At 62.7% G+C, this 57,671-nt stretch carries 44 protein-coding genes (1 of these 44 cut by a window edge); 26 read left to right on the forward strand and 18 right to left on the reverse strand.

Going from position 1 to position 57,671, the window contains the following annotated elements; translation table 11 throughout:
• Window positions 1-18: 18 nt before the first annotated feature.
• On the forward strand, window positions 19-1,392 hold the full coding sequence (locus ACK1U9_RS12635; protein WP_108481451.1) for an amino acid permease: 1,374 nt from the start codon (window positions 19-21) through the stop codon (window positions 1,390-1,392).
• A gap of 115 nt (window positions 1,393-1,507) precedes the next feature.
• Here ACK1U9_RS12635 and mrdA read toward each other — a convergent pair whose 3' ends face one another.
• From mrdA to tssF, 11 genes are all read right to left on the reverse strand, one after another.
• Window positions 1,508-3,403, reverse strand: coding sequence for a penicillin-binding protein 2 (mrdA, locus tag ACK1U9_RS12640; RefSeq protein ID WP_108481452.1), 1,896 nt, complete (start codon window positions 3,401-3,403; stop codon window positions 1,508-1,510).
• 312 nt (window positions 3,404-3,715) lie between these two features.
• Window positions 3,716-3,979, reverse strand: coding sequence for a PAAR domain-containing protein (locus tag ACK1U9_RS12645; protein WP_153670804.1), 264 nt, complete (start codon window positions 3,977-3,979; stop codon window positions 3,716-3,718).
• A gap of 99 nt (window positions 3,980-4,078) precedes the next feature.
• Window positions 4,079-4,489, reverse strand: a complete 411-nt coding sequence (locus ACK1U9_RS12650) for a hypothetical protein (RefSeq protein WP_108481454.1) — start codon at window positions 4,487-4,489, stop codon at window positions 4,079-4,081.
• Between the two features lie 513 nt (window positions 4,490-5,002).
• Window positions 5,003-5,713 carry a hypothetical protein gene (locus ACK1U9_RS12655; protein WP_108481455.1) on the reverse strand — a complete coding sequence of 237 codons (711 nt, stop codon included), beginning with the start codon at window positions 5,711-5,713 and terminating at the stop codon, window positions 5,003-5,005.
• A complete protein-coding gene (locus ACK1U9_RS12660) occupies window positions 5,710-5,925 on the reverse strand; it encodes a hypothetical protein (protein WP_108481456.1) in 216 nt (71 codons plus the stop codon). The genes ACK1U9_RS12655 and ACK1U9_RS12660 overlap by 4 nt, the downstream gene beginning before the upstream one ends.
• A 47-nt stretch (window positions 5,926-5,972) precedes the next feature.
• Entirely contained in the window at window positions 5,973-6,236 is a 264-nt protein-coding gene (locus ACK1U9_RS12665) for a PAAR domain-containing protein (protein WP_153670806.1), read from the reverse strand.
• Window positions 6,237-6,269: 33 nt separating this feature from the next.
• The gene (locus tag ACK1U9_RS12670; protein WP_108481458.1) at window positions 6,270-6,632 is read right to left on the reverse strand and encodes a hypothetical protein; all 363 of its coding nucleotides are present in this window, start codon (window positions 6,630-6,632) and stop codon (window positions 6,270-6,272) included.
• Between the two features lie 2 nt (window positions 6,633-6,634).
• Window positions 6,635-11,281, reverse strand: a complete 4,647-nt coding sequence (locus ACK1U9_RS12675; protein ID WP_108481459.1) for an RHS repeat-associated core domain-containing protein — start codon at window positions 11,279-11,281, stop codon at window positions 6,635-6,637.
• The gene (locus ACK1U9_RS12680; RefSeq protein WP_173015094.1) at window positions 11,278-14,040 is read right to left on the reverse strand and encodes a type VI secretion system Vgr family protein; all 2,763 of its coding nucleotides are present in this window, start codon (window positions 14,038-14,040) and stop codon (window positions 11,278-11,280) included. Before ACK1U9_RS12680 ends, ACK1U9_RS12675 begins: the two co-directional genes overlap by 4 nt.
• A gap of 242 nt (window positions 14,041-14,282) precedes the next feature.
• A complete protein-coding gene (gene icmH, locus ACK1U9_RS12685) occupies window positions 14,283-15,086 on the reverse strand; it encodes a type IVB secretion system protein IcmH/DotU (protein WP_108481461.1) in 804 nt (267 codons plus the stop codon).
• Between the two features lie 16 nt (window positions 15,087-15,102).
• On the reverse strand, window positions 15,103-16,866 hold the full coding sequence (gene tssF, locus ACK1U9_RS12690) for a type VI secretion system baseplate subunit TssF (RefSeq protein WP_173015095.1): 1,764 nt from the start codon (window positions 16,864-16,866) through the stop codon (window positions 15,103-15,105).
• A 293-nt stretch (window positions 16,867-17,159) separates the two neighbouring features.
• On the opposite strand from tssF, the gene tssM reads away from it, so the two are divergent.
• Complete coding sequence (tssM, locus tag ACK1U9_RS12695) at window positions 17,160-20,837, forward strand: type VI secretion system membrane subunit TssM (RefSeq protein ID WP_230386332.1); 3,678 nt, start codon at window positions 17,160-17,162, stop codon at window positions 20,835-20,837.
• Window positions 20,838-20,955: 118 nt separating this feature from the next.
• On the opposite strand, the gene tssJ is transcribed toward tssM, so the two are convergent.
• From tssJ to tssG, 3 genes are read right to left on the reverse strand one after another with little or no spacing between them, the layout of a single operon-like run.
• A complete protein-coding gene (gene tssJ, locus ACK1U9_RS12700; protein WP_108481462.1) occupies window positions 20,956-21,738 on the reverse strand; it encodes a type VI secretion system lipoprotein TssJ in 783 nt (260 codons plus the stop codon).
• Window positions 21,735-22,304 (reverse strand): FHA domain-containing protein, encoded by a 570-nt coding sequence (locus ACK1U9_RS12705; protein ID WP_108481463.1) that lies wholly within the window; start codon window positions 22,302-22,304, stop codon window positions 21,735-21,737. Before ACK1U9_RS12705 ends, tssJ begins: the two co-directional genes overlap by 4 nt.
• A complete protein-coding gene (gene tssG / locus ACK1U9_RS12710; RefSeq protein WP_108481464.1) occupies window positions 22,301-23,311 on the reverse strand; it encodes a type VI secretion system baseplate subunit TssG in 1,011 nt (336 codons plus the stop codon). Before tssG ends, ACK1U9_RS12705 begins: the two co-directional genes overlap by 4 nt.
• A 343-nt stretch (window positions 23,312-23,654) precedes the next feature.
• Here tssG and ACK1U9_RS12715 point away from each other — a divergent pair, with 343 nt between their 5' ends.
• From ACK1U9_RS12715 to ACK1U9_RS12725, 3 genes are read left to right on the forward strand one after another with little or no spacing between them, the layout of a single operon-like run.
• On the forward strand, window positions 23,655-24,323 hold the full coding sequence (locus ACK1U9_RS12715) for an ABC transporter ATP-binding protein (RefSeq protein WP_153670807.1): 669 nt from the start codon (window positions 23,655-23,657) through the stop codon (window positions 24,321-24,323).
• Complete coding sequence (locus ACK1U9_RS12720; protein WP_449109930.1) at window positions 24,320-26,782, forward strand: FtsX-like permease family protein; 2,463 nt, start codon at window positions 24,320-24,322, stop codon at window positions 26,780-26,782. Before ACK1U9_RS12715 ends, ACK1U9_RS12720 begins: the two co-directional genes overlap by 4 nt.
• Window positions 26,772-27,827, forward strand: coding sequence for a lipocalin-like domain-containing protein (locus tag ACK1U9_RS12725; RefSeq protein WP_449109931.1), 1,056 nt, complete (start codon window positions 26,772-26,774; stop codon window positions 27,825-27,827). The genes ACK1U9_RS12720 and ACK1U9_RS12725 overlap by 11 nt, the downstream gene beginning before the upstream one ends.
• A gap of 190 nt (window positions 27,828-28,017) precedes the next feature.
• Here ACK1U9_RS12725 and ACK1U9_RS12730 read toward each other — a convergent pair whose 3' ends face one another.
• Window positions 28,018-28,764, reverse strand: coding sequence for an enoyl-CoA hydratase (locus ACK1U9_RS12730; RefSeq protein WP_046615217.1), 747 nt, complete (start codon window positions 28,762-28,764; stop codon window positions 28,018-28,020).
• A gap of 102 nt (window positions 28,765-28,866) precedes the next feature.
• Between ACK1U9_RS12730 and ACK1U9_RS12735 the strand changes: the two genes are divergently transcribed.
• The 16 genes from ACK1U9_RS12735 (at window position 28,867) to ACK1U9_RS12810 (ending at window position 49,361) form a co-directional block, all read left to right on the forward strand.
• On the forward strand, window positions 28,867-29,511 hold the full coding sequence (locus ACK1U9_RS12735; RefSeq protein ID WP_046615218.1) for a TetR family transcriptional regulator C-terminal domain-containing protein: 645 nt from the start codon (window positions 28,867-28,869) through the stop codon (window positions 29,509-29,511).
• Window positions 29,512-29,586: 75 nt separating this feature from the next.
• Window positions 29,587-30,303 carry a response regulator gene (locus ACK1U9_RS12740; protein WP_012271826.1) on the forward strand — a complete coding sequence of 239 codons (717 nt, stop codon included), beginning with the start codon at window positions 29,587-29,589 and terminating at the stop codon, window positions 30,301-30,303.
• Entirely contained in the window at window positions 30,300-31,076 is a 777-nt protein-coding gene (locus tag ACK1U9_RS12745; RefSeq protein WP_046615219.1) for a substrate-binding periplasmic protein, read from the forward strand. The genes ACK1U9_RS12740 and ACK1U9_RS12745 overlap by 4 nt, the downstream gene beginning before the upstream one ends.
• Window positions 31,073-33,325, forward strand: a complete 2,253-nt coding sequence (locus ACK1U9_RS12750; RefSeq protein WP_284385066.1) for an ATP-binding protein — start codon at window positions 31,073-31,075, stop codon at window positions 33,323-33,325. Before ACK1U9_RS12745 ends, ACK1U9_RS12750 begins: the two co-directional genes overlap by 4 nt.
• Before the next feature lie 217 nt (window positions 33,326-33,542).
• Entirely contained in the window at window positions 33,543-34,949 is a 1,407-nt protein-coding gene (locus ACK1U9_RS12755) for an amino acid permease (protein WP_135003147.1), read from the forward strand.
• A gap of 338 nt (window positions 34,950-35,287) precedes the next feature.
• The gene (locus tag ACK1U9_RS12760) at window positions 35,288-36,082 is read left to right on the forward strand and encodes an enoyl-CoA hydratase/isomerase family protein (RefSeq protein ID WP_449109932.1); all 795 of its coding nucleotides are present in this window, start codon (window positions 35,288-35,290) and stop codon (window positions 36,080-36,082) included.
• Between the two features lie 33 nt (window positions 36,083-36,115).
• A complete protein-coding gene (locus tag ACK1U9_RS12765) occupies window positions 36,116-37,276 on the forward strand; it encodes an acyl-CoA dehydrogenase family protein (RefSeq protein ID WP_015270769.1) in 1,161 nt (386 codons plus the stop codon).
• Between the two features lie 17 nt (window positions 37,277-37,293).
• On the forward strand, window positions 37,294-39,411 hold the full coding sequence (locus ACK1U9_RS12770) for an acetate--CoA ligase family protein (protein WP_449109933.1): 2,118 nt from the start codon (window positions 37,294-37,296) through the stop codon (window positions 39,409-39,411).
• Window positions 39,404-41,011 (forward strand): 5-guanidino-2-oxopentanoate decarboxylase, encoded by a 1,608-nt coding sequence (locus tag ACK1U9_RS12775; RefSeq protein WP_449109934.1) that lies wholly within the window; start codon window positions 39,404-39,406, stop codon window positions 41,009-41,011. Before ACK1U9_RS12770 ends, ACK1U9_RS12775 begins: the two co-directional genes overlap by 8 nt.
• Window positions 41,012-41,045: 34 nt before the next feature.
• Window positions 41,046-42,275, forward strand: a complete 1,230-nt coding sequence (gene alr, locus ACK1U9_RS12780; protein WP_449109935.1) for an alanine racemase — start codon at window positions 41,046-41,048, stop codon at window positions 42,273-42,275.
• 24 nt (window positions 42,276-42,299) lie between these two features.
• Window positions 42,300-43,490 (forward strand): pyridoxal phosphate-dependent aminotransferase, encoded by a 1,191-nt coding sequence (locus ACK1U9_RS12785; RefSeq protein ID WP_046615226.1) that lies wholly within the window; start codon window positions 42,300-42,302, stop codon window positions 43,488-43,490.
• The gene (locus ACK1U9_RS12790) at window positions 43,483-44,898 is read left to right on the forward strand and encodes an aldehyde dehydrogenase family protein (RefSeq protein ID WP_196172980.1); all 1,416 of its coding nucleotides are present in this window, start codon (window positions 43,483-43,485) and stop codon (window positions 44,896-44,898) included. Before ACK1U9_RS12785 ends, ACK1U9_RS12790 begins: the two co-directional genes overlap by 8 nt.
• Before the next feature lie 43 nt (window positions 44,899-44,941).
• Window positions 44,942-45,643 (forward strand): NAD(P)H-dependent oxidoreductase, encoded by a 702-nt coding sequence (locus tag ACK1U9_RS12795; RefSeq protein WP_108480630.1) that lies wholly within the window; start codon window positions 44,942-44,944, stop codon window positions 45,641-45,643.
• Window positions 45,644-45,923: 280 nt separating this feature from the next.
• On the forward strand, window positions 45,924-47,027 hold the full coding sequence (locus ACK1U9_RS12800; protein WP_046615228.1) for a polyamine ABC transporter substrate-binding protein: 1,104 nt from the start codon (window positions 45,924-45,926) through the stop codon (window positions 47,025-47,027).
• Window positions 47,028-47,061: 34 nt separating this feature from the next.
• Entirely contained in the window at window positions 47,062-48,474 is a 1,413-nt protein-coding gene (locus ACK1U9_RS12805; RefSeq protein WP_085599165.1) for an aminotransferase, read from the forward strand.
• A 53-nt stretch (window positions 48,475-48,527) separates the two neighbouring features.
• Entirely contained in the window at window positions 48,528-49,361 is an 834-nt protein-coding gene (locus ACK1U9_RS12810; protein WP_230384923.1) for a helix-turn-helix transcriptional regulator, read from the forward strand.
• Window positions 49,362-49,525: 164 nt separating this feature from the next.
• Here the strand turns inward: ACK1U9_RS12810 and ACK1U9_RS12815 are convergent, their stop codons facing one another.
• Together ACK1U9_RS12815 and catR are read right to left on the reverse strand one after the other, a co-directional pair.
• Entirely contained in the window at window positions 49,526-50,860 is a 1,335-nt protein-coding gene (locus ACK1U9_RS12815) for a D-serine ammonia-lyase (protein WP_196172979.1), read from the reverse strand.
• A gap of 42 nt (window positions 50,861-50,902) precedes the next feature.
• The gene (gene catR, locus ACK1U9_RS12820) at window positions 50,903-51,775 is read right to left on the reverse strand and encodes an HTH-type transcriptional regulator CatR (RefSeq protein ID WP_196172978.1); all 873 of its coding nucleotides are present in this window, start codon (window positions 51,773-51,775) and stop codon (window positions 50,903-50,905) included.
• Between the two features lie 135 nt (window positions 51,776-51,910).
• Here catR and ACK1U9_RS12825 point away from each other — a divergent pair, with 135 nt between their 5' ends.
• The 5 genes from ACK1U9_RS12825 (at window position 51,911) to ACK1U9_RS12845 (ending at window position 57,288) form a co-directional block, all read left to right on the forward strand.
• Entirely contained in the window at window positions 51,911-53,032 is a 1,122-nt protein-coding gene (locus ACK1U9_RS12825; RefSeq protein WP_085599159.1) for a muconate cycloisomerase family protein, read from the forward strand.
• A 150-nt stretch (window positions 53,033-53,182) separates the two neighbouring features.
• On the forward strand, window positions 53,183-53,473 hold the full coding sequence (gene catC, locus ACK1U9_RS12830; protein ID WP_013973066.1) for a muconolactone Delta-isomerase: 291 nt from the start codon (window positions 53,183-53,185) through the stop codon (window positions 53,471-53,473).
• A 43-nt stretch (window positions 53,474-53,516) separates the two neighbouring features.
• Entirely contained in the window at window positions 53,517-54,452 is a 936-nt protein-coding gene (catA, locus tag ACK1U9_RS12835) for a catechol 1,2-dioxygenase (RefSeq protein WP_046615234.1), read from the forward strand.
• Window positions 54,453-54,570: 118 nt separating this feature from the next.
• Window positions 54,571-55,065, forward strand: coding sequence for a GNAT family N-acetyltransferase (locus ACK1U9_RS12840; protein WP_046615235.1), 495 nt, complete (start codon window positions 54,571-54,573; stop codon window positions 55,063-55,065).
• 126 nt (window positions 55,066-55,191) lie between these two features.
• A complete protein-coding gene (locus tag ACK1U9_RS12845) occupies window positions 55,192-57,288 on the forward strand; it encodes a putative bifunctional diguanylate cyclase/phosphodiesterase (protein WP_085599155.1) in 2,097 nt (698 codons plus the stop codon).
• A 169-nt stretch (window positions 57,289-57,457) separates the two neighbouring features.
• Here ACK1U9_RS12845 and ACK1U9_RS12850 read toward each other — a convergent pair whose 3' ends face one another.
• Window positions 57,458-57,671: the 3' end of an aldo/keto reductase gene (locus ACK1U9_RS12850; protein ID WP_108480621.1), read on the reverse strand. Its footprint extends 611 nt past the window's final position; the window shows 214 of its 825 coding nt (coding positions 612-825); its start codon lies beyond the right edge, outside the window; its stop codon occupies window positions 57,458-57,460.

Here is a 57,671-nt window from a genome sequence, read left to right on the forward strand (position 1 = left end):
CCCCCAAAGGTTTTAACGATGTCGCAAGTATCCCTGCAACACGGCCTGACCTCGCGCCAGGTTTCCATGATTTCCATCGCTGGCATCATCGGCGCCGGCCTGTTCATCGGTTCGTCCAAGGCCATCGCCTCGGCCGGCCCGGCCATTCTCGTGTCCTACGCCATGACCGGCCTGCTGGTGCTGCTGGTCATGCGCATGCTCGGCGAAATGGCCGTGGCCAACCCCACCAGCGGCTCCTTTTCCACCTATGCCGCCGAAGCCATCGGCCCCTGGGCCGGCTTCACCATCGGCTGGTTGTACTGGTGGTTCTGGGTGCTGATCATTCCCGTCGAGGCCATTGCCGGCGCCGATATCCTGCACGCGTGGTTCCCGGCGGTTCCATCCTGGTTGTTCGCCTTCCTGATCATGGCGGTACTGGCCACCAGCAATCTGGTCAGCGTGAAGAACTTCGGTGAGTTCGAGTTCTGGTTCGCCCTGGTCAAGGTGATAGCCATCCTGGCCTTCATCGTCATCGGTGGCATGGCGTTGTTTGGTGTCTGGCCACTGGCCGAGGCCTCAGGCGTGAGCCACCTGTGGGCCAATGGCGGTTTCGCGCCCAATGGCTGGGGTGCGGTGCTGGGTGGGGTGCTGATCACCATCTTCTCGTTCTTTGGTGCCGAGATCGTCACCATCGCTGCTGACGAAACCGCCAACCCGCAGGCCAAGATCCGCCGCGCCACCAACCTGGTGGTGTATCGCATCGCCGTTTTCTACCTGGCGTCGATCTTTCTGGTCGTGTCGCTGGTGGCCTGGAATGACCCCGCGTTGGTCGCGGTGGGTTCGTTCCAGCGGGTGCTGGAGGTGCTCAACGTGCCGGGCGCCAAGCTGGTGGTGGATGTGGTGGTGCTGGTGGCGGTGACCAGTTGCATGAACTCGGGGCTCTATACCGCTTCGCGCATGCTCCATTCACTGGGGGCGCGTGGCGAGGCGCTGCCCATTACCCGGCGGGTGACCGCGAATGGTGTTCCGGTGGTGGCGGTACTGATGTCGACCCTGGCCGGGTTTGCCGGCTGCCTGGTCAACTACGTGTTCCCCGGCAAGGTGTTCAGCTTCCTGCTGTCCACCACAGGCGCGATTGCCTTGCTGGTGTATCTGGTGATTGCAATTTCGCAGCTGCGCATGCGGGCACGGGCAGAACGCGACGGTGTGCAGCTGGAGCTGAAAATGTGGCTGTTCCCGTGGCTGACATGGCTGGTTATCGGCGCCATCCTGATGGTGCTGGGGTACATGCTGCTTAGTGATGCTTACCGCTATGAAGCACTCATGACTGCTGGAGTGACGGTATTCATTCTGCTGGTGTGCGTGACGCGGCGGCGGGTGGGTATGGTGGGGAGGGCGGTGTACGGGGATTGAGAACCAGGGGCCGCTTCGCAGCCCATCGCGACACAAGGCCGCTCCTACAGGGCCATGCGGTCTCTTGTAGGAGCGGCCTTGTGTCGCGATGGGGCGCAAAGCGGCCCCAAAGATCCTAAGTGTGCGGCACGCTGCGAGGCACTACCCCACCCGCATACTGCGGCTTCAGATGCCCCTGCTCATCCAGCAGATAGGCATCCATCACCTCCCGCACCACCGGCCCTGCCACCCGCCCACCGGCTTCACCGTTCTCGATCATCACCGCCACCACCACACTCGGGTGATCAGCCGGGGCAAAGCCGACGAACAGGGCATTGTCGCGGTGCCGCTCCAGGGTCTTGTCGCGGTTGTAGCGTTCGCCCTGCTTGATCGCCACCACCTGCGCGGTGCCGCTCTTGCCGGCAATGCGGTATTGCGCACCGGCCGCGGCCGCGCGGGCGATGCCGCGCGGGTCGTGCATGACCATCTGCATGCCCTGGCTGACCTGGTCCCAGGCGTGTCTGTCGTGCAGCACGATATCGGGCATCGGGTTGGGGTCTACCGGCGCATCGCCACCCACGGTCATGGCCAGGTGCGGGCGGTGCCACACGCCCTTGCTCGCCAGCAGGCTGGTGGCCTGGGCCAGCTGCAGTGGGGTGACCTGCATGTAACCCTGGCCGATGCCCAGGATCAGCGTCTCGCCCGGGAACCAGGCCTGGCGCCGTGTGGCGCGCTTCCACTCGGCCGACGGCATCAGCCCGGACGCTTCCTCGAACATGTCCAGCGACACCTTCTGGCCCAGGCCGAACTCGGCCATGTAGTCATGCAGGCGGTCGATGCCCAGCTTGTGCGCCAGGTCGTAGAAGTAGGTGTCGTTGGAACGCATGATGGCGGTGTACATATCCACCCAGCCATCGCCGCTGCGGTTCCAGTTGCGGTACTTGTGGTCGTAGTTGGGCAGCTCGTAGTAGCCCGGGTCGAACACCCGGCTGCCCGGGGTGATCACGCCGCTGTCGAGGCCGGCGATGGCCACCTCCGGCTTCACCGTCGAACCGGGCGCATACAGGCCGCGCAGCACGCGGTTGAACAGCGGGCGGTCGATGGAATCGCGCAGGGCGGCGTACTGTTTGAAGCTGATGCCCTTGACGAACAGGTTGGGGTCGAAGCTGGGGTTGCTGACCATCGCCAGCACGTCGCCATTGGCCGGGTCGAGCACCACCACCGAGCCGCGGCGGTCGCCCAGGGCCTTTTCCGCGGCCAGTTGCAGGTGGGCGTCCAGGGTCAGGACGATGTCCTGGCCTGGGGTCGGGGCCTTGTGGTTGAGCACACGCATCACCCGGCCTTGGGCGTTGGTCTCGACCTCCTCGTAGCCCACGTGGCCATGCAGCTGGCTTTCGTAGAAGTGCTCGATGCCGGTCTTGCCGATCGACTGGGTGCCCCGGTATTCGGTGCTGTCGAGGGTCTTGGCCTCTTTCTCGTTGATGCGCCCCACATAGCCCACCGAGTGGGCGAAATGCTCGGCCAGCGGGTACTCGCGGATGAACTGTGGTTCTACCTCCAGGCCTGGCAGGCGGAACTGGTTCACCGCCACCAGGGCGATCTGCTCTTCGCTCAGGCCGACCATCAGGGTCACCGGTTCGAACGGCTTGCGGCCACGGCGCAGGTCCTTGTCGAACTGCTTGCGGTCGTCGTCGGTCAGCCTCAGCACCTGGGCCAGGGTATCGAGCACCTTGGCCGTGTCGCCGCCGGCCCGCTCGCGGGTCATGGTCAGGTCGAAACTGGGCTTGTTGTCGGCCAGCACCACGCCGTTGCGATCGTAGATCAGCCCGCGCTCGGGGGCGATGGGCAGCACGTGCACGCGGTTGTTTTCCGATACGGCGGTCTGCTGGTCGTGCTGCAGCACCTGCAGCACATAGAGCCGGCCCACCAGGACGGCGACCAGGCTGAAGACCAGGGCGGCGCAGGCCAGAAGCCGGCGGTTGACCAGGTGCTTTTCCTTTTCGTGGTCCTTGAGGGGGATGGGTTGCGGCATCGGGGTTCTGTCTGCTGATGGTGTGGCTGGGTGAGGTGTGAGCGCTGTGGGCACGCGCCTGTGGGAGCGGGCGTGCCCACGAATGGGCCGCGCAGCGGCCCCGGGGGGCGGTGATGCTACGCAAGGTAGTGAGCCCCCTCAAGGTGAAGGCCTGCGGCTGCAGAAGCGAAGAGGGCTGCCACGCCCGCAATCAGGGCGCTCGCCAGCAAAATGAAGATTTGTTCATGGCGGCAGTGCGTTGGTGGGGGGCGGCGGCAACAGACATACTGCTGGGATATCTCTTGTTCGCCTGCTCCACTTGGCCTGGCTGACTCAGCGATGGACGCTGCCGTGTGATGCACTGGCGATCAAGCTGGCGCCGCACGCGGTTTTCATGCCATCGAGTGCGACAGGAACTCCGTTGACGCGGTAGGTGTCGCTACCCTCGATGATTGGGAATTCTCCTTTACAGAGTGGGCAAAATACCATGCTGCCTTTGCCAGCCAATGGTTTTCCGTTGAGGTTTGTGTGGGGAATGGCATCAAGTACTATTCCGCCGTGGTCGGTTGTGTCGCCCAGTCGAATTATTTGGTTCATTGTGATTAAGTTCCTGTACTGCTGAAGTATGTATTCCGTGCTTGTGAGCTATTCTGTTTATGGGGTGTCTATTTTTTCTTGCTGGTTCTACTGCGAAATTTAATCGTCGCTTCTGTGGGGTAATTTAAGTGCGTACAGATTTTTGTAAAAATCCCAGTGGATTATTTTTAAGTTATTTTCGTCTAGGTAGATGGTGTTTGCGTAATCGAGTTCCTTTGCAAATTTCTGCCATTCTTCTAGTGTTGTGCTGATTGCTGGGAAGGCATCATCTATGTTGATAATGATTATGGTTTCTGAATTTTTTAATTCTATGGTTGATGCTGCGCCCAATATTTCGACTATCAGTCTGTCCCTTTGGGTATGGCCTATTTCAATTCTGTTGGGAATGTTCTCCCAGTGGATTTTCGAAGGGCCTGCTGGCAGTAGTTCTCCAATCTTTTTCAAAACTTCATCTTGTCTTTCAAAAAGGTGGGTGTTGATATAGGTCAGGCACTCTGGTGTGAAATTCATCGGTTAAACCTCCTTAATAGTCTCTGGCGGTTTTTTGATTTGCCTCGAATTAGATGATTGTTTTTGGCCCCAATACCGTTGGTATTTACGATGCGGATCAGGCGTATGTTTGGGGGCCTGATCAGCTCTCAATTTTAGGTCCGGAGCGGCGACAGCAGGCACACTCCTGGAATGTCCCTTGTTCGCCTGCTCCACTTAGCCTGGCTGACTCAGCGATGGACGCTACCGTGTGATGCGCTGGCCGGTCTTCATTCCGTCAAGCGCGACAGGAGTGCTATTGACGCGGTAGGAGTCGCTGCCCTCGATGATTGGCAACTCGCCTTCGCATTGAGGAAAAAAACCATGTTACGTTTGCCGGTCATCGGTTTGCCGTTAAGGCCTGTACTGTCTATGGAGCCAATCACGATACCTTTACGGTTGGTTTTGTCGTAAAGTCGAACTATTTTCTTCATTGTGGTTGAGGTCTATGTATTGTTGGCGTGTTGTTTGATTCGGTCCTTTGTTTAGAGTGAATTAATTAGTGTGTCTATCTTTTCGGCTGCGCGTGCATTTTTTTTTGTCAAGTTCATGATGCGCCTCGGTGTTAATGAAATTCTTGATGTGTGAAAATTTCTTCGGGCCGAGATGGGTGTTCCATTTGCGGAGAAAATCTAGCGGAGCTAAATTGCTCTTCAATTTTGTGAAGGTAAGGTATGGGGCTTCGTCTATGCCGTCCATTAGTGACATTATATACTTATCCCAATCGGACTGGCTTTCTAACCAAACATCTCGCCATTCACATGCGTAATGTTTTACGTCCAATCCGAGTGGTTCGATTTCAGGAATTAGCTCCAAAAGCTCTGGTGTGATTGGTGTGTTGAATTCGTCGATCACAAGCCAGTAGAGCCGGCTTGCTATTGAGTTGATGACATATGAGGCGGTGTTTGTCTCGTCGGAATTACTCTTAAGGATTTTGTGAAGGTTATCTATCTTTTCTAGCGTTTGCTTGGGGATGTTGCTTTTTTGGGCGAGTTCAAAAAAATCTTTTTCAGTTTTCTTTATGCGGTGGCAGGAAAAATCCGCGCACATGTAATAATTGTCGCCACCGTTAATGATTGTTTTGACGATATTTCGCGCTATTTCTCTGATTTTTAGAGATTCGTGCTTTGTCGTTGTGTCAAGTATTTCGCCACAAAAGCTATCAGTGCTCAGTATTAAAATGAGGTCATCAAAAGTTGCATTCATTGTTGCTGCCTTTCGAGGCTGGATGGGATTTCGAGTGTGCCTATTTTTATATCGGTTGCTGCTTTCTTGTGACCCTCCCAAGATCCGCTCGCCATCAGGGTTATAGGCCACTTCTTCTCACCGCCGTTGGCGTCGGTGATGGCAATAGGCAGGTTGTCGCTGTTGTAGGTATCAGCTCTCAATTCTAGGTCGGGAGCGGCGGCAACAGACATACTTCTGGGATGTCTCTTGTTCGCCAGCTCCACTTGGCCTGGCTGACTCAGCGATGCACGCTGCCGCGTGATGCGCTGGCGATCAAGCTGGCGCCGCACGCGGTTTTCATACCATCGAGTGCGACAGGAACTCCGTTGACGCGGTAGGTATCACTGCCCTCGATGATTGGGAATTCTCCTTTGCATAAAGGACAGAAAACCATGTTGCCTTTGTCGGCCATAGGGTTGCTGTTGAGATTGGTATGCGGAATGAAGTCGATCACGGTTCCGCCGTGATCAGTGGTATTTCCAAGTCGTATTATATTTCTCATTATGGATTTTCGTATCTTCTATTGTGTTAAGTTTTACGAGTCTATGAATTCATAGCTCAATGTGTTTGGATTGGATGCGGAAAAGCTTACATGAAGGATTGCTTCGCTAGGTTCGTTGTTTTCTAGGATGAAACATTCCACGGCGATATCTCCATCACCGGTGTCGTACACGGTTATTAATGGTGCTTTGTTGACTTGAGAGTCCTGGCTGCCTAATGGTGGTGCGGACAGTATTGCTCCTGCATGGAAATAGATTGGTAGGAGATCTTGAATCTCTAAAATTACTGCATGCGATAGGCCGAACTTAGTGGACAAGGTTTTTGTGTCATTCTCGGAGATGGCCTTAATGAATCCGCTCAATAAAGCGTGCTTATTGGTGTCTAGATTTGCTGGCATTTTCATTTTCTCCTGGATCTTGGGGTCAGCGTGGGTGTACCTGCGTGGGCGCCAAGATGTGATAATTGACCGCGGGCTTTTAGCGTGGCGCACTTTGCAACTGGGGCGCTTAGCCCTGCTGCTCTCAGTGCGTTGAACGCTACTACGGTCTCACTGCCAAGTAATCCTGCAGATGATGCTGAATTTTGAGATAGCGTCGCTTTATAGTGTGGGGTACCAGTTCGAGATCTATCAGGATTTTTTCCAACAAGCCTGATTGCGATTGCATTGCCTGATGTATAGCCGTTAATAAGGGGTTGTTTTGTTTTATTATCAAGTAGAGCGGCCTGTTGGTAGATGTGGTGGGATTCATAAAGAGATCCTTTGTGTTTAGCGTCGGTGCTAAGGTTGGCATGGGTGTCGATGTCAACGCCAGCTTCGGACAAAATTTTATTGCAGTCTTCTGGGCATGGTTTCAGGCCGAGTGGATCCACCCAGCTTATTGGATTGGCGGCGTATAGATATAGGTTGAGTCCCCCCAATAACCCGATTGGATCCTTTTCGCAAAATCTTCCAGTTTGGGGGCTATAGAATCTGTGTCGGTTATAATGCAGGTTGGTCTCAAGGTCTGAATATTGGCCTTGGAAGCGTAGATTATTATTGGCTGGTAGCGAGTTTGTGTTGATATTATAGGTGCTACCTGAGCCAAAGGCGCTGTAAATTCCATGCCATGCCACATGTCCTTCTACGCTCGTAACTTCCATGGGGGTGCCTAAATGGTCGCACTGGTACCAGCCCACAGTGTCAAAAGGCTTCGGCGTTGGTTTTTCCTGCCATACCAGATCCCGATCAATGTCATAGGGGAAGCCATAGCTCGGCTGATGCAGCATCTCCTCGATGTGATTCATCACCCCTTGCGCGACCGGAACGAAAGTCCCCGGTTCAAACACATAGTGCGTAGTCCGCCCCTTGCCATCCCGCCCGCGCTGCTCGAACGCCAGCGTATCGCCGTCCCAGATGAACAGCGTCAAATCACAGCCCAGCTTTTCATCCAGCGCTCGCCGCGCATTCTCGTTCCAGACCGGCCCAGCTTGTATCCGTTTGCGGTACTTCGAGCGCGAGTCCTTGTACACTCGGCGGCCTAACGCGTCATACCCGAACTCGACAACCAGCCGCTCATCCTCGTAGCGCCGCAGCCGGTCATACAGATCCCAGGTAAACTTGCCTGTCTTGCCGTTCTCAATCCGCTCCTGCAGGTTGCCGCGCTCGTCGTATCGATACTGCGTGCCGCAGTAGCTGCGCAGCACGTTGTCCATCAGCTTGTGCGGCGAGTGCGGATTAGGATTGGGTGGTGCCTCGGGGTCCAGCAGGTTGCTCGCCGGGTCGAAGGCGAAGGTTTCCTTCTCGTGGTTGCGGCTGGCTTCAAGCAAACGGCCAACCGGGTCGTAGCGATAGTGCAGGTCGCCACGGTTGAGGTCGTCGATGTGGCACAGCTGGCCGGCTTCGTCATAGCGGTAGCTGCGCGCCGCGATGCGTCTGGATTCACCTTGGCGAACCAGTGTCTGCCCCAGCAACTGGCCATTCGGGCTCCAGGTTTGGCGCTGGACCAGGCCATTGCCTTGCACGCGGCCGATCTCCCGGTGCAGATCATCTCGCTCGTAGCTGATCAGCTCCTGGTCATCGAGCTTGAGCGCAAGCAGGTGGCCGCTGCCGTAGGTCAGCCAACTGACCCGATGCCCATCGGGGCGGGTGGTGGCGATGCGTTGGTTGAGGGTGTCGTACTCATGCCTGAACACGGCAACCTGTGGCTTGACCAGATAATCCAGCCACTGATGCTCGCGCGTGTTGTTGCCGGCAGCATCGTAGAACCATTGCAGCCTGCAGGCCTTATTGTTGGCCGCCAGCAGGTTGCCATTGCCGTCATAGGCAAAGGTTTCAACCTCCCACTTGTCACCGCCACGCCGAGCGGCCTTGCGCTGGATGAGCCGGCCCATGGGGTCGTACTCGAAGTGCGTGGTCCGGTCGCCATCCACCCGGCGGGTGGGCAGGTTGCTGCCGTTGTCGTAGAGGTAATGAGTGGTCTCTTTGTCGAAGCCGGTTTCCTTGAGCAGCCGCCCGACGGGGTCATATTTGAAGCTGGCTTCGCTGTTGTTCTCGTTGCGCAGGCGTACCAGTTGGCCGAGCTTGTTCCAGTGGTAGGTGAGGGTGGTGTCGTTGGCGTTGTGGCGCTGGTGAATCAACCCTGCTTCGTTGTAGGTCCAGCGGGTGCGTCGATACAGGGCATCGGTATGGCTGAGCAAGCGGCCTTCGGCATCACGTTCGAAGCGTTCGGTGGTCTTGTCCGGGTGGATGAGCAACACCAGCTGACCGGCTTCGTACTGGTATTCGGTGACATCGCCGGCGGCGTTGATCAGTTTGGCCAGTTGCCCCAACGCGTTGTATTTCCACTGCGTGGTCTTGCCTGAGCAATCGGTGTAGCTCGTCAGCTGGCCATCAGGGTTATAGGCCAACTTCTTCTCACCGCCGTTGGCGTCGGTGATGGCGACGGGCAGGTTGTCGCTGTTGTAGGTATAGAGGGTCTTGTTCTCCAGTGGGTCCTGGGTTTCGATGATGTTGCCGCGCTGGTCGTAATCGTACTTCCACAGGCCGCCCTCGGCATCGCGGGTCTTGAAGCATTGGCTCAGGTCATCGTACGCATGGTGAACGGAACTGCCATCGGCGCGGGTATGCTGCAGTAAGTTTCCGCGCTCGTCGTAGGCGAATTGCTCCGAACTGCCGTCGGTATGGATATGTTGAATTACGTTTTTTGCATCATCGCGGTAGAACCATTCTTCATTCCCATCTGGGTGCACAATGCGGTACGTAAACCCGAGAATGTCGTAGTAGTACCAGGTTTCCTGCTTCTGAGCGTTTGTGACATAGGTAAGCCGGATGTTTTTATCCCATTCCAGCCTGGTCTCGAAGCTTCCGTCATCACCCCACTCCCGTATCGCTTTCGCACCGGGGCCATCACCATCCCATTCCAGATTGAAACCGCGCCCCGTTCGATCTGTATAACGGGTGACCAGATGACGGTGGTACGCATAGTGCCACTGCGCGCCGTTTTCATCGTGTGCGTTGATCAAGTCTCCCGCATTATTCTGTTCATAGATGGCAAGTTGACGTTGCGCAAGGCCATCTACCATTAGCCATACCGAACAGATCAGCCCGTTCTCGCCATACCCAAGGTGTAGATGGTGCTGCTGGCGGTCATCCTGGTACGTGAGCAGGTCCGAAAGTAGCGGATTGTCGTTGTGGATGTGCTCGTAGTGCAGGTTTAGCCTTGCACCGTTGCGGTATTGGATGGCAGTAAGGCGATACTTGGCGCCTTGCCTTTGAAAATGCTCTTGAGTGTCATGACCGCGTGCAACGACCAGTTCGCTTTCCGAGGCTCGAATCAGTAGGACATCTTCGACTGCATCGTAGTGATACTTGCCAACGTCTGGATCTGGATAGCGATGACTTCGGCCGTCCGAATCCCGGTAGGCAAGGCCTCCATCATCAGTGCATTCCACAAAGATCGTGTAGGGGGTGATCCATCGAGCACCAAATGGCCCGGTGTCCAATGCGTCCAGGCTGGAGCGATAGGTTCGGGCCCATTCGATCGGGAAGCATCCCGGCAAAGAGAAGTCTGTATGTGTGAACGATTCGCTGCCTGTCGCAAAGCTGATATTCGCGCCGGTGCCGGCTGCTGCAAGGTTTCGGCAGTTGGGATCCTTGACCGCCGGGCGCTCGGTGCCCCGTGTTGTCAGACCGTTTTGCTGCTGTGTATGTTGTGCTTGGCTAGGCTTGTTGCTGTGGGATGTTGCTGCTATTGGTCTGCGGCGCTTGCGGTTTCTGAGTGCATTCGCCAATGACATCACTAGGTAGCCGATGCTTCCGACCTTCCCAGCGTCCGCCATGCCCAGTATTTTGGCTGAAGCGTTGCGACCTATCTGATCTGCCAAATTGGCGGCATTGAGCAATTGCTGGCAGGTATTCGATGAAAGCAGTCGGTCCTCGATCAGGAAGTTTGCGGCTATTGCCGCAACAGGTCCGAAGAAAATGGAGGCTTGCTTGGTTTTCTTGGCAAGGGCCTTTTGCCCTTGGTCGCTGGCTACCCCCCGAAGCATCTGAGCGAAGGAGGTGCACGCTTTCTTGATCTCTGCGGCAATCTTGGTAAGCAGCTCATTCAGGCGGCTTTCAATGGCTTGGGCGAAGGCTTCCAGTGATCCTCGCGTTTTATCGTTTAAGTTTTTCTCAAGTGCGCTCAACAGGGCGTCAGAAATCATCGCGATGCCATCGCGTCTGACCGCCGAGAGCGTAGTGCGTATGGCCAGACGCGCAGGCCCTACGCCTGGGAAGGAGACGAGCCCAACCACGTTGATGCCGAAGCTGACCCATGTCAGGAAATCATCGTGGTTACCATCAATAAGCGTCAGTAGGTCCCCAATGGCATCCACCGCTGCGAATACGGTGCCCACACCTGGGATGACCGAGCCTGCGGCATTGACGGCAGTCCAACCGATGGCGCCCCCCGTCATTTTTCGGATCCACTGATCCAGCTTTTCCTTGCCGGCTTCGATGTCGTTGACGGATGCGGTGTTCGTTGGGCCTGTGGCCTGTTGAGGTGCCCGAGCAGGAACGGTCATCGTGCTTTCTCCGAGAGTCTGATCAGCGTCTCGGGAACACCGGCGCCTTTAAGGGTGGGCTTTGCTGCGTCAGTAGCTAGATCAGCTCCCAAGCGAAGAGAACTATCTTTCAGCTTTGCGCCAGATAGGGTTGATGTGAGCTGCTTTAGAATTCCCGCGGCCTGGGCGCTCAACTTTGATGAAGAGGGTGTGGTCAACTCACCCGATATCTGCTCGTGAGGACCGGGGAATCCTGGGTCGTGCCAGACATCCACATCGTCATCGCTGAAGCGTACTTTGGCTGGGCCCGGCGCAACGTTGGCTACGCTGGCTTTTCCATCGCCATCAAGGTTGCCTTTGAAGACATGGCCGAGGGCGTCTTCAACTTCGTACTTGCCTTTTTTGAATGGCAGGGCATTAGCGTATTGCTGCAGCAGTTCCAGTGTTCCCTGGCCTGCCTTGGGCTCCTCCGGAAACGCCGCCGCCTGGCTTTTCGAACCTTTGTAGATGAAGTCAGTCGCGTGCGCGGTGTACTGGCCAGCGGTGGCATGCAGGATTCCCCCTGCGGTGTAGGTGGTACTGCTGCCGCCCCCCTGGATGACCAATTCCTCCTTGGCGCTGAGGGTGATGCGCTCGGCGGTTACGCTGACCTTGAGCTTGGCCAGCAGGTTGATGTTGTCCTTGAGCGCCTTCAGGTCGATGTCGCCGGTGGCCGCGACCAGTCGCCAGCCCATGCTCTGGACGAACTGGCGTACCCCTCGGCTGGCACTGATCAGCAGGCGCTTGCCGATGGCCAGGCTGGTGTGGCCACCCGTGCTCAGGCCCAGATGTTCGCCGCTGGCGATGTGGGTGGATTCCGGGGTGGTGGTCGCGATGCCGGTCGGGCTGGCGAGCACCAGCTGCGGGTCGGCCAGCTCCGGAAACCGGTTGGCTTCAGGGTTGCCGCCGTAGCCGCAGATGGCGTCGTGCTGTGCCTTGAGCGCTTCACCGACCTCATCCTGATCGCCACCTTCCTGGGCCAGGTGGTCGCGGGCGACCCTGGCGAAGGTGGTGTGGTACTGCTGTGCGGTCTGCAGGCGTTCGGCTGTTTCGGCCAGGTCGGTGTGGTGCTGGACGGCGCGGGCGCGCAGTTCGGTGGTCAGCAGCAGGCCGCCGCCTGCGCGGATCACCCCGTGGGTATCGGTGCGCAGCTCGAAACCTTGGCCACGGGGCTGGCCACCGAAGTGACGCGGATGGGTCAGGTAACCCAGGTGCAGCGCGGTGTTGTCGTGGTCACTCATCAGCGCCGCGCTGATCTGCCCGGTGGTGTCGTCCAGGCGTAGTTCGTTGTGCCGCTTGCCGTGGTGCTCCTTGCTGCGGATCGGGCTCAACGCCTTGAACTCGGGCAGGCGATACGGCGGGCGGTTGACGATGTGGTAGCTACGCCCGGTGATCATCGGTTGGTCAGGGTCGCCGTCGAGGAAACTGACCACCACTTCCTGGCCAATGCGGGGTATGGCCATATGGCCCCAGGTGGCACCGGCCCAGGCCTGGGTCACCCGCACCCAGCAGGAGCTCTTGTCGTCGTCCTGGCCCAGGCGGTCCCAGGGGAACTGCACGCGCACGCGGCCGTGCTCGTCGCAGTAGATTTCCTCGCCGGGCGGGCCGACCACCTTGGCCATCTGCGGGCCGTCGATCACGGGCTTGGGGCAAGCAGGGGCATGCCATTCGACCCGGGCTGGAATCAAGGTGGCGGTGAGGGTGTAGGACGTGCCGACTTCGGCTTCGGCAGCATCCTCTTCCAGCGCTGTGAACTGCTGCCCCATGTGCGTGATCTGCATCGGCCGCCAGAGGATGTTCAGGTCCTCACGGGCATGGCCGGCCAGCTGGAAGGCAATGCCCGGCTGCAGGCGCGCGTCGTCGCCTTTGACCTGGGCCACCCGGGCATCGCCGAACAAGGCGTTGATACGGGTCTGGGTAAACGGCTTGCCGGCGTTGTCGTGCTTGTAGCGGCCGGGGTAGTCGTAGCGCCCGTACTCGTTGCCCTGGTTGCCCATGTCCCTGGGGTACAGGGTGTGTTCCAGGTTGTAGCGCGGGTGGGTGAAGGTGTAGTCGCGCTGGACCTGGATACTGGTGCGTACCTGTTCGCGATAGCGGAAGTCATGCAGGCAGGGCTGGCGCGCCGTGCCACCCCGGTTGGCCACATACAACACCGGGTCGCCTTCCAGGCTGCCGAACTGGCTGATCTGGTCCGCCTGGATCACGCCATGGCTGCCTTGGCTGTGCTCGAAGATCGAGATCAGGCCTTCTTCTGCCGATAGCCGCCAAAAGAAATCCAGGTCCAGATCACCGGCCTGTACGCAGAACTCACGCGTCTGGTGCGGGTTGACCAGGTACTGGGTCAACGCTCCCCAGCGGCGCTCGCGGAACAGTTCCTCGAGCAACTGCGGCACGGGACGGTGCTGGAAGATGCGCCAGTCCGACTGCAGGCCGGCGCGGGCCAGCTGCGGTTCGACAATGGCGCGGTAGCGGGTGCGGCGGTGGCCGGTCTTGCCCTGTTCGAAGCTGCTGATCAGGCCATGCACGTGACGCACCGGTTGCTCCTGCTGCCAGATGGTCAGCAGCGCGGGGTGGTCGAGCAGGGTGGCGAAGTCGGCATCGTCGGCGAAACTCACCAGTTCGACTTCCAGGCGATACAACTGGCTGACGCCTTCGGTCAGCTCGAATGACACGACATCAAACTGAATGGCTTCGTCGGCTGGGGTAGTGAAGGTAAAGCGCACATCATTCAGGTTGCTCATGCGTACTCCTGCGGTTCGTCCCATCGGGCAGGTTCATGAAACCGGACGCGTCCTAGGACGCGAGGCATTAGTTGTGCTCACGGCCGTAATGAGGAATCCGTTCCTAGTCGTGAAAGTTGCTTCCTAAAAACCTGTAGGAAGTTTCGCTAAATGCAGGATCTATCTTGTTTCGGGCAAAGTTTTACTTGCTGCGCCCATCGGCACAGTGACTGTTGCGTCATGTCAGTTCGATGTTGTCGAGTTCATGGCTGCAGCATCGCCTGCAGTGATGCCAGTACTTGCTGGGTAATGCCGTCAAGTTTGCTGGCGAAGTAGAGATACAGGCCTGTGCAGAACACGCCCATCACGGCCCAGGGCGTCCACCAGGGCAGTTGGCGGTTCATGCGGTAATGCCGGGGCGCGACATGGGCCAGAGGGTCGGTCAGGGGTTGCGATTCGGCTTCGGGGCCATGCAGTTCAACGATCCGGTCATGGACCCGCTTGAGCCAGGCGGCCAGTTGCTCATCGCCATTGGTCTGGTTGGCGTACTTGCCGCGGTAGCCCAGTGCCAGGCACCAGAACAGGAACACAAACAGGTCGTAGCGCTTTTCGGGGGCGTCCAGCAAGCGTTCGAGCACGCTGAAGAATTTCTCGCCGCCCCAGGTTTCCTGATGGATGGCGCTGAGCAAGGACTGGGCTTTCCAGGACGAGTCGCGCCCCCAGGACGTAGTCATCACGGCTTCATCGACCACGCAACACAAGCAGTAGGAAAACACTACGCGGTCGCCTTCGTCGCAGTGTTCAAGCTGACGTACCTGCTCGACCATGCCGTGGATCATGTTCTTGACGTGGGCATGCAACTGCTCGACGTGGTCGTAGTGTTCGGTGCCTTCCAGGCGAATGACCAGGCCGAACAGGGGAGAGGCGATGTCGAAGAGGGGGAATGTGGTGTTCGAGCGGGTGTCGAACCCCAGCGCGTCGACATGAGGGAACAGTTCGCTGAGTGGGGGCGACCCGCGCGTATCTTTTTGGTCCTTGTCATACGATTGAGCGGATGTAACGGTCATAGGGCGGACTTCCTGGTCACATCACCGGCTGCCGCCCGGTCCGGGCAGGCCACAGCTGGCGGGTTGCGTTGGCGGTGTTGATGATCTGCAGTTGATGGAATGAGTTGCTGTTGGCGTACAACGTCATGAAATGGGACAGCACGTTGCCGAACAGCTGCACCTCACCCTCGCATTCGAAGCCGGCAGGGTCGATGTGCAGGATGGTGCGCATGCCCCGAACCGGCACGCCCTTGACCAGCCAATCGCAGGGCTCGTTGTCCACCTGTCTGATGGCGTCGAGGCGCTGGGTGGTATTGCGCTCCTGCTGCAGGTCGTGGGCGGCGACAAAGTCGTAAACCCGCAGTACCGCGGCAAGGGTTGCAGGAGAAGACAGCGACAGGTTGTTCAGCGCAAGGTTGGAGAGCAGCGCCCAGTGGCGCTCACCTTGGCCACCGCTCTGCAGCATCGGCGGGTAGCTGCGGGTAGGGCGGGTGAGGTTGCGATAGGTGACGAACGAGGGGGTGTCCTGGGTGGTCACATCGACCTCGCCAACCCTGAGCTGCTGCGCAAGGGGCCCGTTGCTGCAGGTAAGGTCGATGTTCAGTTCTTCGTGCAGACCAAGGTAGGGCGCAAGGTTGTGATGCACCAGGCTAATCTTGTGTTGCACCTTGTCATTGACGGGTTCCTGCTCGATGTCCAGCTTGTAGTAGCGGGCGGGCGTCGGCTCGGCCAACGGGAAGTCACGGTCCAGGGCTTCGAAGGGTTTGAAGTCCTGTACGTGATCGTTGGATTTCTGACGCTGGCTGCTGACACGATCAATGCTGAAAATCTCACCTTCCTTGCCGCCCCGGCGCTCCATTCGCACGGTTTCACACAGTGGCTGCCCATTCAACGGGATGGGCTCTGCCGTACAACTGAACAGGTTGATGGCAGGGATGCAGTTGAGCAGGATCGTTGTCTGGTCGATCTGTATGTCGGGCGGGAGGGGCGCGCTGAAACCGAACTCCAGCTGGATATGAGCGGCGGCCTCGTCAGGCCAGTAGCTGCCGAGCCCGTCAATGCGAAACCCATGAAAGCGCTCCGGGAAGCAGAAGAATTCGTGCAGGATGCGGTAGCCATCCATCTGCTCGCCGGGGCTGGGCAGCAGCGCTTCGTTTGCCTCGAAACCGACGAAGGCCACTGAGGGTGGTAGCGCAAAGCGGTGCTGGCCGATATGCAGATCAAGCTTGTCCAGGTGCTGCGCCAGCCACTGGTAGAGAGTGAGCGCATTGCGTTTACTGCCAGCCAGATGAAACCGAAGCTGGTCGCACTTCATCTGCCGCAGCGGCTGCTCGGACAAGGCGCCCAGGCCTATGCGCACTACCGGTGCTTCGGCACTGGGTTGCGTGGTGATGCTGCGAATTTCCAGCGGCGCGATAGCCAGGTCCGCGCAGGTGCGGAACTCGCACCTTACGCCGTCAACGGCTCGGGAGAACACAGGGGTGCCTTTGGGCAACACCTGGGTTTCGCTCAGCGCGTGGTCGACAGGCTGGAACTGCATCAGTGTCATGCTCGGCAGCGGACGCAGAAAATTGGGGTAGAGCAGCTGCAGCAACGGGTGGGTCAGCTCGGGCAGATGGTCTTCGATCTTCATGACCAGGCGAGCGGTCAGGAAGGCGAAGTGTTCCATCAGGTACTCGCTGGCCGGGTCCGAGGCGGTGCGACCGAGGACAGGCGCCAGACGCGGGTCGTCCTCGACAAAGTCGTCACCCAATTCCCGTAGGGTCTGCTGCTCCTGCATGAACCAGTCTTTGAACTTCATGTTTATCGCGTTGGACGCTCTATCTGGTGGCATGTGCCGGTGTTGATGAAAAGTGCACTTGGCTTATTTGTAGGAAAGTTCCCACAAGTTGATGGGTTATTAACTTTTCTGAAGCAAGTGCTTTTTTATTTAATAATTCAGGAAAGTCACCGGCGTCTGCAAGAAAAGTGTTAGCTGGTATTTCTTGCTTGATATCATTGAATAGTGTTTTTCAATGCTGCTACTGTTTTTGGCAGTGTGCACTGTGAGGTGCCTTAAATCATTCGGAAATGCAGTCGGTAAGGTTTGCCGCTATGAAAGTGAACAAGGACAGTCTGCTGCGCGGTGTATTGCTGGTGCAGCGTCAGGCAATGCCGGTAGTTGTTGGCGTGGTACTGCTCGGCGTTGCTGCCGCAGTGGTCTGGCTATGGTGGTTGGGGCCTGAATGGCGTTGGCGTGAGCAGCAACCGCTGGTTGACCTGCCGGTGCGGATTGCGGCAACCGTGCTGCTGGTGATGCTGCCATTGCTGGCATGGAGCGCGTGGGTGCATCGGCGCAACCGCTCGATCGTACGCGAACAGCAACGGCAGCGGCGCGAGGTGGAAGACCCGTGCCTGGTGTATCTGCAGGCCCAGCAGCGCTCCCTCGACAGCAGCCTGGCCCGCTTGCGCGACAGCCAAGGTGGCCGCGGGCACCGTTACGATGTGCCGTGGTACCTCATCCTTGGCGAACAGAATGCGGGCAAGTCGAGCTTCGTCAGCCGTTCGGATCAGCGTTTTGCACTCACCCGCACCGATGGCGCCACCCAGCGGGCCAGTACGGATCAGGACCTGGCTTTTGGCATCGACTGGTGGGTAGGTGACGACGCGGTGCTGATCGATCCGCCGGGCGAGTTCATCAGCCAGCCCGAGCGCCCGGCGTATGTGGTCAAGCCCATCAAGCCGCCGACAGCGGCTGAGGAGGGGGGCGATGACAACACGCTGCCAGCAGTGCAGGAGGCTGCACTGACGGCGAGAGCGCCGGCCGAGCCCTCAGGCCTGCCGGCGGGCGTCGAGCGACGCCTGTGGCGGCACATGATTGGCTGGCTTGCCCAGAACCGCAGCCGACGGCCACTCAATGGCGTGGTCTTGCTGGTGGATATGGTCAACCTGTTCGGGCGATCGGCGAAGGCACGACGTGACCTGGCATTCATGCTGCGTGCGCGCCTGACGGAGCTGGGTGATGAATTGGGTACGCGCTTGCCGCTGTACGTGGTGATGAGCAAGTTCGACTTGCTGGACGGTTTCGAGGAACTGTTCGCCGCGCTCCCGGCCCGTGAGCGGGAAGAGGTGCAGGGCTTTACCTTCACGCTGGGTTCGGTAAAGGACTTCGATGCCTGGCTGCAGGAGTTGGAGGGAGCCTATCAGGGCTTCCTGGGGCGCCTTGGCAGGCATCTGATGAGCGCTACCGTGGAAGCGCCTGGCAGCACGGGCAAGAGCGCCTGCTCGCTGCTTCGGGAACTGAGCGGGGCGCAGGAGATGTTGTTGAATTTCCTCGGTAATGTACTGGCCAGTGACCGCTACAGCACCCCACCACTGGTGCGTGGCCTGTACTTTTCCTCGGTCTACCAGCGAGGCGAAGTGCGCAACCTGCTCGCGGACGCTTCTGCCCGCGCCTTTGCCTTCGCTGCCCCGGCTTTGTCGACCAAGCCGCGAGGCACCTCCGTGGTGTATTTCGCGCAGCGGCTGTTGCAACGCGTGGTCTACCCCGAGGCCGGCCTGGCGGGCGACAACCGCAAGGTCGCCCGGCGCAAGGGCCGCCTGTTGAAGGGCGGCGCCGTGGCGGCGAGTGTGTGCGGGTTGGCCATGGCCGGTGGTTGGGCGTACTTCTACAGCGTCAACCGTGACAAGGCAGAGCAGGTGCTGGAGAAAAGCCTTGCGTTCAGCAACACCAGCACGGACGCCAAGGATGATTTGACCGGGCGCAGCCTGCTGCTGCCGTTGAATGAGATCCGTGATGCAGTGAGCCTGTACGGCGATTATCGCTCTGGTTGGAGCGTGTTCACGGATATGGGGCTGTACCAGGGCAAAGCCATTGGCCCGCAAGTGGACCAGGCGTACCTGAATGCCCTGGCCCAGCGCTTTCTACCGGTGATTGCGGGCGGCGTGGCAGCGTCTGTCAAGCAAGCCGCCCCCGGTAGCGACGAGCAGTTGGCGGCATTGCGCGTGTATCGCATGATCGAGGATCGCGGTAATCGTCGGGCAGAGATGGTCGAGCAATGGATGGCTCGCGAGTGGCAAAGGGCGTATCCGGGCCAGGGCCAGCTGCAGGCCGCGCTGATGCGCCACCTCAGGTACGCTTTGGCCTACGCAGATGTCGAGCTGCCGGAGTATCGGAAAGTCGTTGCCCAAGCGCAGCAGCAGTTGCGCAAGCTGCCGCTGGCCGAGCGTGTCTACATCGGCTTGAGGCAGCAGGCTCGGGAGCAATTGCACGGTGAGCTGGATTTGCGCAACGAGATCGGCCCAGCGTTCGATATCGTCTACAGGCCACTGGCCGAGCGCGATCACCAGGCGGCCGTCGACGCCAATTTGTCCCTGCCACCTTTGCTGACGGCGACGGGCTTTCGCGACTATTTCGACCAGCATAGCCAGAACGTGGCCGACCTCGCCCTGGTCGACCAGTGGGTGCTAGGGGAGCGGCGTAGCCTCGACTATTCCGACATGGACCGCCAGGCCCTGGCGGAGCGTCTGCGAGCCCTGTACAGCGCCGACTACATCGACAGTTGGCGGCGTGTGCTGAACCAGTTTTCGGTTGCCGAATTCAGCGATCTTGCGCATGCCTTGGGTGTTCTGGAACAAGTCAGCGGCCCGGCAGCGCCGATACGCCGGCTGCTGGAAACCGTGCGCAGCAATACGCTGATCTATCCGCAGGCCGCGGACAGCGAGAAGGAATCGAAAGCCGATCCGCAGGTTCGCATGCAGGCCATGGGTATCTATCGGTCTTTCGCGGGGCTTTCGGGGATGCTCGACGGGCGGGGTGACAAACCGTCCTACCATGACGAAACACTCCAGGCGATCAGCGCTGTACACGACCACCTGAAGGCGGTGCAGGACAGCCCTGACCGGGGCAAGGCCGCCCTGGCGCTAGTGTTGAGCCGTTTTTCGGAAACGGCGCCCGACCCCATTCGCAACCTTCAGCGCATTGCCACGGGCCTGCCGGAACCCCTCAATCGGCATGTTCGCCAGCTGGCGGAGCAGACTTCGCAGGTGCTGATGGTCATGGCGTTACGGGAGCTGGAGCAGCGTTGGGATGCCGAGGTTTACAGCGTCTACCAGGAACGACTGGCCTCACGCTATCCCATCGACCCGGCCGGGCCGGATGTGTCACTCAAGGATTTTGAAGCCTTCTTTGGCCCGCAAGGCCAGCTCAAGCGCTTCCAGGACCAGTACCTTGCGGTGTTTCTCGAAGACAACCTCGATGCCCTTTACTCCCGTGCGGATGAAGGTTACCTGGTCCGCCCCGAAGTCATGGTGCAGCTGAAGCAGGCTGAAGCCATACGCAATGCGTTTTTCGACAATCGCGGGGAGCTGAACGTGAGCTTTGGCCTCGAGCCCCTGGCGATCAGCGGTGGCTTGCGCGGCAGTGTCTTCGACCTGGATGGGCAGCTGCATGCATTTGCGGACCGGGGCAAGGAGCCGATCGGCATGACCTGGCCGGGCCCTGCCGGGGAGAGTGGGCATAGCCGTGTCACCTTGGTGCAGGTTGCGGGGACCACAGTCAGCCTGGGCTATCACGGCCCCTGGTCGCTCTACCGCCTGCTCAGCCGCGCTGGGCTGAATGCCCGTACATCCACCAGTATCGATCTCGGTTTCATGATTGCCGGCGATACGGCGCGCTACAAGGTTCACACCACGGGCGCAAACAACCCCTTCACCCGCCAGCTCTTTGCAGGGTTTGCCCTGCCGCAGCGGTTGTTGCGTGACGGCACGGCCAGCGAAGTGGCCGGGCGATAGGGCCTGGCGCAGGCCACCCAAGAACCCCGATACCAGTGGCCTGGGTCGGGATTCGTTGTCTGTTTGTTCCGGTGCCTGGTCCGGCCTTCACAGGATGCTCATTTCTTATTTGGACGGATCATTTGTCACGACGGTATTCACTGTCTTGCCTGAGTTCAACGGTGTTGTTCTCGAAGTGAACGTGTACGGTATGGTTGTAACCGCGTGACTGGATGCGTACTGCATCTTTCCAGCGGCCCTTGGAGTTATCGCCCAGGCGAGCAACGACGGCGATGTAGCGGGTGCGCTCGTTGATTTCTTCGTGTTCGATGAACTTGAACTGGCCAGGGGTCAGACGGTAGTCATCGATGCTGATCAGCGTGGTGCCCAGCGCTTTATCCAGGTCTTCTTCGACTTGCTCATAAGTGGCATCCAGCAACAACGAATCGTCACGGAGCTGAAGTACCTTGAAAACGATGGATGACGGGGCTTGGTGTTGTGATTGCAGGTCGAGTTCCTCAGGCAAACCGGTTTGGGGCGTTGCGTAACTGGCCAATGCCGCAGGCGCCTTCGGCCCGACGATGGCTTGCTTGCCCTCGACAGAAGCGGGGTAGTTGCGGTGCAGCTGCTCCGCCAATGAGCTCAGCTTGTCAGTCAACTCGACAGGACTTGTGGCGCTGAGGTTGGCCACCAGCTGTTCCGGGTGGCCATGCAGCGGTATTTGTTCGCCTGAATCTGTCGGTTCGAGGCTGACAGGCGCAGGCGCGTCTGCGGCGTAGAGGCTCAGCGCCAGGTGGCTGATTTCATTGTTGGGGCCACCGACTGGCAAAGACGGATCCATCGCCACCTGGTAGATCTTGCTGATCGAAGTACAGCCACTGATCGCCAGGCAGGCCAGTAGCAAACCTACAGGCTTGTTCATTGCACCTCCTTGCCGAATATTTCGACTATGGCCGGGTCAACCCGGGCTTGTGCGGCCCTGTCCAGATAGGCCAACGGATCAAGCTCATCCACAGGCCCAGGCATTGAGGTTTGGAAAAATCCGGCGATATCCGTAATCGGTACGCCAAGTATCTGCAGCGGGCACATCTGCTGATTAACCCCTAGCTCGCAGAGTGGGTCTCTGCCGGTATGCGGCTCCGGCTCTACCTCGTCCTCGCCCAGGTGTATGGCAATCTGATAGTCACCCATCTGCAGTCTGTCGTTGTGCCTGAGGCGGATAGGCGTACCCGAAAGCAACTGGGAGTCACTGCCATTCATGAAACTTTTGCCGCTGTGGTCAATGATGCAGAAATGGCCTTCATGCCAGCCGATTTCGCAGTGCACCGGCAGGATGCGAACGCCCCGATCATCCAAGCGCCAAGCACCTTGACTGCCGATGGAGCCGCCAGCCCGATCGAAGCGATGCCGCGGTTCGCTGCCGTGCAAGAGTTGTTCCGGGTTGAGGACGGTGAGCGTGATGCTGGAGGGGAGAACATTTGTACTCATGTGCGTACCGTGATGCGAACAGGGGGAGGCGTGGGGTCATTGCGGTTGGCGATGAAGCTTGTCCAACCGAGGTGGGTGCCATGCGCGGCCCGTAGGCTGAAGGGTGGGGCTTGCTCGGCGCACATGCGTAACTCCAGGTCATAGGCCCCGACATCACGGAGCAGGAACTCCACCAGCCGCGCCAGCCTCTGGTAGTTGTCACCGCTGGGCAGGAATTCGCGGAACTGCTGCTGATCCAGGCCTGCGATCACAATGGTGAACTTGCTGCTGCGTGACTCGATGCTGTCGCCAACCAGGAAGTTGTTGCCGAGTTGGTAGTTTCTGGCCCCCAGGCAGTTGCGTTGGGAAGTGGGAATGGACACGGTGCGCTTTTCGAATTCGCGGATGGCAACCTGCTGGAGGTCGAAACAATGCGCGATCATGCCGGCTACCATGCCGGGCGAGCGGCTGCGGCTGGCGATCATTCCCACGAAACTGAGCAAGCGGCTCCAGGGTAGCGGCGTAGCGCCGCGTAGTGCTGAGTCGTCCAGGCCGATCAGGGCGAAGACATAGCGGGAGAAACCGTCCTTCGCGCCCGGTTGGAAGCGCACGTAGTAGCGGTATTTGCGCCATCCTTGATGGAGCAGGGTATGAAGGCGATGGTTGAAGAAATTGAGGAAAGCCGGGCGTAAACCGATGCCGTGTGCGTTTTCGTAGGCGATCTCGTCAAGGTAGTAAGTGGGCAATGGCGAGTCTGTGCCATGCAGGCCCAGAAAACTTGCCTGGATGCGGTAGCAGTCGTCCTTCAAGCGATCGGCGCGCAACACATCGGCAACAGGGAAAGACAGACTGGGGGACACTTCCAGCCGTAATCGGCGTCTCGTCTCTCGAGCAAGTGGGCGTTGTTCCAGATCGTCGTCGTGTACGTGATACAGCAATTCCAGTAGCTGGAAATAGGCGTACTGGTGGGCGCTTTCCAAAGCGATATCGACCTGGCCAGCGGCGTGCGGAACTACTGGTTTTTCCATGGTTGAGTCTCTTGCCGTAACTAACGGGGGCGAAGTGAATGCTGATCGTAGTCGATGGTTTCTGATTCAGGTCATTGTTTTTTCGTTTGAAAGTGGATATCGACCAATAAAAAGAACTTTCTGTAGGAAGTATCTTTTTTTATTGGCACGGGGCTGTTTATATTGACTTTTCGGTAAGGCTTTCAGGGTTGTGGAATTAATAAGTTCATCGAGAGTTGAAGCTGGATACCGCTTTTCGAATAGAGTCGGAAATTGCTTTATCGAGGAAAACGACGAGTGTTCGTTCACACCGCGATGAACCTGCTATTCCTAAGAAGACCCCTGAACTCACCAAGGCCCGTCGATGCTGGTCATCGAGCAACTGCACAAATCATTCCCCACCCCCCAGGGCCCGCTCCCCGTGCTGCAGGGTGTCGACCTGCGCCTGGCGCGCGGCAGCAGCCTGGCGCTGATGGGCGAGTCGGGCAGCGGCAAGAGTACGTTACTGCACCTGGTGGCCGGTCTGGACCGTGCCGACAGTGGCCGCATCCTGATCGACGACACCCCGCTCGACAGCCGTTCCGAGGCGTCGCTGGCGCTGTGGCGGCGGGAGGGCATCGGCCTGGTGTTCCAGCAGTACAATCTGATCAGCAGCCTGGACGTGGGGGCCAACCTTGCGTTTCAGGCCCGGCTGGCCGCTCGGCATGATCCCGATTGGCTGGCGTACCTGGCGCAGCGCCTGGGGCTGGCAAATTTGCTGGCGCGTTACCCGGAGCAGTTGTCTGGCGGCCAGCAACAGCGGGTTGCCATCGGCCGCGCCCTGGCCGGGCGCCCGGCCTGGTTGCTGGCCGACGAACCCACCGGCAGCCTCGATGAAGCCAGCAGCGATGAGGTGTTGAGCCTGCTGTTGCAGCTGGTCGCCGAGGCTGGCAGTGGGGTGCTGTTGGTGACCCACAGCCCGCGGCTGGCGGCGCGCTTGCAGCAGTGTTGTTACCTGCAGGCCGGCCGCGTGCGGCCCGAGCTGGGCGGATGAGGCTTCTATCGCTGGCCCTGCTGGCGCTGCTCAGCCACTGGCGGCGCCATCGCGTACAGTTTTTCAGCATCTTCACCGGCCTGTGGCTGGCCACGGCGCTGTGGACCGGCGTGCAGGCGCTGAACAGCCAGGCACGCAGCGATTATGCCCGGGCCAGCGCCGTGCTGGCCGGGCCGTTGCAGGCGCAACTGGTGCCGCGGGGAGGCGAGCGCTTCGACCAGGCACTGTACGTGCAGTTGCGCAGGCAGGGCTGGGCGGTGACGCCGGTACTGGAAGGGCGCTTGCGCTTTGCTGGTGAGCCGGCGCGCAGCGTGCGGTTGATCGGCATCGAGCCGTTGAGCCTGCCACCGGCCAGCAGCATCGCCGGTGTGCAGCCCGGAACGTTCGACCTGCAGGCCTTTGTCGGCATGCCCGGGCAAGCCTGGGTCGGGCCGGACACCTTGCGCCAGCTGCATGCAGGCCCCGGGGCCTCGGCACGCGACAGCGAAGGGCAGCTGCTGCCGCCGTTGGTTCTACAGCCAGCGCTGGCCCCAGGGGTGATCGTGGTCGATATCGGCCACGCCCAGACGCTGCTGCATGCACCCAGGCAGTTGTCGCGCTTGCTGGTGGCTGCCTCGCCGGGTCCGTTGCCAGCGGATATCGCGCCTTACCTTGAGTTGCAACCCCGGCAGGACGATGGCGGCTTGCAGCGGCTGACCGACAGTTTCCACCTCAACCTGACCGCCCTTGGCCTGTTGGCGTTCGTCGTCGGCCTGTTCATAGCCCATGCCGCAATCGGTCTGGCACTGGAACAGCGGCGCGGCCTGATCCGCAACCTGCGCGCCTGTGGCATCGGCCTGCAAACCTTGTTGTGCGCGTTGGTGCTGGAGCTGGGGCTGTTCGCGGTGCTGGGCGGGCTGGCCGGCGTGGCCAGTGGTTACGGGCTGGCCGCGTGGTTGCTGCCCGATGTGGCCGCCAGCTTGCGCGGCCTGTATGGCGCCCAGGTCGCCGGGGCGCTGAGCCTGCCCGCAGGGTGGTGGCTGCTGGGCATGCTGATGAGCGTGCTGGGGGCGCTGCTGGCGGGTTTGGGCAGTGTACTGCGTGCGGCGCGGTTGCCGTTGCTGGCGCTGGCGCAACCTCAGGCGTGGCGGTTGGCGCAGGGGCCTTGGTTGCGGCGCCAGGCCCTGGTGGCCGGCCTGTTACTTTTGCTGGCCCTGGGCTGTGGCGTGCTGGGCAACAGCCTGTCCAGCGCGTTCGGCCTGCTGGCAGGCTTGCTGCTGGCGGCGGCGCTGCTGCTACCGGCCTTGCTCGACCGGGTGCTGGCCTGGTTGGCGCGCCATTGCCGGCGGCCTTTGGCGCAATGGTTCGTCGCCGACAGCCGCCAGCAATTGCCGGCCCTGAGCCTGGCGTTGATGGCACTGTTGCTGGCGCTGGCGGCCAGTGTCGGGGTGGGCAGCATGACCGAGGGCTTTCGCAAGACCTTCGTCGGCTGGCTTGACTTGCGCCTGTCCGCCGACCTGTATGTCACGCCAAGGGACACCGCCCAGGGCATGCAGATAGCCGAGTGGCTTGGGCAGCAACCTTCGGTGGGTGTGGTGTTGCCCGGCTGGCGTGTGGAAACACAGCTGCAGGGCTGGCCGGTGCAGGTCCAGGGCATCGTCGATCATCCCGTCTATCGCACACGCTGGCCATTGCTGGCGCAGCAAAAGCACGCCTGGCAGCAACTGGCTGCCGGGCAGGCCGTGATGCTCAGTGAACAGCTGGCCAGGCGACTGAACCTGCAACTGGGCGATCGCCTGAGGCTGCCTGCAGACACTTCGCCAGCCCTTAGCGTTGTGGGCATCTATGCCGATTACGGCAACCCCAAAGGGCACATGCTGGTCAATGCCGGCTGGCTGCGCGGGCACTGGCCACAGGCAACCCTGACCGGCTTGAGTGTCGATCTGGTGGGCGATCAGGTGTTGGCGCTCGAGGCTGCATTGCAACAGCGCTTTGCCCTGGACGACAGCCGCGTGGTCGAGCAGGCGCGTCTCAAACGTTGGTCGACCGACGTGTTCAACCGCACCTTCGCCGCCACTGCCGCGCTCAACAGCCTCACCCTTGGCGTGGCAGGCGTGGCGCTGTTCATCAACCTGCTGACCCTGGGCCAGACCCGCCTGCGCCAGTTGGCGCCGCTGTGGGCACTGGGTGTGCGGCGTACGCACCTGGTGTGGCTGAGCCTTGGGCAGACACTGTTGCTGAGCAGCCTGACCGTGCTGCTGGCGATCCCGCTGGGCATCCTGCTGGCCTGGTGCCTGGTAGCGGTGGTGAACGTGCAGGCATTCGGCTGGCGTTTGCCGCTCTACGTGTTCCCTGGGCAACTGCTGCACCTGACACTGCTGGGCGTGCTTACCAGCCTGTTGGCCAGCGCCTGGCCACTGTGGCAGCTGGCGCGTCGCCAGCCGCGCGAACTGTTGAGGCCGTTTGCCGATGAAACGTAGCGCCTGGCTGTTGCTGTGTGGGTTGCTCGGCGGCTGTGACCAGCCCGCCGAGCAGAGCTATGCCGGGCTCGGGCAGCAGGCGGGCGAATTCAGCCAGGTAAGCCGCGGCCATCGCCTGGAATTTCCGCGTGACCACGGGGCCCACGATGGCTTTCGCATCGAATGGTGGTATGTCACCGCCAACCTCCAGGACTTCCTGGGGCGGGACTGGGGCGCGCAGTGGACGCTGTTTCGCTCGGCCCTGCGCCCAGGCCCCGAGACTGCCGGCTGGAACAGCCCGAACCTGTGGATGGGACATGCGGCGTTGACCGGTCCCGGTGGCCATCAGTTCGGCGAAACCTTGGCGCGTGGAGGTATCGGCCAGGCCGGCGTGCAGGCCCAGCCGTTCCGGGCGTGGATCAATGACTGGTCGTTGCAGGGCAGCAGTGGCATCGAAAATCTGCAAATGCTCGCCGGTGGTGACGGCTTTCGCTATGACCTGCAACTGCACAGCGAGCGGCCCTTGGTGCTGCACGGGGACCAGGGCTACAGCGAGAAGTCCGGCAAGGGACAGGCTTCGTACTATTACAGTCAGCCGTTCTATCGGGTGAGTGGGGAAGTGCAGCGTGACGGCCAATGCATTGCAGTCAGCGGCCTGGCCTGGCTGGACCGGGAATGGAGCAGCCAGCCGCTGGCTGCCGGGCAGACGGGTTGGGACTGGTTTTCCCTGCACCTGGACAGTGGTGCCCGATTGATGCTGTTCCAGGTGCGCGAAGTGCAGGGGCAGGCGTATCGCGCCGGGACCTGGGTTGGCCAGCAGGGTAAGGTGGTGGCACTGCAGGGTGCGCAGATTCAGCTGCAGGCGCTGGCCTGGGCCCGGCAGAAGAACGGCAAGCAGGTGCCGACGCGATGGCGGGTGCAGGTGCCGGGGCATGGCGTGGATGTACAGGTCGAGGCTGTGGAATCGCAAGCCTGGATGGAAACGCGGTTCCCGTATTGGGAGGGGCCGGTACGCTTGACCGGGAGTGCGGGTGGGCGTGGGTATCTGGAGATGACCGGCTATTAGCAATACTGGGGGTTTCTGAGTTTTACCGGGGCTGCGTTGCAGCCCATCGCCGGCAAGCCAGCTGTCATGGAACAACCCAGGGCTCATCGGTTCAGTGAGGCTGCTCCTACAAAGGACGCTTCAAGCGAGCGATATTTGTGGTGGGAGCAACTGGCTTGCCGGCGATGGGCCGCAACGCGGCCCCAGGTTTTCAATCCTTGATCAACCCTCGCAACACCGCTCGCGCTTCTTCAGTGCGCAAGCACTCGATGAACAACCGGGCCTCCCGCGCCACTGTCGTCTCAAGCTCGGCCCGTTGGCCATCCTTGAGCAGCCGCTTGCTGATGCGCAGCGCCGCCTGCGGGTAGCCTTGCAGCTGGCGGGCCAGGCGCCGGGCAGCCGCCAGGCACTGTTCCCCGTCTTCATGCAGTTCATTGGCCAGCCCCCAGGCCACCACCTGTGCGCCGTCGAGCAACTCGTTTGCCAACAGCAGGCGAGCTGCCCGGGCATGGCCAAGCAAACGCGGCAGCAGCAGGCTGGAACCGAACTCTGGGCACACGCCCAAGGGCGCGAAAGGGATGCGCAGCTTGGTGGTACGGCTGACCAGTACCTGGTCGCAATGCAACAGCAAGGTGGCGCCAATGCCGATTGCCGCACCACTGACCGCGGCAATCAGCGGTTTGTCCAGGCCCATCACCACCCGCATCAGGCGGAACACCGGGCTGTCCAGGTCGGCAGGCGGGTTGTCGAGGAAGTCGCGCAAGTCATTGCCGGCGCTGAAGCAGTGCGGCCCACCGGTGATGATGATGGCTTCGACATCAGGGTCTTCACCTGCCGCCAGCAGCAGGTCGCCCAGCCGTTGGTACATGGCGGTGTTCAAGGCGTTGAGCTTGTCGGGGCGGTTGAAGGCCAGGGTCAGCAGGCCCTGGTCCAGGTCACGTGTAATCAGGTCGTTCATGGCAGCCGCTTTTGTTGTTGTAGGCAAGGGTGGCAAGGGTTTATCACGCAGTCCGGCTTGTTGTACAGTCGTTCAGCCCAGCCCATAGCCCGAGAGCCGCCGATGAACCAGGAAGCCCGCTACCACCGCATGCTGCCGGAATTGCGCAAAGCCAACCTGGTCGAGGCAACCCTGGCATGCCTCAAGCGCCATGGCTTCCAGGGCGCGTCGATCCGCAAGATTTCGGCCGAGGCCGGGGTTTCGGTCGGGTTGATCAGCCATCACTATGCAGGCAAGGATGAGCTGGTGGCCGAAGCCTACATGGCGGTCACCGGCCGAGTGATGGGCCTGCTGCGCGAGGCCATGGCCCAGGCTGCGCCCAATGCCCGCGAACGGTTGTCGGCGTTCTTCCGCGCCTCGTTCTGCGCCGAGCTGCTCGACCCGCAATTGCTCGACGCCTGGCTGGCGTTCTGGGGCGCGGTGAAGACCGCCGATGCGATCAACCAGGTGCATGACCATTCCTATGGCGAATACCGCAATGAACTGAGCGGGCTGCTGGCCACGCTGGCCGGGGAGGAGGGCTGGCAGGGCTTCGATGCCGACCTGGCGGCCATCAGCCTGAGCGCCTTGCTCGATGGCCTGTGGCTGGAGTCGGGGCTCAACCCCGGTACCTTCACCCCCGAGCAGGGCGTGCTGATCTGCGAGGCCTGGGTCGATGGCCTGCAGGCCGGTGGCCGACGCCGCTTCAGCCTGCCGGAGGGCTGTTGATCGCCTGTTCAGTAACGAGTACGCTGCTGTCGCGAGTGTGTAGAACAAACCAATAAAAAAAAGAGACGACACGCAATGACGCCTCGGGTATTGATCGTCGATGACGATCCGCTTATTCGTGACTTGCTGCAGGCCTATCTGTCCCAGGAAGGCTATGACGTGCACTGCGCCGACACCGCGGAAAAGGCCGAAGCCCTGCTCGGCAGCCAGGATGTCGACCTGGTGCTGCTGGATATCCGTCTGCCCGGCAAGGACGGCCTCACCCTGACCCGCGAGCTGCGGGTGCGTTCGGAGGTCGGCATCATCCTCATCACCGGCCGCAACGACGATATCGACCGTATCGTCGGCCTGGAATGCGGCGCCGACGACTACGTGATCAAGCCGCTCAACCCCCGCGAACTGGTGTCCCGCGCCAAGAACCTGATCCGCCGCGTGCGCCATGCCCGCGAGGTGCACCCGGCGCCGGCCTGCGCGCAATCGCTGAAGCAGTTCGCCGACTGGGCGCTGGACACCGACCGCCGACGGCTGATAGACGCCCGTGGCGGGCAAACCCTGCTGACCCATGGCGAGTTTCAGCTGCTCAGCGTGTTCCTGCGCAACAGCGGCCATACTCTCAGCCGCGACCAGCTGATGGACCAGATCCGCAACCGCGAGTGGGTACCCAACGACCGCTCCATCGACGTGCTGGTCGGCCGCCTGCGGCGCAAGTTGCACGATGACCCGGCCGAGCCCCAGCTGATCATCACCATCCACGGCACCGGCTACCTGTTCACCGCCAGCGTGGCGGCATGACCCGCAGAGCCTGGGTGCTGGCCTTGGCATTGTTCGCCTTGCAAGCCAGTGCAAGGCAGCCAGTGCGCTATTGCGACTACCCGGTGTACCCGCCGATTTCCTGGAGTGACGGCCACCAGGTGCGTGGCCTGGCCCCCACCGTGGTGCGAGAGCTGTTCGCGCGCATGGGCTACGAAGTGCAGACCGTGGTGCTGGGCAACTGGAAGCGCTGCCTGATGGACGCCGCTGCCGGGCGGGTGGACGTGGTGCTGGCCTACAACAGCGACCAGCGTGACCAACGCATGCTCTTTTCCACGGTGCCGGTGGTGCGTGAGGAAGTGGCGGTGTTCTACAACCGCCTGCGGCCAGTGCAGTTCCAGCGCCTGGAGGACCTGGCCGGCTACCGCGGCGGCCTGCTTTACGGGGAAAGCTACGGCGCCGATTTCGACCGCTTCGTCGCCCGCCACCAGAACATCGAACGGGTGTCGTCCAGTCAGCAGAACTTCGGCAAGCTGATCCGTGGGCGCATCGACTACGTGATCCAGGAGCGGCGCACCGGTCAGCTGTTCATCGAAAACCTGCCCGGGGCGCAGGACATCCGCGTATTGCCCACGGCCCTGAGCGTGGACTACCTGCGCGTTGCGATATCACGGCAATCGCCTTTGAGCCAGCATATGGACGAAATCGACGCGCAGTTGCTGCGCATGAGCCAGACCGGCGAGATCGAGCGCTGGCTGGAGCAGAGCGAAGTGACCTACCGCGACATGGTCAACCTGCCGGCGGACTCCCGATGATCCGCCTGCGCACCGATGGCTTGCTGCGCCGCCTGCTGCTGTTCATCCTGCTGTTCAGCCTGTGCTTCACCGTGCTGGCCAGCTCGGTGCAGCTGTATTTCGAGTACCGCCGCGAGATGCGCGATATCGAGGCGCGCATGGCGTTGATCCGCGCCGGTTACCTGGCCAGCCTGGAGCGCAGCCTGTGGGACCTGGACGAGGCCCAGCTGGACACACAACTGCGCGGCCTGGTGGACTTTTCCGATGTCGCCCGGGTGCGCCTGGTCAGCGACGATTTCCAGCTGCTGCGCGGCGCCGCCGAGCCCAAGGGGCCGCTGCGCATCGAACGCTTCCCCCTCGATTACCAGCCGCCCTCGGGACCGGCCAGGCACCTTGGCGAGCTGGAAGTGAGCATCGACCTGGGCGCGGTGCACAGGCGGCTGTATGCCACTGGCCTTGCCAGCCTGCTGTGGATGGGCGTGTTCCTGTGTGGCCTGGCGGTGGCGCTGTCGGGGCTGTTCTATCGCCTGGTCACCCGCCACCTGCAAGTGATGGCCGAGTTCGCCCGGCGAATTGGTGCCGGCCAGTGGCAGGAACCATTGCGCCTGGGGCGCCGCCCGTCGACACGTCCGGACGAGATCGATACCGTGGCCAACGCCCTGGATGACATGCGCCGCGCCATCCTCAGCGACATCGAGCGCCGCGAGCGCGACCGCCTGGCGCTGCAGGACAAGCGCGACGAACTGCAGGCCATGGTCGAGCGGCGCACCGCCAGCCTGGCCCGGGCCAAGGACGAGGCCGAAGCCGCCAACCTGGCCAAGTCACGCTTTCTGGCGACCATGAGCCATGAGTTGCGCACACCGCTCAACGGCATTCTCGGCATGGCCGAGCTGCTGCGCGGCGGCCGGCTGGAGGTGGCCGACCGTCAGCGCGTCGAGGCCTTGTACAAGGCCGGCGAGGGGCTGCTGGCGATTCTCAACGAAGTGCTGTATTTCGCCCGGCTCGAGGAAGGCGAGAGCCGCGCCGAGCTGGTCGGATTCTCGCTACGCCAGTTGTGCCAGGAAGTGCTGACGCTGCTCGAACCCATGGCCAGGGACAATGGCGACGCCCTGCAGCTGCACATCGACGAGCAATTGGCCGAATACCAGCACGGTGCCGAACAGTACCTGCGCCAGGTGCTCAGCAACCTGCTGGCCAATGCCATCAAGTTCACCGAACACGGCCAGGTGCGGCTTGTGGTGCAGGTACTGGCCAGTGACCAGGGCGCGCAGCGCGTGCGGGTGTCGGTCAGCGACAATGGCATCGGCATCGAGCCGGCTGTGCAGGCCAGGGTCTTCGACCGCTTCGTCCAGGCCAGCGAGGAGGTGGCCCGGCGCTATGGCGGCACCGGCCTGGGCCTGGCGATCTGCAAGCATCTGGTAGAAAAACTGGGGGGCTGCATTGGCCTGGACAGCGTGCAAGGACAGGGGAGTCGCTTCTGGTTCGAACTCGACATGGCCTGCGGGCAGCCAGTGAAGGCCAACTCACCAGCCCCTTCGCCTCTGGCAAGCCTGGACATCCTGCTAGTCGAGGACGTGGAATTGAACCGCGAGGTGGCCGGTGGGTTGCTGCTGCGCGATGGCCACCGGGTGAGCTTTGCCGAGGACGCCGGGCAAGCCCTGCTGGCCTGCGCGCAGCGGCGCTTCGACCTGATCCTGCTCGACGTGCACCTGCCCGGCATGAGCGGGGTGGAGCTTTGCCGGCAACTGCGTGCCACGCCCGGGCCGAACCGCCACAGCCGGGTCCTGGCACTGACGGCTGGCGTGCAACCGGGGCAAGTGCCAGGGTACCTGGATGCCGGCATGCAGGGAGTGCTGGCCAAGCCCCTGCGGCTGGACAACCTGCGCCAGGCGCTGGCCGAAGCGGTGCCCACCGAGGTGGCGTGTATCGACGCGAGAATGGACTGGTCATTGCTGGACACCCACCGCTCGCTGCTGGGTGAACAGAAGCTGCAAGGCCTGTTGAAGGTGCTGCGCCAGTCGCTGGAACATCACGCCACGGCATTGGCCGAGGCGCTGCCGGCCCAGGACCATACCGAAGTGCTGCACCTGGCCCACCGCCTGGCCGGCAGTTGCGACTCCCTGGGTTTTTCTGGCATGGCTGCGCTGTTGCGTCGTCTTGAGGACGCTGCCCGGCAGCATGACGAACAGGCATTGAACGCGCTCGGCGAGCCGCTGGCCATGGAGCTTGCCCAGGCCCGCGCCACCCTGGAACAGTTGATCCAGAGCTGACGTACAAAATACTTACGACTTTTTACATCTTCGATCCGTTCGTACAACGGCACCTTACATCCGTTTCCAATAATCCATGGCAACCGTGTTGCACGCGGTCCATGAGGCTTATTGGAGACAAGAATAATGACATGCCGTAGCGCTCAGCCCCTCCTTCCTACCACAACGCGCGGCACCCCCGCGCGGCCTGGCACCGGCCGCAAAGGCGAGGTGCGCCATGACTGACAACCGCGAAAAGATCCAGCTCACCCGTGCGCTGAAAAGCCGACACATCTTCATGCTGTCGCTGGGCGGGGTGATCGGCACCGGGCTGTTCATGGGCTCGGGCGTGACCATCAACCAGGGTGGCCCGATAGGCGCGATCCTGGCCTACCTGGTCGCGGGTTTGCTGATGTACCTGGTGATGGTCTGCCTGGGCGAGCTGTCGGTGCAGATGCCGGTGTCCGGTTCGTTCCAGGCCCACGCCACCAGGTTCATCGGCCCGGCCACCGGCTTCATGATCGGCTGGGTGTACTGGATGAGCTGGGCCACCACCGTGGGCCTGGAGTTCACTGCCGCCGGCATGCTGATGACCCGCTGGTTCCCGGAGGTGCCGATATGGTATTGGTCGGCGCTGTTCGTGGTCGTGCTGTTCGGCCTCAACGCCCTGGCCACCCGTGCCTTCGGCGAGGCGGAGTACTGGTTCTCGGGGATCAAGGTGGCAACCATACTCGGCTTCATCATCATCGGCCTGCTGGTAATCTTTGGCGCCATCCCGCTGAGCAGCGGGGCGCCGGCCCCGATGCTGGACAACCTGGTGGGCGAGTCGCTGTTCCCCCATGGCCTGTCGGCAGTGTTCGCAGTGATGATGACCGTGGTCTATGCCTTCCAGGGCTGTGAAATCATGGGAGTGGCGGCCGGCGAGACCGAGCACCCGGAAAAGAGCATCCCGCGGGCTGTGCGCAACGTGGTGTTCCGCGTGCTGATCTTCTACGTGCTGGCGATTGCCGTGCTCTCGGCCATCGTGCCGTTCGAGCAGGCCGGGCTGATGGAAAGCCCGTTCGTGCAGGTGTTCGACATGGTCGGCATTCCCTTTGCCGCCGACCTGATGAACTTCGTCATCCTCACCGCCATCCTTTCGGTGGGCAACTCCGGGCTGTATGCCTCCACGCGCATCCTCTGGGCCATGTCCAAGAGCGGCATGGCGCCGAAAAGCCTGTCGCCGTTGAGCAAGCGTGGCGTGCCGTTGCGGGCGCTGAGCATCACCCTGTGCTTTGCGCTGATCTCGCTGATGACCAGTTTCATTGCTGCCGACACCCTGTTCATGGTGTTGATGGCGGTGAGTGGCATGTCAGGCACCGTGACCTGGATTGTCATTGCCCTGGCGCAGTACCGCTTCCGCAAGGTCTACCTGCGTGATGGTGGGCAGCTGCAGGACCTGAAGTACAAGGCGCCGCTTTACCCGCTGGTGCCGCTGCTGTGCATCACCCTGTGCAGCTCGCTGTTCGTGTTCCTGGCGCTGGATGAAACCCAGCGGCCGTCGTTGTACTGGGGCTTTGGCTTCATTGCCCTGTGCTATGCGGCGTACTTCTTCGTCAACCGCCGTCGGCAGGGGGCCTTCGAGCCGAGCGTGCCGGGGGTTTGAGGTTTCAATCTCGGGGCTGCTACGCAGCCCATCGCGACGCAAGGCCGCTCCCACAGGTAACGCGCAGACCTGAAGTCTGCGAATGACTTGTGGGAGCGGCCTTGTGTCGCGATGGGGCGCAATGCGCCCCCAGCAATCCGCCAGTTGTACAAAGTTGTAACAACCACCTCCTATCTCAACCTTGATCCAACAAATAAGACTAATAAAAACAACGACATATATCGTTTTCAAGCGTTGTTACAGCCCCATCCCCGCCCAATTGCCGCCTTGTTGAACACTCGTTTAGTATCTCCCTCATCAAGCCCTCTCAAACCATCACAACAACACCGAGGCCCCCCATGACCACCCCGTCGTCGTCACTGTTGAGCAAGGTCGAAGCCGGCGTTGCCTGGATCACCCTCAACCGCCCCGAGCAGCGCAATGCGCTGGACATCCCCACCCTCAAGCAACTGCACACTCTGCTGGAAACCTGCAACAGCGACCCGGCCGTGCGCGTGGTGGTGCTGACCGGCAGCGGCTGCAGCTTCTGCGCCGGTGCCGACCTTGCCGAATGGGCCGCGGCCGAGGCCCAGGGCACCCTGGAAAGCTACGGCTGGACCGAAACCGCCCACGCACTGATGTTGCGCCTGCACAGCCTCGACAAGCCCACCATCGCTGCCATCAACGGCACCGCCGTGGGCGGTGGCATGGACCTCAGCCTGTGCTGCGACCTGCGCATCGCCGCGGCCTCGGCGCGCTTCAAGGCCGGCTACACCAGCATGGGCTACAGCCCCGACGCCGGTGCCAGCTGGCACCTGCCACGGCTGATCGGCAGCGAGCAGGCCAAGCGCCTGTTGTTCCTCGATGAGCTGTGGGGTGCCGAACGTGCCTTGGCGGCCGGGCTGGTCAGCGAAGTCTGTGCCGACGAGCAACTGCCCGCCGTGGCCGCCGAGCTGGCCGGGCGCCTGGCCAATGGCCCTACCTTCGCCTACGCGCAGACCAAACGGCTGATCCGCGATGGCGCCCGGCGCACCCTGGCCGAGCAGCTGGAAGCCGAGCGCCAGGCCGGCCTGCTGTGCGGCCGCAGCCAGGACGGTGCCGAGGCGCTGCGAGCGTCGGTGGAGCGCCGCGCACCCCGTTTCACCGGCCAGTAACCCGATAACCGACCCTCACCAGGACCTTCGCAGATGAATTTCCAACTGACCCAAGAACAAGAAATGTTGGTGGAAGCGGTACGCAGTTTTGTCGCCAAGGAGCTGCTGCCCCATGAGGAGGCAGTGGACCGCGCCGATGCCGTGTCGCCCGAGCTGGCTGCGCAGATCCGCGGCAAGGCCATCGCCGCCGGGTTCTATGCCTTCAACATGCCCGAGGAGGTCGGCGGCGGTGGCCTGGACTATCTGTCCCAGGCGCTGATCGAGCGCGAACTGTCCAAGGTGTCCTGGGCCCTGCACGTGTTCGTCGCGCGGCCATCGAAAATCCTCATGGCCTGCAAGGACGAGCAGATCAACGACTACCTGTTGCCCTGCGTGCAGGGTGAGAAGATCGATTGCTTCGCCCTCACCGAGCCGGGCGCCGGCTCCGATGCCAACGCCATCAAGACCCGTGCCGTGCGCCAGGGTGACGACTTCGTCATCAACGGCAGCAAGCACTTCATCAGCCATGCCGGCCACGCCGATTTCGCCATCGTCTTCGCCGTCACCGACACCTACGAGCACAACGGGCGCAAGCGCAACGCGGTAACGGCCTTCCTGGTCGACCGTGGCACGCCGGGCATGACCATTCGCCGTGGCCCCAAGTGCGTGAGCAACCGTGGCTACCACACCTACGAGCTGTTCTTCGACGACTGCCGGGTGCCGGCCAGCAAGGTGCTGGGCGAGGTCGGCAAGGGCTGGGAAGTGGCCAACGCCTGGCTCACCGCCGGCCGGGTGATGGTCGCCGCCAACTGCGTGGGCCAGGCCCAGCGTGCCCTCGACCTGTCGCTGCAATGGGCTGCCGACCGCAAGCAGTTCGGCCAGGCCATCGGCAGCTACCAGGGGGTGTCGTTCAAGCTGGCCGACATGGCCACGCAGATTCGCGCTGCGGAAATGCTCACCCTGCACACCGCCTGGAAGATGGACCAGGGCAGCATGACCGATGGCGAGGCCGGCATGGCCAAGCTGTTCGCCAGCGAAGTGCTGGGCAAGGTTGCCGACGAAGCCGTGCAGATCTTCGGCGGCATGGGCCTGATGGATGAAGGGCCGGTCGAGCGCATCTGGCGCAACGCACGCATCGAGCGCATCTGGGAAGGCACCTCGGAAATCCAGCGGCACATCATCGCCCGCGAACTGCTGCGCCCGCTGCTGCGCTGAGCGCCAGGAGAACACCCATGTCGCATTCGATTCGTGACAACCTCAAGCGCCTGCTGGCACCCCGGCACCTGGCCTTCGTCGGCGGGCGCAGCATGGCGCGGGCGCTCAAGCGCTGCGCCGAAGGTGGCTTTGGCGGCGAGCTGTGGCTGGTCAACCCGCAGCATGACAGCCTCGAAGGTATCCCCTGTGTGGCGCGGGTGGCCGACTTGCCCTATGCCCCGGACGCGGTGTTCATCGCCACCAACCGCGAACTGACTCTGCAGTGCGTTGCCGAGCTGGCCGCACGCGGCGCCGGTGGCGCCATCTGCTATGCCTCAGGCTTTGCCGAAAGCGGCGAAGAGGGCGGCCAGCTGCAGCAGCGCCTGCTGGCCGCCGCCGGTAACATGGCCTTGCTCGGCCCCAACTGCTACGGCCTGCTCGACTACCTGCACGGCGCTGCCCTGTGGCCGGTGGCCCATGGTGGCCAGCAAGTGGAGAAGGGCGTGGCGATCCTCACCCAGAGCGGCAACTTCGCCTACAACCTGTCGATGAGCGACCGCTCGCTGCCGGTGGCCTACATGGCCTCTGTCGGCAACCAGGCACAACTGGGCGTGGCCGAGCTGATGGACGTGCTGCTCGACGACCCACGGGTAACCGCCATCGGCCTGCACCTGGAAGGCCTGAAGAACGTGCCGGGCTTCGCCCGTGCCGCCTGCAAGGCATTGCAGCAGGGCACGCCGATCATTGCGCTGAAGACCGGCGTGTCGCAGATCGGCGCCGAACTGGCGCTCAGCCACACAAGCTCGCTGTCCGGCTCCGATGCCTTGTACGACAGCCTGTTCCAGCGCCTGGGCGTGATCCGCGTCAGTGGCCCGGTGAGCTTCGTCGAAACCCTCAAGGCCGCCGCCTGTGGCCGCCTGCCGGTGAATGGCGAGCTGATAGCCCTGGCTTGTTCCGGTGGCGATGCCGGCTTGATCGCCGACTATGCCGAGCGCAACCAGCTGGTCCTGCCAAAGCTCGAACAAGGACAGGTGGCGCAGTTGGCCGAGGTGCTGCCGGCCTATGCCAACCTGGTCAACCCACTGGATTTCACCACTGCCATCTGGGGTGATGCAGCGGCCCTGCAACGCATGCTCGACAGCACCCTGAGCGGCGCAGCCGACGCGGCCATGCTGGTGCTGGACTACCCGGCGGCGTTCACCGGCGAACGCAAGGAATGCGACCTGCTGCTGGCACTGTACTGCGATGCGTTGGAGCGCCACGGCAAGATCGGCTTCGTCACCTCGGCATTCCCGGAGCTGTTGCCCGCCTGCGCGCGCGAGCGTTTGCACGCGCGCGGCATCGCCGCCCTGCAGGGTGTGGAGGATGGCCTGGCAGCCTGGGGCCGCATCGTCGCCTACCAGCGCAACCGCCAGCGGCTGCTGGAACAGGGTGAGGCCGCACGGGTGCCGCTGTGCCCCCAGACCATCGCGGGCGAGGGCCAGCTGCTGGACGAATGGCAATCCAAGCAAGCCCTGCGTGCCTTCGGCCTGCCGGTACCGGCAGGGGTGTTGAGCACACCCGAGCGTGCCGTGGCAGATGCCGCCCGCGTCGGCTACCCGCTGGTATTGAAGGCGGTCAGCGCGCAACTGCCGCACAAGACCGAAGCCGGCGCGGTGGCGCTGAACCTGCGCGATGCCGCTGCCCTCGAGGTTGCGCTGGTGCAGATGCGCCAGCGCATCGCCGCCTACGCCCCGCAGGTAGCGTTCGACCAGGTGCTGCTCGAACCGATGGCCGAGCCGCCGCTGGCCGAATTGATCGTCGGCATCAAGCGCGAGCACGACTTCGCCCTGGCCCTGGTGATCGGTGCCGGTGGCGTGCTGGTCGAGCTGCTCAAGGACAGCGTCAGCCTGTTGTTGCCGACCACCGACGACGCCATCCGTTGCGCGCTGCTCGGCCTGCGCAGTGCCAGCCTGCTGCAAGGCTTCCGTGGCCGCCCGGCTGCCGACCTCGACGCATTGGTTGCGGCTATCCGCGCGGTGGCCGACTACGCCTGCGAAAACGCCGGGCAATTACTGGAGCTGGATGTGAACCCATTGATGGTAGGTGCCCACGGCACCACTGCGGTCGATGCGCTGATCCGCCTCGGCCAGGCGCAAGGAGAGCGACATGAATAAGCACACCCCAACCGCCGGCCAGGCGTTGGTGCGCCTGCTGGCCAACTATGGCGTGGAAACGGTATTCGGCATCCCCGGCGTGCACACTCTGGAGCTGTACCGCGGTCTGCCGGGCAGTGGCATCCGTCATGTGCTGACCCGCCACGAGCAGGGCGCCGGCTTCATGGCCGACGGATATGCCCGGGTAAGCGGCAAACCGGGGGTATGCTTCGTCATCACCGGCCCGGGCGTGACCAATGCCGCCACGGCCATCGGCCAGGCCTATGCCGACTCCATCCCTATGCTGGTGATTTCCAGCGTCAACCACGCTGCCAGCCTGGGCAAGGGCTGGGGCTGCCTGCACGAAACCCAGGACCAGCGCGCCATGACCGCGCCGATTACCGCGTTCTCCGCCGTGGCCCTGCGCGGCGACGATCTGCCCGAGCTGATCGCTCGTGCCTGGGCCGTGTTCGACAGCGAACGGCCGCGCCCGGTGCACATCTCGGTGCCGCTGGACGTGCTGGCCGCACCGGTCAGCCGTGACTGGAGCGATGAGGTGGTGCGCCGTCCCGGGCGCGGCCAGCCGTGCCGTGACATCCTCGACCAGGCTGCCGTGAAGCTGGCAGCCGCCAGGCGCCCGATGATCATTGCCGGTGGTGGGGCATTGCACGCGGCCGAGCAGTTGCAGCAACTGAGCACCCGGCTGGCAGCCCCACTGTTCACCAGCGTGGCCGGCAAGGGCCTGCTGCCAGCGGACGCACCACTGAATGCCGGCGCCAGCCTGTGCGTCGAGCCCGGCTGGCAGCTGATCAGCCAGGCCGATGTGGTGCTGGCAGTGGGTACCGAAATGGCCGACACCGACTTCTGGCGCGAGCGCCTGCCGATCAGCGGCGAGCTGCTGCGCGTGGACATCGATCCGCGCAAGTTCAATGACTTCTACCCCTGTGCCATTGCGCTGCGCGGCGATGCCCGGCAAACCCTGGCCGGCCTGCTCGAGCACCTGCCAGCGCTGGACCGTGACCCGGCCCAGGCCAGCGAAGCCGTGGCCAACCTGCGGCTGGCCATCCGCAACGGGCATGCGCCGCTGCAGGCCGTGCACCAGGCAATCCTCGACCGTATTGCCGCCGTGCTGCCCGATGACGCCTTCATCAGCAGCGACATGACCCAACTGGCCTATACCGGCAACTACGCCTTCGCCAGCCGGGCGCCGCGCAGCTGGCTGCACCCCACCGGTTACGGCACCCTCGGCTACGGCCTGCCGGCCGGCATCGGCGGCATGTTCGCCAGCGACCACCGCCCAGGCCTGGTGCTGGTGGGCGACGGCGGCTTCCTTTACACCGTCCAGGAGCTGGCCACGGCAGTCGAGGAGCTGGACCGACCGTTGGTCGTGCTGTTGTGGAACAATGACGCCCTTGGCCAGATCCGTGACGACATGCTCGACCTGGACATCGAGCCGGTCGGCGTACTGCCGCGCAATCCGGACTTCATCGGCCTGGCCCGTGCCTTTGGTTGCACGGTGCGCCAGCCGCGTGATCTGGATGCGCTGCAGGCCGATCTGGCCAGCGGTTTCGCCACCCCCGGCGTCACCTTCATCGAACTCAAACACACCTGCGTCTGCTAAGCGGCAGACACCACGAACAACAAGAGAAACCACCATGCCATTTCGCCGTACCCTCCTGGCTGCATCCCTCGCTCTGCTGATCACCGGCCAGGCCCCGCTGTACGCCGCACCACCCCTGTCGATGGACAACGGCACCACGGCCCTGACCGTGCAGAACAGCAACGCCTGGGTCGAAATCAGTGCCGGCGCCCTGCAACACAACATCCGCACCCTGCAGGCCGAGCTGGGCGGCAAGTCCAAACTGTGCGCCGTGCTCAAGGCCGATGCCTATGGCCATGGCATCGGTCTGGTGATGCCGTCGATCATCGCCCAGGGCGTGCCTTGCGTGGCGGTGGCCAGCAACGAAGAGGCCCGGGTGGTGCGCGCCAGTGGCTTTACCGGGCAACTGGTGCGGGTACGCCTGGCCAGCCTCGGCGAAGTTGAAGATGCCTTGCATTACGACATGGAAGAACTGGTCGGCAGCGCCGAGTTCGCCCGCCAGCTCGATGCCCTCGCCGAACGCCACGGCAAGACCCTGCGCATCCATCTGGCGCTCAATTCCAGTGGCATGAGCCGCAACGGCGTGGAGATGGCTACCTGGTCCGGCCGTGGTGAAGCGCTGCAGATCACCGACCAGAAGCACCTCCAGCTGGTCGCGCTGATGACCCACTTCGCCGTGGAAGACAAGGACGATGTGCGCAAAGGCCTGGCAGCGTTCAACGAACAGACCGACTGGCTGATCAAGCACGCCAAACTTGATCGCAGCAAGCTCACCCTGCATGCCGCCAACTCCTTCGCTACGCTGGAAGTGCCGGAAGCGCGCCTGGACATGGTGCGCACCGGCGGCGCGTTGTTCGGCGACACCGTGCCGACGCATACCGAATATCAACGTGTCATGCAGTTCAAGTCGCACGTGGCAGCGGTGCACAGCTACCCGGCTGGCAACACCGTCGGCTACGACCGCACCTTTACCCTGGCGCGTGATTCGCGCCTGGCGAACATCACCGTCGGCTACTCCGATGGCTATCGCCGGGTGTTCACCAACAAAGGCCATGTACTGATCAACGGCCACCGTGTGCCAGTAGTGGGCAAGGTGTCGATGAACACCTTGATGGTCGATGTCACCGACTTCCCCGATGTCAAGGGTGGCAACGAAGTGGTGCTGTTCGGCAAACAGGCCGGGGGAGAGATCACACAGGCCGAGATAGAGGAAATCAACGGCGCGCTGCTCGCCGACCTCTACACCGTATGGGGCAGTTCCAACCCGAAGATTCTCGTCGACTGAAACCGCCAATGAAGGGAGATTGCCATGCGCTACGCCAAGCTCACTCAACGCATCGCCGGCGACGGGGCCGCGGCCTGGGACATCCACTACCGCGCCTTGGCGCTGCAGGCCGAGGGCAAGGATATCCTGCTGCTGTCGGTGGGTGACCCGGACTTCGACACCCCCGCGCCGATCGTCGAGGCGGCCATCGACAGCCTGCGGGCGGGCCACACTCATTACGCCGATGTGCGCGGCAAGCTGGCGCTGCGCCAGGCCATCGCCAACCGCCACCGCCAGCGCAGCGGCCAGGCCGTCGATGCCGACCAGGTGACGGTACTGGCGGGGGCCCAGTGTGCGCTGTACTGCGTGGCCCAGTGCGTGCTCGACCCGGGTGACGAGGTGATTGTCGCCGAGCCCATGTACGTGACCTACGAGGCGGTGTTCGGGGCCTGTGGCGCCAAGGTGGTGCCGGTGCCGGTCAAGCCGGAGAACGGCTTCCGCGTTTGCCCCCGTGACGTGGCCGCGCGCATCACCTCGCGCACTCGCGCCCTGGCCCTGAACAGCCCGCACAACCCCTCGGGGGCGAGCCTGCCGCGTGCCACCTGGGAAGCGCTGGCCGAACTGTGCATCGCCCACGATCTGTGGCTGATCTCCGACGAGGTGTACAGCGAGCTGCTGTACGACGGCGAGCATGTCAGCCCCGGCAGCCTGCCGGGCATGGCCGAGCGCACCGCCACCCTCAACAGCCTGTCGAAGTCGCATGCCATGACCGGTTGGCGGGTGGGTTGGGTGGTTGGTTCGAGCGAACTGGCCGCCCACCTGGAGAACCTGGCGCTGTGCATGCTGTATGGCTCGCCGGACTTCATCCAGGACGCCGCCGTGGTGGCACTGGAGCAGCAACTGCCCGAGCTCGACAGCATGCGCGAGGCCTATCGCCAGCGCCGCGACCTGGTGTGCGAGCAGTTGGCCGGCTGCCCGGGCATCAAGGTGCTCAAGCCCGATGGCGGCATGTTCGTGATGGTCGACATCCGCGAGACCGGCCTCAGCGCCCAGGCCTTCGCCGATCGCCTGCTCGACAGCCAGGGCGTATCGGTGCTCGCCGGCGAAGCCTTCGGCCCCAGCGCTGCCGGGCATATCCGCCTGGGCCTGGTGTTGGGCAACGAGGCCTTGGCCGACGCTTGCCAGCGCATTGCCCGCTGCGCCGCGGCATCGATGCAGGGGCAGGCCCATGCGTGAGTATGCGCGGCTGTACATCGACGGCGCCTGGCAGGTACCGAGCGGGCAGGGCATGGCCGAGGTGATCGACCCGGCCACCGAACAGGTCATCGGCCGGGTGCCGCTGGGCGCGGAGGCCGATGTCGAGCGGGCGGTGACGGCCGCGCGGCGGGCCTTCGATGGCTGGTCGCGTACACCGTCCGGCGTACGTGCCGGGTACATAACGGCGCTGGCCGCACAGCTGAAAAGCCGCGCGGCGGAAATGGCCTCGGTCATCACCGATGAACTGGGCATGCCGGTGCAGTGGTGCCAGGCGGTACAGGTCGAGGGCCCGATTGCCGGGCTGGAGCAGTATGCCGAACTGGCCGGGCTGATGGATGAGGTGCGCGAAGTCGGCAACTCGCTGGTGTACCGCGAGGCCGTTGGCGTTTGCGCGTTCATCAACCCGTGGAACTACCCGCTGCACCAGATGATCGGCAAGCTGGCGCCGGCCCTGGCCGCCGGCTGCACGGTGGTGGTCAAGCCCAGCCAGGAAACACCGCTGCACGCGTTCCTGCTGGCCGAGATGATCGAGGCCATCGGCCTGCCGGCCGGGGTGTTCAACCTGGTCAGCGGGCCGGGGGCCAAGGTTGGCGAGGCCCTTGCCCGGCACCCGCAGGTGGACATGGTGTCGTTCACCGGTTCCACCGGTGCCGGGGTGCGCGTGGCCCAGGCGGCCGCGCCGACGGTGAAGCGGGTGTGCCTGGAGCTGGGCGGCAAGTCGCCGCTGCTGATCACCGCCGACGCCGACCTGCACGCGGCGGTGCGCCATGGCGTGCAGGACGTGATGATCAACTCGGGGCAGACCTGCACGGCCCTGACCCGCATGCTGTTGCCGGCCAGCCGCTACGCCGAGGCGCTGGAGATTGCCGAGGCCGAGACCCGTGCGCTGGTCATGGGCGACCCGCGTGACCCTGCCAGCTTCCTAGGCCCGATGTGTTCGGCAGGCCAGCGGCGAACCGTGCTCGACTACATTCGCCTGGGGCAGGAGGAGGGCGCGCGCCTGCTGTGCGGCGGTGATACGCCAGCCGGCTTCGAGCGTGGCTTCTACGTGGCGCCGACCTTGTTCGCCGATGTCGACAACTGCATGCGTATCGCCCAGGAGGAAATCTTCGGCCCGGTGCTGTGCCTGATCCCCTATGCCGACGAGGCCCAGGCGCTGGCCCTGGCCAACGATTCGCCGTTCGGCCTGTCCAGCGCGGTGTGGGCAGGTTGCCGCGAACACGGCCTGGCCCTGGCGCGGCAGATACGCGCCGGGCAGTGCTTCATCAACGGTGGTGGGTTCAACTACCAGGCACCGTTCGGTGGTTACAAGCAGTCTGGCAATGGGCGCGAGTGGGGCGAGGAGGGCCTGGCGGAGTTCGTCGAGGTGAAAGCGGTGCAGTGCTGAGCCACAGCTGGAAGACAACCTGTTTTGTGTGAGGAGAATGTTTGTGAATGTACTGATCGTCCACGCTCACCCCGAGCCGCAATCGTTCACTGCCGCCCTTCGTGACCAGGCCGTGGAAACCTTCCGCGCCCAGGGCCACCAGGTGCAGGTCAGCGACCTGTACGCCATGGGCTGGAACCCAGTGGCCAGTGCCGATGATTTCACCCAGCGCGAGAACCCCGAGTACCTGGTGTATGCCCTGGAGCAGCGCCAGGGGGTCAAGCGTGGCGCCATTGCCGCGGATATCCAGCAGGAGCTGGACAAGCTGCTGTGGGCCGACTTGCTGGTGCTGAACTTCCCGATCTTCTGGTTCTCGGCGCCGGCCATGCTCAAGGGCTGGATCGACCGCGTGCTGGTGTCGGGGGTGTGCTATGGCGGCAAGCGCTTCTACGACCAGGGCGGGTTGGCAGGCAAGAAAGCGCTGGTGACCGTGACCCTGGGCGGGCGCGAGCACATGTTTGGCGACGGGGCGATTCATGGGCCGCTGGAGGACATGCTGCGGCCGATCTTGCGCGGTACGCTGGCCTACGTCGGCTTCGAGGTGCTGCCGCCGTTCGTGGCCTGGCATGTGCCGTACATCAGTGACGAGGCGCGGCAGGGCTTTTTGCAGCAGTACCGACAGCGCCTGGAGCAGCTCTCGGACGACCAGCCTCTGGTGTTCCCGCGCCTTGAGCAGTTTGATGAGGCGTTGTACCCGCTGACCTGACCTTTCTCCTGTGCCAGCCACTGGGGCCGCGTTGCGGCCCTTTCGCGACACAAGGCCGCTCCCACAGGGACTGCGCAGTCTTCGAAGCTGGCAGTGAACCTGTGGGAGCGGCCTTGTGTCGCGAAAGGGCTGCAAAGCAGCCCCCAAAGATTCGGCAGGCTGTTGAGATCCACCTGCCAAAAAACGACCACCCACACATTCGGGGTATGTTCCCCTTCGGCAAATCCCTCGATAGTGCCTGCATCGGCTCGATCCCGAGCATTCACACGATGGAGTTGCCATGCGCAAGGTACTGAAGGTGATTGGCGGTCTGCTGCTGGCGTCTGGCGCCAGCCTGGCCCAGGCGGCAGAGGTGGACAGCGGTAACACGTTGCGGTTGTACAACTGGACCGACTACATCGGCGAAACCACCCTGGCCGACTTCGAGAAGGCCACCGGCATCAAGGTCATCTACGACACCTTCGACGGCTACGAAACGGTACAGACCAAACTGCTCACCGGCCGCTCCGGCTACGACCTGGTCATGCTGAATGCTTCCCTGGTACCCCCGCTGATCAGTGCCGGAGTGTTCCAGGCACTGGACAAGCAGCAACTGCCCAGCTGGCACAACCTCGACCAGCAGGTGGTGAACAACCTGCAAGGCTACGACCCCGGCCTGAAATACTCGGCGCCCTACACCTGGGGCAGCTCGGGGGTAACCTACAACGTCGACAAGATCACCGCGCGCATGCCCGATGCCCCCATCGGCTCGCTGGCCATGCTGTTCGACCCCAGGATCGTCTCGCGCTTTGCCGACTGTGGCGTCACCCTGATGGACGCGCCGACCGAAGTCATCCCGCTGGCCCTGCAGTACCTGGGCAAGGACCCACGCAGCGCATCGCCTGCCGACCTCAAGGCGGCCGAACAACTGCTGCTGGGCATTCGCCCGTACATTCGCAAGTTCGACTCGGTCAACTACCTCACCAGCCTGCCCAACGGCGATGTCTGCCTGGCCCTGACCTGGTCCGGCGACTACGCCACCGCCCAGGCTCGTGCGGTGGAAGCGAAGAAGAACATCAAGCTGTCGTTCTTCATCCCCCAGGAAGGCTCGCTGATCTGGTTCGACAACTTGTACATCCCCAAGGATGCACCGCACGTGGCCAACGCCCACCGCTTCATCGAGTTCCTGCTGCAGCCGCAGACCATGGCCAAGGTCACCGACTACATCCACTACGCCAACAGCAACGCTGCCGCCACGGCGTTGGTGCGCGAGGAGATCCGCCAGGACCCGGCCATCTACCCCGACGCGCAAACCCGCGAGCGCCTGTTCGCGCAGAAAACCCAGAGCCCGAAGGACATGCGCGCCATCACCCGGGTCTGGAGCACGGTCAAGACCGGTTTCTGAACACCGCCCAACGATCACTGCCAAGGAGCTGCCCATGGCTACCCCAAGCAAAGCATTCGCCACTGCCAACGACCCGTTGGTGGAAGCCGACAAGGCCCACTACATGCACGGCTACCATGTGTTCGACGAGCACCGCGAGCAAGGCGCGCTGAACATCGTTGCCGGCGAGGGCGCCTACATCCGCGATACCCACGGCAACCGCTTCCTCGATGCAGTCGGCGGCATGTGGTGCACCAACATTGGCCTGGGCCGTGAGGAGATGGCCCTGGCCATCGCCGACCAGGTACGCCAGCTGGCCTATTCCAACCCGTTCTCCGACATGGCCAACGATGTGGCCATCGAGCTGTGCCAGAAGCTCGCGCAGCTGGCGCCGGGTGACCTGAACCATGTGTTCCTCACCACCGGCGGCTCGACCGCGGTCGACACTGCCTACCGGCTGATCCAGTACTACCAGAACTGCCGTGGCAAGCCGCACAAGAAGCACATCATCGCCCGCTACAACGCCTACCACGGCTCCACCACGCTGACCATGTCGATTGGCAACAAGGCCGCTGACCGGGTGCCGGAGTTCGATTATCACCACGACCTGATCCACCACGTGTCCAACCCCAACCCGTACCGTGCCCCGCACGACTTGGACGAGGCCGAGTTCCTCGACTTCCTGGTGGCCGAGTTCGAGGACAAGATCCTCTCGCTGGGGGCCGACAACGTGGCGGCGTTCTTCGCCGAGCCGATCATGGGCTCGGGTGGGGTGATCATTCCGCCCAAGGGCTACTTCCAGCGCATGTGGCAGCTGTGCCAGACCTACGACATCCTGTTCGTCGCCGACGAAGTGGTGACCTCGTTCGGGCGTCTGGGCACCTTTTTCGCCAGCGAGGAACTGTTCGGCGTAACTCCCGATATCATCACTACCGCCAAGGGCCTGACCTCGGCCTACCTGCCGCTGGGGGCATGCATCTTCTCCGAGCGCATCTGGCAGGTGATCGCCGAGCCGGGCAAGGGCCGCTGTTTCACCCACGGCTTCACCTACAGTGGCCACCCGGTGTGCTGCACCGCGGCGCTGAAGAACATCGAGATCATCGAGCGCGAGCATTTGCTGGAGCATGTCAAGGACGTTGGCGCTTACCTGGAACAGCGCCTGCAAAGCCTGCGCGAACTGCCGCTGGTGGGGGATGTGCGCTGCATGAAACTGATGGCCTGTGTCGAGTTCGTTGCCGACAAGGCCAGCAAGGCGCTGTTTGCCGACGAGGTGAACATTGGCGAACGCATCCACAGCAAGGCCCAGGCCAAGGGGCTGCTGGTGCGGCCGATCATGCACCTGAACGTGATGTCGCCGCCGTTGATCGTCACCCATGCGCAGGTGGACGAGATCGTCGAAACCCTGCGCCAGTGCATCATTGAAACCGCGCGCGAACTCACGGCGCTTGGCCTGTACCAGGGCCGATGAACCTGGCGCAAAGGCCTGTGCGCGGGCGTGCCTGGCAGGCTAGACTGCCGGGCATGACCCAGGCCTCTCCCGACACCCCGCTTACCCTTTCACTGGGCGCGCTGCAGCAATGGCATGCGGCGCTGCAACGCGCATTGGCCCACAGCGAAACGCCCGAGGCGCTGGCCCATGTGGCGGCAGCCATCGGCCAGCTGGTGCAGGTGGAATCGATGATGATCAGCCTCGAGTGCCAGGGGCGGGCACCGCAACTGCTGTACCAGCAAGGCATCCCCGACCTGCACCGCGCCGCCGTGCTGGAACGCTATTTCACTGCCGGCTACCTGCTCGACCCGTTCTGCCTGGCCGTGCAGAGCGGCCTGGCCGAGGGCTTCTACCACCTGCAGGAAATCGCCCCGGACAACTTCTTCGACAGCGATTACTACAAGGCTTATTACCTGGGCACTGGTTGCAGTGAAGACAGCTACTACATCGTCGACCTGAGCGCTGGCCGCAAGTTGTCGCTGAGCCTGTTCCAAGGCTGCAGCGGCACGCGCCTGAGCGCGGGGCAGATCGACCTGCTGCGTGCGCTGGAGCCGATGGTGCGCGAACTGCTGGGGCGCTATGCCCGGCACCATCTGGAGCCCGGCCCCGCGCCGGCGGAGCGTGGCGGCCTGCAGGCGGCGTTCGACAGTTTCGGCTGCCAGGTGCTGACCGACCGTGAGCGGGAGGTGGCGCACATGATCCTGCGCGGGCATTCGGTGAAGTCCACCGCGCTGGAGCTGGGCATCTCGCCGGAAACCGTGCGCATGCACCGCAAGAACCTGTACCTGAAGCTGCAGATCAACTCGCAGTCGGAGTTGTTTGCGCGGTTTATCGACTGGCTGCGCGGCGATCATCTGCCGGCCTAGCAGCAAAGGAGCAACTGCCTTGCTCAAATCTGAAAGCTGGCGCGGTCCCCTGTGGGAGCCGGGTTCACCCGCGAAGCAGGCACCGCGGTATATGGCACGGGCTTCGCCCGTGTTCGCGAGTGAACCCGCTCCCACAGGTACAGCGCTGCCCCTCCCTATAATTTTCAGCCCCTGCCTTTAGCCAGATAGGCCGCAAACTCTGCCTCCGGCACCATGCTGCCACCGGTCCCCCACACCAGATGCGTGGCCCGCTCCATGCGCCCGGCCGACAGGCCAATGCGCGCCAGGTACTCAGGTGATTCAAGCACCTTGACCATGCCCGGCATCCCCGCCAGCGCCGAAGGCTCCAGCCGCGTGTTCTCCTGGTCATGGGCCAGTACCAACAGCCGGTACAGCGCCTCGTCGCTGACCGTGTAATAACCATCGAGCAAACGCTGCATCGCCTTGCCGACAAAGCCGGAAGGGCGGCCCACCGCCAGGCCATCGGCGGCGGTCAGGTTGTCGATGCCGAAATCCTGCACGCTGGTGGCATCATGCAAACCGCTATACACCCCCAGGAACATGCACGGCGAGTGGGTGGGCTCGGCGAAGATGCAGTGCACATGGTCGCCCCAGATCAGCTTCAGGCCGAACGCCACGCCACCTGGGCCGCCGCCGACCCCGCAGGGCAGGTAGACGAACAATGGGTGCTGGGCGTCTACCTTGATGCCCGCGGCCTCGAACTGGGCGGCCAGCCGCTCGGCCGCCACTGCATAGCCAAGGAACAGGTGTGGTGAATTCTCGTCGTCGACGAAGTAGCAGCTCGGGTCCGCCGCCGCCTGCTGGCGCCCTTGCTCCACTGCCACGCTGTAGTCGCTTTCGTACTCGACCACGCACACGCCGTGGGCGCGCAGCTTGTCCTTCTTCCATTGGCGGGCATCGGCCGACATGTGCACGGTGGCCTGAAAGCCCAGCCTGGCACTCATGATGCCGATCGACAGGCCGAGGTTGCCGGTCGAGCCGACCGCAACCTTGTACTGGCTGAAGAATTGCCGGGCCTGGTCGCTGGCCAGTACCCGGTAATCGCTGTCGAGGTGGATCAGGCCGGCCTCCAGCGCCAGGTCCTCGGCATGCTTGAGTACTTCATGAATACCGCCCCGGGCCTTGATCGAACCGGAGATCGGCAGCTCGCTGTCGGCCTTGAGCCAGAGTGAACCGCTGGCGGGCAGGCCCGCTGCCTGCAGCAAGGTGGCGTGCAGGGTGGGCAGCGGGCGCAGCGGCGACTCGATGATGCCGCCGCTGGTGGCGGTGTCCGGGAACACCTTGGCCAGGTACGGGGCAAAGCGTGCCAGCCGGGCACTGGCGGCACTGACATCGGCGGCGCCAAGGCCGACATCGGCCAGGGCCTGGGCGGCAGGGGCGATGTGCGGGTTGAACCAACGGGTTTCGCGCAGGGCCACCAGGTCTTCGATCAGAGGATGGGAGCTGCACCATGCTTGCAGTGTCTTGCCGTGAATCATGCTGGGTTTCCTGTTGGTTGATGATGACCGGGGAGCGCACGCTCATTCGGCCTGCTGCGCAATCAATGCCAGGCAGCGCCGCACGATCGGGCTCACATCGCCCTTGCGCCGGCTGAGGATGATCGGGCTGACGGCGCCGCTGTCGAGCAGGCTTACATATTCGATATCGGTGCGGTGCTGCTGCTGCACCGACGCCGGCACCAGCGTGACGCCTACGCCGACGGCCACCAGGCCGATGGCAGTCTGCAGTTCGTTGGCCCACTGGCTGACGCGGATGCTCATGCCGTGGTGCGCGAACAGCGCCAGCACATGGTCTGCATAGCTGGGCCGCGGGTTGGCCGGGTAGAGGATGAACGCCTCGCCAGCCAGCTGGGCGAGTGTGAGCGGGCTGCTCCCCAGCGGGTGGCCCTTGGGCAGTACGGCCACCAGTGGGTCTTCGCACAGCACTTGCTGGTGAATGGCCGGGTCATCGATGCGAATGCGCCCGAAGGCGATGTCGATGCGCCCGCTTTTCAACGCCTCCACCTGCTGCAGCGTGGTCATCTCGTTCAGGCCCAGCTCCAGCTCGTTGTCCTGACGCAGTTCGCGGATCAGCTCCGGCAGCACCTTGTACAGGGTCGAGGGGGCAAATCCGATCCCCAACCACTGACGCTGGCCCTGGCCGATGCGACGGGTGTTGTCGCTGATGTTCTCCAGCTGCTGCAGCACGGTGCAGCTCTGCTCGTAGAAGAAGCGACCCGCCTCGGTCAGCCTCAGCGGGCGCTCGCGCACCACCAGCAAAGTACCGAGTTGGTCCTCGAGTTGGCTGATCTGCCGGCTCAGCGGTGGCTGGGCAATGTGCAGCAGCTCGGCGGCGCGAGTGAAGTTCAGGGTTTCGGCCAGGACCTTGAAGTAACGCAGGTGGCGCAGCTCCATCAGACCTCCAGGGTATGGTGGGAGATTCATTCGATATTGGACGGCTATCAGGGTCTCGCGCAATCCTTGAACAAGCAAGTAAATGCACCACTCGGGCCTGCGGCTGGCAGCCCGAAATTACGGGACCTGGCAACAATGACAAGCGCGCTGATTGAACGTATAGAGGCAATTATCGTCGACCTGCCGACCATTCGCCCGCACAAGCTGGCGATGCACACCATGCAGCAGCAGACCCTGGTGGTATTGCGTGTTCGCTGCAGTGATGGTGTGGAAGGCATCGGCGAGGCCACCACCATTGGCGGCCTGGCCTATGGCTACGAAAGCCCCGAGGGCATCAAGGCCAACATCGATGCGCACCTGGCGCCGGCGCTGATCGGCCTGCCGGCAGACAACATCAACGCCGCCATGCTCAAGCTGGACAAGCTGGCCAAGGGCAACACCTTTGCCAAGTCGGGTATCGAGAGTGCCTTGCTCGATGCCCAGGGCAAGCGCCTGGGCCTGCCGGTCAGCGAACTGCTGGGTGGCCGCGTGCGCGACAGCCTGGAAGTGGCCTGGACCCTGGCCAGCGGCGACACCGCCCGCGACATCGCCGAAGCCTTGCACATGCTGGAGATTCGTCGGCATCGGGTGTTCAAGCTGAAGATCGGCGCCAACCCGTTGGCCCAGGATCTCAAACACGTGGTGGCGATCAAGCGCGAACTGGGCGACAGCGCCAGCGTGCGGGTCGACGTCAATCAGTATTGGGACGAATCCCAGGCCATCCGTGCCTGCCAGGTGCTTGGCGACAACGGCATCGACCTTGTCGAGCAACCGATTTCGCGCATCAATCGCAGCGGCCAGGTGCGCCTCAACCAGCGCAGCCCGGCGCCGATCATGGCCGACGAGTCGATCGAAAGCGTCGAGGACGCCTTCAGCCTAGCAGCCGACGGCGCGGCCAGCATCTTCGCCCTGAAAATAGCCAAGAACGGCGGCCCTCGCGCCGTGCTGCGCACCGCGCAAATCGCCGAGGCTGCCGGCATCGCCCTGTATGGCGGGACCATGCTCGAAGGCTCGATCGGCACCCTGGCTTCGGCTCACGCCTTTCTGACCCTGCGCCAGCTCACCTGGGGCACCGAGCTGTTCGGGCCGCTGCTGCTGACCGAAGAAATCGTCAATGAGCCGCCGCTGTACCGCGACTTCCAGCTGCACGTGCCACACACACCGGGCCTGGGCCTGACCCTGGACGAACAGCGCCTTGCGCGCTTCGCCCGCCGCTGAGTCACGCTGGCTGAAAGAACACACAACCCCTGTGGGAGCGGCTTTGGTCGCGAAGCAGGCGACGCGGTGGATGGCACGGGCTTCGCCCGTGTTCGCGGGTAAACCTGCTCCCACAGTGTTCGCGCCAAATCAGAGAAAGGAGATACCAGCATGCTGTTCCACGTGAAGATGACCGTGAAACTGCCGGTCGACATGGACCCGGCCAAGGCTGCCCGGCTCAAGGCCGACGAAAAGGAACTGGCCCAGCGCCTGCAGCGCGAAGGCACTTGGCGCCACCTGTGGCGCATTGCCGGGCACTACGCCAACTACAGCGTGTTCGACGTGCCCAGTGTCGAGGCGCTGCACGACACCCTGATGCAGCTGCCGCTGTTCCCTTACATGGACATCGAGGTCGACGGCCTGTGCCGGCACCCCTCGTCGATTCACAGCGACGACCGCTGAGACGCACCTGTCAACCTGACAAGAACAAGATGAGGCAAGCACGATGACCGTGAAAATTTCCCATACTGCCGATGTTCAGGCGTTCTTCAAGGAAGTGGCCGGCCTGGGCCATGCCGAAGGCAACCCACGCTTCAAGCAGATCATCCTGCGTGTGCTGCAAGACACTGCACGCCTGGTCGAAGACCTGGAAATCACCGAAGACGAGTTCTGGCATGCCGTCGACTACCTCAATCGCCTGGGTGGCCGTAACGAAGCCGGCCTGCTGGCGGCGGGCCTGGGCATCGAGCACTTCCTCGACCTGCTGCAGGATGCCAAGGACGCCGAGGCCGGCCTGACTGGCGGCACCCCGCGCACCATCGAAGGCCCGCTGTATGTGGCAGGGGCGCCGCTGGCGCAGGGCGAAGCGCGAATGGATGACGGTAGCGACCCGGGTGTGGTGATGTTCCTCCAGGGCCAGGTGTTCGATGCCGAAGGCAAGCCGTTGGCCGGCGCCACCGTCGACCTGTGGCACGCCAACACCCAAGGCACCTATTCGTACTTCGACTCGACCCAGACCGAGTACAACCTGCGCCGGCGCATCATCACCGATGCCGAAGGGCGCTACCGCGCGCGCTCCATCGTGCCGTCGGGTTACGGCTGCGACCCGCAGGGGCCGACCCAGGAATGCCTGAACCTGCTCGGCCGTCACGGCCAGCGCCCGGCGCACGTGCACTTCTTCATCTCGGCGCCGGGGCACCGCCATCTGACCACGCAGATAAACCTGGCTGGTGACAAGTACCTGTGGGATGACTTCGCCTATGCCACCCGTGACGGGCTGGTCGGCGAGCTGTGCTTCGTCGAGGATGCTGCGGCGGCGCGTGATCGCGGCGTAGAAGGTGAGCGTTTTGCCGAGCTGACGTTCGACTTCCATCTGCAGGCGGCCAAGGCGCCAGACGCCGAGGCACGCAGCCATCGCCCGCGTGCGTTGCAAAACAGTTGAGCCCTATCAATCGATGACTGGTTTTGGCCTGGGCCTTTCCGTGCGGGGAGGGCCTGGGCTTTTTGCTGCCAGGAGCTGTTGATCTAGAATCCGCCTTTTTACCCGAGCCCTTCGCATCATGCTGCCCATCGAACTGCTGGCGACCACTGCCGACCAGGCCCCGCTGATTCGCAACCTCTACCAGTTCTACGCCTACGAGTCCTCGGACTGGGAGCAGGAAGACGTCGAAGTGGACGGCCGCTTCTATATCCATGACGAGCACCTGCAACGATATTGGCAGGCCGATGGCTGGGGCGCGTATCTGGTGCTGGCAGATGGTTTCATCGCCGGTTTCGTGCTGGTCGAGCGCAGCGAACTGCCGGGCATCGATGCGTTCGAACTGGCCGACCTGTTCATCCTGAAAAAGTACCGCCGACAGGGCATCGGCCGGGCGGTGGCGTTGCAGCTGCTGGGCGGCGATGGTGATTGGCTGATGCGCTGTTACGCAAAGGACGCGCCTGCCGTGGCCTTCTGCAATGCCGTGCTGGCCGAGCTGTCGCGCCCGGCGCAGCCCATAGCCCTGGATGACGAACCAGGCTTGCTCAATTTCCTGGTCACGGGCGCACGTCATTGAGGGTGGCCAGCCTTCGTTCGCAAATTGAAGGGATCGTGGCTTTTTGTGAGCTACTTCACAAAATCGTCATCGAAGGCATAATGCCACCAATCCTTTTCACGCCTTTCGAAGGCCCAGGTAAAGTTCATGTCGCTAGTCGCAAGCCCCGACATCATGTACCGGCTGTTGATCCAGAGTGTGGTGGACTATGCCTTCTACCTGCTCACCCCCGAAGGGATCGTCGCCAACTGGAACCCCGGCGCCCAGCGCGCCAAGGGCTACCTGGCCGAGGAAATCGTCGGCCAGCACTACTCGTTGTTCTACACCGATGCCGAGCGCGCCGCCGGGCTGCCCGCGCTCAATCTTGAGCAGGCGCGCAGCACCGGGCGCTTCGAAGAGGTCGGTTCGCGCCTGCGCAAGGACGGCACGACCTTCCATGCCCATGTGGTGATCGACGCGGTTTACGATGATGCCGGGCAACTGGTGGGCTTCGCCAAGGTCACCCGCGACATTTCCGAGCGCCACCGGCAAGAGCTGGAACTGCTGCAGGCCAAGGAACTGGCCGAGCAGTACAGCCAGGAAATGGCCAAGCTGTCGCAGTTTCTTGATTCGGTGATTGCCAACATCCCTGCCAGCGTCATTGTCCAGGACCTGGAAAGCCAGCGCATCCTGCTGGCCAACCAGCAGGCCGAACGCCTGTTCGGCGGGCCGCAGCGCAGCATGATCGGGCAGCTGCCCGGCGAATGCCTGGCACCGGGTGCTGCCGGCTACCTGGAACAGCAACTGGCCCGTGGCGCCCGCAGCACCAAGGGCCATGCCGCCGAAACCCGGGTCGACACAGCCTGCGGCCCACGCACCCTGCGCAGCCGCACCTTGCTCAGCCAGAACCGTGAAGGCCAGGCCGACTACGTGCTGTTCGTTGCCGAAGACGCCACCGAAGAGCTGGCTGCCCACGCGCAGATCCACCATATGGCGCACCACGATGCGCTGACCGGGCTGCCCAACCGCACCCTGTTCAACGAACGCCTGCGCCAGGCGCTGGTGCGTGACAGCGAGCACGCCAAGCTGACCGCCGCCCTGTGCCTGGACCTGGACAACTTCAAGAACATCAACGATTCGCTGGGCCACGCCTTTGGCGACAAGCTGCTGCGCGCGCTGGGCAAGCGCCTGCGCCGCGAGCTGCGCGAACACGACACCCTGGCCCGCCTGGGCGGCGACGAGTTTGCCGTGGTGCTGACCGGCCTGGAAGGCCGGGAGGCCGCATGCAACACTGCGCAGCGCCTGATCAACGCGGTCTGCCCACCGTTCCAGATCGAGGGGCACCAGTTCACGGTGGGGGTGAGCATCGGTATTGCCATTGCGCCTGACGACAGCGACCAGGCCGAGCAACTGCTGGGCTACGCCGACATGGCGCTGTACGAGGCCAAGCGCAATGGCCGCAACCGCTACGAGTGTTTCAACGTCGAACTGGACGTCGCCGCCCGCCAGCGCCGCCTGGTGGAAACCGACCTGCGCACCGCGTTGCACCTGGGCCAGTTGCAGTTGCATTACCAGCCGGTGGTCGATCAGCAGACCAGCAGCGTTACCGGCTATGAGGCGCTGCTGCGCTGGGAGCACCCGACCCGCGGCATGGTCATGCCCATGGACTTCATCCCCATCGCCGAGGAAACCGGGCTGATCCATGAACTGGGCGCCCGGGCGCTGAACCTGGCCTGCCAGGAGGCGGCCAGCTGGGACAGCGAGCAGACGGTCTCGGTCAACCTGTCGGCGGTGCAGTTCAAGAATGCCAACCTGGTGCACACCGTGGCCTTGGCGCTGGCCGACTCAGGCCTGCCGCCACAGCGGCTGGAGCTGGAGGTCACCGAGTCGGTGCTGCTGGGCAACAGCGAGGAAAACGTGCGTACCCTGCGTGCACTGAAGGACCTGGGGGTGGCCATTTCGCTGGACGATTTCGGCACCGGGTATTCCTCGCTGGGCTACCTGCGTTCGTTCCCGTTCGACCGGATCAAGATCGACAAGTCGTTCGTGCATGACATGTGCGACAGCCGCGAGGCGATGTCGATCATCCGCGCCATTACCGACCTGTCCAACAGCCTGATGATCAAGACGACGGCCGAGGGGGTGGAGTCGGAGGAGCAGATGCGCCGGTTGGCGGCGGAGGGTTGCTCGCACTTCCAGGGCTACCTGTACGGGCGACCTGCACCGGCGAACGAGCGCTTGAAGCAGGTCATGACGCCGGCATAACGGTTTGCGCGGCCCATTGTGGGAGCGGCCTTGTGTCGCGATTGGGGCGCGCAGCGCCCCCAACATTTTCAGCTTCGCCGCAAAAATTGCCGGGGCCGCTTTGCGGCCCTTTCGCGACACAAGGCCGCTCCCACAGAGATCGTGCCAGCTTTCAGATATTGAGCAGCAATCAGCTGTTCCAGTCCGGCGCAAACGCCGGGCTCACCACCCGCTGGTTTTTCGGCAACCCGGCAATCGCCGCGCGGTCCTCGTCATCCAGTTGCACGGTCGAGGCCGCCAGGTTGGCCAGCTGGTTCTCGCGGCTGCCGGCCTTGGGGATCACCGCCACGCCGTCCTGGTCCAGCAACCACTTCAGCGCCACCTGGCTGGGCAGCACGCCATGC

It is taken from the genome of Pseudomonas sp. XP1, assembly GCF_053557675.1.

Bases quoted from the DNA above. Each gene is read 5' to 3' on its own strand.
- ACK1U9_RS12635 (WP_108481451.1), top strand. From the start codon at position 19: ATGTCGCAAGTATCCCTGCAACACGGCCTGACCTCGCGCCAGGTTTCC.
- mrdA (WP_108481452.1), bottom strand. From the start codon at position 3,403: ATGCCGCAACCCATCCCCCTCAAGGACCACGAAAAGGAAAAGCACCTG.
- ACK1U9_RS12645 (WP_153670804.1), bottom strand. From the start codon at position 3,979: ATGAACCAAATAATTCGACTGGGCGACACAACCGACCACGGCGGAATA.
- ACK1U9_RS12650 (WP_108481454.1), bottom strand. From the start codon at position 4,489: ATGAATTTCACACCAGAGTGCCTGACCTATATCAACACCCACCTTTTT.
- ACK1U9_RS12655 (WP_108481455.1), bottom strand. From the start codon at position 5,713: ATGAATGCAACTTTTGATGACCTCATTTTAATACTGAGCACTGATAGC.
- ACK1U9_RS12660 (WP_108481456.1), bottom strand. From the start codon at position 5,925: ATGTCTGTTGCCGCCGCTCCCGACCTAGAATTGAGAGCTGATACCTAC.
- ACK1U9_RS12665 (WP_153670806.1), bottom strand. From the start codon at position 6,236: ATGAGAAATATAATACGACTTGGAAATACCACTGATCACGGCGGAACC.
- ACK1U9_RS12670 (WP_108481458.1), bottom strand. From the start codon at position 6,632: ATGCCAGCAAATCTAGACACCAATAAGCACGCTTTATTGAGCGGATTC.
- ACK1U9_RS12675 (WP_108481459.1), bottom strand. From the start codon at position 11,281: ATGACCGTTCCTGCTCGGGCACCTCAACAGGCCACAGGCCCAACGAAC.
- ACK1U9_RS12680 (WP_173015094.1), bottom strand. From the start codon at position 14,040: ATGAGCAACCTGAATGATGTGCGCTTTACCTTCACTACCCCAGCCGAC.
- icmH (WP_108481461.1), bottom strand. From the start codon at position 15,086: ATGACCGTTACATCCGCTCAATCGTATGACAAGGACCAAAAAGATACG.
- tssF (WP_173015095.1), bottom strand. From the start codon at position 16,866: ATGAAGTTCAAAGACTGGTTCATGCAGGAGCAGCAGACCCTACGGGAA.
- tssM (WP_230386332.1), top strand. From the start codon at position 17,160: ATGAAAGTGAACAAGGACAGTCTGCTGCGCGGTGTATTGCTGGTGCAG.
- tssJ (WP_108481462.1), bottom strand. From the start codon at position 21,738: ATGAACAAGCCTGTAGGTTTGCTACTGGCCTGCCTGGCGATCAGTGGC.
- ACK1U9_RS12705 (WP_108481463.1), bottom strand. From the start codon at position 22,304: ATGAGTACAAATGTTCTCCCCTCCAGCATCACGCTCACCGTCCTCAAC.
- tssG (WP_108481464.1), bottom strand. From the start codon at position 23,311: ATGGAAAAACCAGTAGTTCCGCACGCCGCTGGCCAGGTCGATATCGCT.
- ACK1U9_RS12715 (WP_153670807.1), top strand. From the start codon at position 23,655: ATGCTGGTCATCGAGCAACTGCACAAATCATTCCCCACCCCCCAGGGC.
- ACK1U9_RS12720 (WP_449109930.1), top strand. From the start codon at position 24,320: ATGAGGCTTCTATCGCTGGCCCTGCTGGCGCTGCTCAGCCACTGGCGG.
- ACK1U9_RS12725 (WP_449109931.1), top strand. From the start codon at position 26,772: ATGAAACGTAGCGCCTGGCTGTTGCTGTGTGGGTTGCTCGGCGGCTGT.
- ACK1U9_RS12730 (WP_046615217.1), bottom strand. From the start codon at position 28,764: ATGAACGACCTGATTACACGTGACCTGGACCAGGGCCTGCTGACCCTG.
- ACK1U9_RS12735 (WP_046615218.1), top strand. From the start codon at position 28,867: ATGAACCAGGAAGCCCGCTACCACCGCATGCTGCCGGAATTGCGCAAA.
- ACK1U9_RS12740 (WP_012271826.1), top strand. From the start codon at position 29,587: ATGACGCCTCGGGTATTGATCGTCGATGACGATCCGCTTATTCGTGAC.
- ACK1U9_RS12745 (WP_046615219.1), top strand. From the start codon at position 30,300: ATGACCCGCAGAGCCTGGGTGCTGGCCTTGGCATTGTTCGCCTTGCAA.
- ACK1U9_RS12750 (WP_284385066.1), top strand. From the start codon at position 31,073: ATGATCCGCCTGCGCACCGATGGCTTGCTGCGCCGCCTGCTGCTGTTC.
- ACK1U9_RS12755 (WP_135003147.1), top strand. From the start codon at position 33,543: ATGACTGACAACCGCGAAAAGATCCAGCTCACCCGTGCGCTGAAAAGC.
- ACK1U9_RS12760 (WP_449109932.1), top strand. From the start codon at position 35,288: ATGACCACCCCGTCGTCGTCACTGTTGAGCAAGGTCGAAGCCGGCGTT.
- ACK1U9_RS12765 (WP_015270769.1), top strand. From the start codon at position 36,116: ATGAATTTCCAACTGACCCAAGAACAAGAAATGTTGGTGGAAGCGGTA.
- ACK1U9_RS12770 (WP_449109933.1), top strand. From the start codon at position 37,294: ATGTCGCATTCGATTCGTGACAACCTCAAGCGCCTGCTGGCACCCCGG.
- ACK1U9_RS12775 (WP_449109934.1), top strand. From the start codon at position 39,404: ATGAATAAGCACACCCCAACCGCCGGCCAGGCGTTGGTGCGCCTGCTG.
- alr (WP_449109935.1), top strand. From the start codon at position 41,046: ATGCCATTTCGCCGTACCCTCCTGGCTGCATCCCTCGCTCTGCTGATC.
- ACK1U9_RS12785 (WP_046615226.1), top strand. From the start codon at position 42,300: ATGCGCTACGCCAAGCTCACTCAACGCATCGCCGGCGACGGGGCCGCG.
- ACK1U9_RS12790 (WP_196172980.1), top strand. From the start codon at position 43,483: ATGCGTGAGTATGCGCGGCTGTACATCGACGGCGCCTGGCAGGTACCG.
- ACK1U9_RS12800 (WP_046615228.1), top strand. From the start codon at position 45,924: ATGCGCAAGGTACTGAAGGTGATTGGCGGTCTGCTGCTGGCGTCTGGC.
- ACK1U9_RS12805 (WP_085599165.1), top strand. From the start codon at position 47,062: ATGGCTACCCCAAGCAAAGCATTCGCCACTGCCAACGACCCGTTGGTG.
- ACK1U9_RS12810 (WP_230384923.1), top strand. From the start codon at position 48,528: ATGACCCAGGCCTCTCCCGACACCCCGCTTACCCTTTCACTGGGCGCG.
- ACK1U9_RS12815 (WP_196172979.1), bottom strand. From the start codon at position 50,860: ATGATTCACGGCAAGACACTGCAAGCATGGTGCAGCTCCCATCCTCTG.
- catR (WP_196172978.1), bottom strand. From the start codon at position 51,775: ATGGAGCTGCGCCACCTGCGTTACTTCAAGGTCCTGGCCGAAACCCTG.
- ACK1U9_RS12825 (WP_085599159.1), top strand. From the start codon at position 51,911: ATGACAAGCGCGCTGATTGAACGTATAGAGGCAATTATCGTCGACCTG.
- catC (WP_013973066.1), top strand. From the start codon at position 53,183: ATGCTGTTCCACGTGAAGATGACCGTGAAACTGCCGGTCGACATGGAC.
- catA (WP_046615234.1), top strand. From the start codon at position 53,517: ATGACCGTGAAAATTTCCCATACTGCCGATGTTCAGGCGTTCTTCAAG.
- ACK1U9_RS12840 (WP_046615235.1), top strand. From the start codon at position 54,571: ATGCTGCCCATCGAACTGCTGGCGACCACTGCCGACCAGGCCCCGCTG.
- ACK1U9_RS12845 (WP_085599155.1), top strand. From the start codon at position 55,192: ATGTCGCTAGTCGCAAGCCCCGACATCATGTACCGGCTGTTGATCCAG.